The organism is Actinomycetospora chlora (genome assembly GCF_039542135.1).
Lineage (GTDB): Bacteria > Actinomycetota > Actinomycetes > Mycobacteriales > Pseudonocardiaceae > Actinomycetospora > Actinomycetospora chlora.
In genome coordinates, this window is record NZ_BAABHO010000008.1 from 1 (window position 1) to 55,166 (window position 55,166).

A 55,166-nucleotide genomic window follows, 5' to 3' on the forward strand; every position below is an offset into this window, starting at 1 on the left:
CGCGATGTGCTGAGACATCACCTGTCTCCGATGTCCTGAGAACAGACAGGCCCCTATAGGGGCCGCAACTGCTCACAGGGGGCGGCAGTCGCGGCAGGGCCGGTAGCCGGCCTCGCGGGCGCGCTCGAGGCTCGCGAAGCCGTGGCGGTGGGGTGCGGTGATCCGCCGCGCGTGGTGGCACGTCGGGAAGCAGACGACGCCGGTGGTGTCGCTGCCGAGCAGCCGGACGCCCCGGTCGGCGAGCTCGGCCAGACCGGCCAGGTCGACGCCCTCGCCCTCGAGCAGGGCCACCTTGTCCGCGACGCCTGACAGGTACTGCCCGACCTGCCCGTCGCCCCGGGTGACGCGGTGGCAGGGCACGAGCAGCGGCACCGGGTTGCGGGCGAGCACCGTGCCCACCGCCCGCACGGCCTTCGGGTGCCCGATCTCGCGGGCGACCCAGCCGTACGGACGGGTCTGCCCGGCCGGGATGCGGGCGGTGGCGGCCAGGACGTCGCGGGCGAACGGCGTGAGCCCGGCGAGGTCGAGCGCCGGGCCCGGACCGCGCCCCCGCAGGGCCGGCAGCAGCCCGCGCGGCGGGCGGGCCGCGGGCCGGACGGGGCGGCCGTGCCGCGTGCGGTAGTCCTCGAGGAAGGCCTCGAGGTCGCCGGCGTGGGCGGCCGGGCGCAGCAGGCGCACCCCGCGGTCGCCGACGACGGCGTACACCTCGCCCAGGGCACTGGGCGCGCGGACCCACCCGTCGAGGACACGGTCGGCGAGGGTGACGGGGGCGGGGCCGGCGAGGTCGCGCAGCGCGGTGAGCACGGCGTCGGGCGGCGGGCTGTCGGTCACGGTGTCTCCTCGAGACGGGCACGCAGCGCCGCGAGTCCGCGGGCGGCGTAGGAGCGGGCGGTGCCCTCGGTGCAGTGCAGGACGGCGGCCACCTCGGCGACCGGGAGGTCGACGACGTGGCGCAGCACCACGGCCGTGCGCTGGGCGACCGGCAGGTCGGCGAGCAGCGCGGCCAGGCGGTCGCCCAGCTCGGCCGTCTCGGCGCGCTCGGCGGGGCCGGCCGTGGCGCTCGGGCGGTCGGGCGGCTCGGCGACCCCGTCGGTGCGGGGCCGGCGGGCGGCGGTGCGGCGGTCGTTGCGGGCGGTGTTGAGGAGGATCGTCAGCAGCCAGGGCCGCAGGTCCAGGGCCTCGATCCGGGTGGCCGGGTAGTCGCGCAGCGCGCGGTAGGCACGCAGGAACGCCTCGGCGGCGAGGTCCTCGGCGTCCACGGCCCGGTCGGCCGTGCGGCGCGCGACGGCGTGCACGACGTCGCCGTGCGCGCGCACCACCGCCTCGAACCCCGCGTCGAGGTCCTCGACCAGCGCGGTCCGCAGCTGCTCGTCGTCGGCCACGTCGGGGAGAACACCACAGCGCCGCGATCCGTGGCGCGGCTCCGTTTCCTCCAAGACCCCGGACGCGGTGGGGGCCATGCTCACCGGCCATGACCGTGACCCGCATCGTCGCCAACCTCGCCGTCGCCGACCCGGGCGCCGACGCCCCGTTCTGGACTGGCCTGCTCGGCCTCGAGACCGCGATGGACCTCGGCTGGGTCGTCAACCACCGCGAGGGGCCCGCCCAGGTGCAGCTGATCTCGCGGGACGCGACGGCGCCGGAGGACAGCCGCGTCTCGGTCGAGGTGGACGACGTCGACGCGGTGTACGCCCGGGCGGTCGCGGACGGCTACGAGATCGTGCACCCGCTCACCACCGAGGAATGGGGCGTGCGCCGGTTCTTCGTCCGCACCCCGCAGGGCGTCGTGGTGAACGTGCTGGCCCACGCGTGAGCTGGTAGGCACGCACCCCGTGCGGACGTTGATCACCGGTGCGAGCGCGGGGCTGGGCGCGGGCATGGCCCGCGAGTTCGCCGCGCGGGGACACGACCTGGCGCTCGCCGCCCGACGCCTCGACCGCCTCGAGGCGCTGCGCGACGAGCTCGCCCCCACCGGCGTGCGCGTCGCCGTCGCGCACCTCGACGTCGACGACCACGACGCCGTCTTCACGACGTTCCGGGCCCTGCGCGACGAGCTCGGCGGGCTCGACCGGGTGGTCGTCAACGCCGGCCTCGGCCGGGGCGCCCCGATCGGCACCGGGCGCTTCGACGCCAACCTCGCCACCGCGCGCACCAACTTCGTCGCCGCGCTCGCCCAGTGCGAGGCCGCCATGGAGATCTTCCGGGCGCAGGACTCCGGGCACCTGGTGGTCGTCACCTCCGTCGCCGCCGACCGCGGGCTGCGCGGTGCGCAGACCACCTACGCGGCGACCAAGGCCGGCCTCGCGCACCTCGCCGACGGCATCCGGGTGGACGTCGCCGACACCCCGATCCGCGTCACCACCCTCGCCCCCGGCTACATCCGCACCGACCTCAACGCCGGCATGACGATGCCGTTCGCCGTCGACGCCGCGACCGGCACGCGGGCGATGGCCGACGCGATCGAGAGGGCGCCGGCGTTCGCCTACGTCCCGACGTGGCCCTGGGCAGTCCTCGGGCGGGCCCTGCGGGTCGTGCCGACGGCGGTTCTCCGTCGCGTCACGTGACTACGGTGGTCGCCGTGGCCGACCTCAAGGAACGACTCCGCAGCGACCTCACCACCGCCATGAAGGCCCGCGACCAGGTGCGCGTGGCCACGCTGCGCATGGCGCTGTCGGCGATCAACACCGAGGAGGTCGCCGGCGAGACGCACCGCGAGCTCTCCGACGACGAGGTGCTCAAGGTCCTCGGCCGCGAGTCGAAGAAGCGTCGCGAGTCGGCGGAGGCCTTCGACGGCGCCGGGCGCACCGAGCTCGCCGACCGTGAGCGCGCCGAGCAGGCCGTCCTCACCGACTACCTGCCCACCCAGCTCTCCGACGAGGAGCTGACCTCGATCGTCTCGGCCGTCATCTCCGAGACCGGTGCGGCGGGCCCCCAGCAGATGGGGGCGGTGATGAAGGCCGTGCAGCCGCAGGTGGCCGGGCGCGCCGACGGCCGTCGGGTGTCGACGGAGGTCAAGCGCCAGCTGAGCGGGTCGTGACCGCTCTCGTCACCGGCGGCGGCACCGGCATCGGGCGCGCCTGCAGCCTCGCCCTGGCGCGCACCGGGCGCCCGGTCGCGATCTCCTACCGGCGCTCGTCCGACGACGCGCAGTCCGCGGTCGCCGAGATCGCCTCCGCCGGCGGGCGCGCCGTCGCCGTCCACGCCGACGTCACCGACGACGCGTCGGTGCGCGCGATGGCCGCGTCGGTGCGCGAGCAGCTCGGACCGGTCGAGGTGCTGGTCAACAACGCCGGCGCCACCGTCCCGCTGCCGCTCGAGGACCTCGACGGCGCGACCGACGACGTCTGGCGGCAGATGCTCGCGGTCAACCTCATGGCGCCCTGGTACGTGACGCGGGCGGTCGCTGACGACCTGCGCGGCGCCGACGACGGCGCGGTCGTCAACATCGGGTCGATCGCCGGGCTCACCGGCACCGGGTCGTCGCTGCCGTACGCGGTGAGCAAGTCGGCCCTGCACGGGCTGACCCGCTCGCTGGCCCGCGCGCTCGCCCCGGTGCGGGTCAACGAGGTGGCGCCGGGCCTCGTGCTGACGCGCTGGTGGGCGGGCCAGGAGGACCGTGGCCGGGAGCTGTCGTCGGCGGCGCTCCTCGACCGCGAGACCACGCCCGACGACGTCGCCCGGGCCGTGCTCGGCCTCGTCGAGAACCCCGCGGTCACGGGCCAGACGGTCGTCGTCGACGGGGGACAGACGCTGTAGCGCGGGCGTTCAGGGCGACGTCAGGGCCCGGAACAGCAGGACCCCGGCGAGAACGAGGCCGGCCGCGGCGATCCCGATGCGCAGGACGGTCGGGGGGAGCCGGCGGGCGATGGCCGGGCCGGTGTAGTTGCCGACGAGCAGCCCGAGGGTCAGGGGCAGCGCCGAGGACCACGACACGTCGCCCAGCACGGCGAAGCCGACCGCCGCGACCGCGTTCGATGCCCCGAGCAGGACGTTCTTCACGGCGTTGACGCGCACGAGCGAGTCGGCGAGCGCCCGCACGAGCAGCGCCATCATCACGACACCCGCGGCGGCGCCGAAGTAGCCGCTGTAGACGCCGACCAGGACCACGCCGACGGTCGTCGCCGCGCGCCCCGCCCGCGACGACACCGGCGCGGCGTCGGCGCGCGGGCGCCAGAGGAGCACCAGCGAGGCCCCGCCGACGAGGAACGGGACGATGAGGGCGAACGCGTCGGACGGGGTCACGAGGACGAGCCCGGCACCGATCCCGCCCCCGAGGAGCGTCAGCGGCAGCAGGCGCAGCACCCGGGGGGCCTGGCCGCGCAGCTCGGGGCGGGAGCCCAGCATCGAGCCGACCGAGCTCACGGCCAGCGCGATGGTGTTGGTCTGGTTGGCCACGACGGGGGGAAGCCCGGCGGCGAGCAGGGCCGGGTAGGAGAACAGGGACGCCAGCCCCGCCATCGATCCCGTCAGTCCCGCCCCGATCCCGGCGAGCACCAGCAGCGCGACCATCCCCGCCATCCCACCACCGCGCGGCCCGGTCCGCCGGGGACACTCGTCCCGTGGACCACCGCCCGCCCATCCGCGACGTCGACATCCGCGACGAGACGATCCGGCTCGGCCAGTTGCTCAAGCTCGCGGGTCTCGTCGAGGACGGCGCAGGGGCGCGCGAGGTGCTCGAGGCGGGGGAGGTCACGGTCAACGGCCGGGACGAGACGCGGCGCGGCCGTCAGGTGGTGCCCGGCGACGTCGTGGCCCTCGGCGACGCGCGGATCCGCGTGCACCGTGCACGCAGTTGATGAGCCCACGCAACGAGACTCGGGGTCGACGCCCCGGCGGACCGGGTGGAACGACGACGACCCCGAGCCTCGGTGAGGAACAGCCCCACGGAGAGAGGTCAAGGTGGGGCTGACATGAGCTTAGCGGTCGCCGCGGGGGTCGTCGTCGCAGGACACGGCGTCCGATCCGGTCGACACCTCCTCGGAGCAACGCCGTGACGGGATCGTCACCGTGTGACCGCCCGATCACCCCGCGTCACGGACGCCGGCGCCCCTCGATCCGGACTGATCGCACCGTGTGATCTGACCGAGACCTGCTCTATCGTGGGCACGGACCGTCCGTCCGGCGAGCCGATCGCGCAGCATCGGCCCGGCGACATCCCCCGATCGGGGAGCGAGGGGGAGCGCAGGGTGACCGAGGGCGACGGCGACGACCGGCGGCGTCGACGCCCCCGCGTCGGTCGCACGGGCGCCCGCTTCCCCCGGCCCGCCGAGGACGACGTCGAGCGTCCCGAGGCCGAGCCCGAGGTCGTCCTGGAGGCCCCGCCCGCCGACGAGTACGTCGGGCGCACCGGTGCGCGGTTCGGCTCCCACACCCGCCGTCAGCGCCGGGAGGCCGCCCGCGCCGCGGCCGAGGACGCCGCCGTCCCGGCCCAGGCGCCGCCGCCGGCCCGGCGTCACGCCCCGCCGCCGGGCGACGAGCCGGACGACGCGCCGACGATGCCGCTCTTCATCACCGCGGCCCCGCCGCCGGAGAGCACGCGCACCCGGGTGCGTCCCTACGTCCGTACCCGCGGGCGCACCCGCGCCCGGCCGGACCTGGCCGTCGAGACGCTGGTGTCGATCCCGTCGCCGCGTCCCCCGCTGGAGGACCCGGAGCACGTGGCCCTGGGCGACGTCGTGGCCGACCCGCGCTCGGTCGCGGAGGTCGCCGCTCTGCTGTCGGTGCCGCTGGGCGTCGCCCGCGTGATCATCGACGACATGGCGGGCGCCGGCCTGCTGCTGGTGCACCCCCGCGCGGTCGCGCCGACCGGGCGCCCGTCGCAGGACGTCATGCAGCGCGTGCTCGAGGGCCTGCAGCGCCTGTAGAAACGGGGCCATGACGACCACGAGCCCACGTCTCACCGGCTACGCCCATGGCGGCGGCTGCGCGTGCAAGATCCCGCCCGGTGAGCTCGAGGACGTCGTCCGGGGGCTGGTGCCCTCGCCGTCGACGCCGCGGGAGGGCGACCTGCTCGTCGGGCTCGACGACGGCGACGACGCCGCGGCCGTCCGCATCCGCGACGGGCTCGCGCTCATCGCCACCACCGACTTCTTCACCCCCGTCGTCGACGACCCCTACGACTGGGGCCGCATCGCCGCCGCCAACGCGCTCTCCGACGTCTACGCCATGGGCGGGCGGCCGGTGATCGCGCTCAACCTGCTGTGCTGGCCGCGCGACGTGCTGCCCTACGACCTCGCCGCCGAGGTGCTGCGCGGCGGCCTCGACGTCGCCGACCTCGCCGGCTGCCACGTCGCCGGCGGCCACTCGGTGGACGACCCGGAGCCCAAGTACGGCATGGCCGTCACCGGCACCGCCGACCCCGACGCCCTCATCCGCAACGACGCGGCCCGCCCCGGCACCCCGCTGACGCTGACCAAGCCGCTCGGGCTCGGCGTGCTGAACAACCGGCACAAGGCCACCGGCGAGTCGTTCGCGGAGGCCGTCGAGGTCATGACCACCCTCAACGCCGACGCCTCGCGGGCCGCCGTCGCCGCGGGGGTCCGCGCGGGCACCGACATCACCGGCTTCGGCCTGCTCGGGCACGCGCACAAGCTCGCCCGCGCCTCCGGCGTCACCGCGGTGATCGACAGCTCCGCCGTGCCGTTCCTCGACGGCGCGCGGGAGGCTGCCGACCAGGGCTACGTGCCGGGCGGGTCGCGGCGCAACCTCGACTGGGTGCGTCCGCACGCCGACCTCGGCGTCGACGAGGTCACCGCCCTGCTGCTCGCCGACGCCCAGACCTCGGGTGGGCTGCTGCTGGCCGGCGAGATCCCCGGCCACCCCGTGATCGGCGAGGTCGTCGCCGCCGAGGATGGGACGACGCTGCGCGTCAGGTGATCATCGCCTGCTCCCACAGGTCGACCGCCGCCTCGCGCACCTCGGCGACGTCGACGTCGTGGGTGGCGCTGGCGCCGTGGCCGCACCAGCCCTCGAGCACCCGCCGCCCGCAGACCTGGCAGCCGCCGTGCCAGGAGACGAGCACCCGGTGCCAGACGCGGGTCAGCGGCGCGACGTCGGCGAGGTTGGCGTAGGTGAACACGGCGACGGTCGGGGTGCCGACGGCCGCGGCCAGGTGCCGCGGCCCGGAGTCGTTGCCCAGCACCACCGTCGCCCGCGAGAGCAGCCCGACCAGCGCCGGCAGGTCGAGGGTGCCGACGGCGGTCTCGGGCGGCGTCCGCATGCCCGCCACCACCCGCTCGACGCGCTCGGCCTCGCTCGGCCCACCGGCGACGACGACGCGGGCGCCGCGGTCGGCGAGGTCCTGCGCGACGGCGCCGAGGCGCTCCTCGGGGTAGCAGCGGCGGGCGTCGGTCGCCCCGGGGTGCACCACGAGCAGCGGCGCGTCGCCGGGCGGCACGACGGCGTGGGAGGCCTCCAGATCGGCGTCGGTGACCGCCACGCGGGGCTCGACGCGGGTGGGCGTGGCGCCGGCCGCGGCCGCGACCTCCAGCCAGCGGATCGTGTCGTGCTGGTAGGGCCAGTACGGCACCCAGCGGTCGGGCCGGGGCGCGTCGGGCGTGCCGGCGCCGACGGTGACGCGGGCGCCCAGGCGCAGCAGGAGCTTGTTGGAGTTCCGCCCGCCGCCGTGCATCTGGACGGCCAGGTCGTAGCCCTCCGCCCGCCGCTCCGCGCACCAGGCCTCGACCTCGTCCTCACTCGCGTCCGGGTCCGGCCCCACCCGCACGCCGGGCACGAGCGGCACCGGGACGATCCGGTCCACCGGCGACGGCCGTCCCTCGAGCAGCGCCACGTGGTGGCGGGCGCCGAGCAGCGTCACCTCGGCGTTGGGGTAGGCGGCGTGCAGCGCGGCCAGCGCCGGCTCGGCGACGACGTAGTCGCCGAGCCCGTTGGCGCGCAGCACGGCGATGCGGCGGACGTCGGGGACGAGGGGAGCGGGGGAGGCGGGGAGCCCGAGGGCCGGAGCGGGGTCGGGGGCAGGGCCGATCACGGCGCGAGAGCCTACGGTCGGGGCATGGCGGACGAGCAGCGAGCAGCCGTGGTGACCGGATCGGGCAGCGGGATCGGCCGGGCGATCGTCGACCGGCTGGCGGCCGACGGATGGCAGGTCCTCGGGGTGGACCTCAAGGCGCCCGAAGGAGATCTGGCTGAGACCCTCCCGGGGCCGTCGCTGGGTGCCGACCTCACGACGCGGGAGGGCAACAAGGCGGCGGTCGACACCGCGCTCGAGCACTTCGGGCGCCTCGACCTCGTCGTGGCCAACGCCGGGTTCCAGCACGTGTCGCCGGTCGTCGACTTCGACGAGGACCGCTGGGACGCCCTGCTCGCCATCCTACTGACCAGCCCGTTCCTGCTCGCGAAGTACGCGTGGGAGTCGCTGCGCGCGGCGCCGCGGGGCGGGCGGTTCGTGGCGATCGCCTCGGCCCACGCCCTCGCGGCCTCGCCGTTCAAGGCGGGCTACGTCTCGGCGAAGCACGGCGTGCTGGGTCTGGTGAAGACCCTCGCGCTCGAGGGCGCCGCCGACGGGATCACCTCGACCGCGGTGTGCCCGGGCTACGTGCGGACCCCGCTGGTGGAGAAGCAGATCGCCGACCAGGCCCGGGCCCACGGCATCGACGAGGACCGGGTGCTCGAGGAGGTCATCCTCACCCCGCACGCGGTCAAGCGGCTCATCGAGCCGTCCGAGGTCGCGGACGTCGTCGCGTTCCTCCAGACCCCGGCCGGGTCGGCCTTCAGTGGGTCGCCGGTCACGATGGACATGGGCTGGACGGCCCGGTAGCCCCCGGGCGGGGATACTCCGGCCCGTGACGTTGCGGGAGCTCGCCGGAGAACGCTGGCTCACCGTCCCCAACGCGCTGAGCGCGGTCCGGCTGGCCGGTGTGCCGCTGTTCCTGTGGCTCCTCCTGGGCCCGCGAGCGGACGGCTGGGCGCTGGTCGTGCTCGCCGCGAGCGGCATCACCGACTGGCTCGACGGGCGGATCGCCCGCGCCCTCGACCAGTACAGCCGCCTCGGCGAGCTGCTCGACCCGCTCGCCGACCGCCTCTACACCGTCGCGACGCTCGTGGCGTTCCTCCTCCGCGGCATCGTCCCGTGGTGGGTGCTCGCGCTGATCATCGGGCGCGACCTCGTCGTCTCGGCGGCGCTGCCGCTGCTGCGCCGCAAGGGCTACCTCGCGTTCCCGGTGCTCTACGTCGGCAAGGCGGCGACGATGTGCCTGCTCTACGCCTTCCCGCTGCTGCTGCTCGCCCAGATGGACTGGGCGGGCGCGGACCTCGCGCGACCCGTCGCCTACGCCTTCACCGCGTGGGGGATCGCCCTGCACCTGTGGTCGGGAACGCTCTACCTGATCCAGCTCGTACGGTCGCCCGCCTCCGTGCCGGCCCGCTAACCTGCGCCGCCTGTACCGAGCAGTCACCAACGACGTGAGGAGCCGCCGGTGGTCCCGGAGGGCCTGCACTACACCGCCGAGCACGAGTGGGTCACGGCGACGGAGGGCGACCCGTCGGTCGTGCGGGTCGGCATCACCGACTACGCCCAGGACCAGCTCGGCGACGTCGTCTTCGTCCAGCTGCCCGACGTCGGCGCGTCCGCGTCGTCGGGGGAGTCGATCGCCGAGGTGGAGTCGACCAAGTCGGTCTCGGAGATCTACGCGCCCCTGCCGGGCGAGGTGACCGCCGTCAACGAGTCCCTGGGCGACACCCCGGAACTGATCAACTCGGACCCGTACGGCTCCGGCTGGATGTTCGAGCTGCGCCTCGCCGACGCCGACGCGCTGGCCGGGCTCCTCGACGCGGCCGGCTACCAGGCGCTCGTCGACGGGTCCTGACGCCGCCGGCGGACTCGTCCGGACGGCCCCGCACGGGCCGTCCCGGCAACGCTCCGCCACGGCACGCGGGCCGTCGCTCACGGTGGGTGGGGAGGGCCTCGACCCCGTGACGGGGACCGGTACCGTGACGGCCACCTCGCGACGATCCGTCACCGAGCACCGCGTCCCCGGGCGCCCTGCCCGGTGTGACGGGCCGGACGACCAGACCGAGCACGACACGACGGAGGAGCACGGTGAGCACAGGCGGTCCCCCGGTCCCCCCCGAGCGTCAGGGCGAGACGACGTCGGTCTTCCGGGCCGACTTCCTGGCCGAGCCCGAGAGCGAGTCGCGCGGCACCCCGGTCTCCGGGGTCGACGCGCTGCCCGCCGGCTCGGCGCTGCTGGTGGTCAAGCGCGGCCCCAACGCGGGGTCGCGGTTCCTGCTCGACCGGGACACCACGAGCGCGGGGCGCCACCCCGACAGCGACATCTTCCTCGACGACGTCACCGTCTCCCGCCGGCACGCGGAGTTCCGCCGCGACGGCGCCGAGTTCGTGGTGGTCGACGTCGGCAGCCTCAACGGCACCTACGTCAACCGTGAGCCGGTGGACACCGCGGTGCTCGCGAACGGCGACGAGGTGCAGATCGGCAAGTTCCGCCTCGTCTTCCTCACCGGCCCCCGCGACGGCGGGTCGGCCGGGGCGGGGGCGGGGCTGGAGTGACCGCCGCCGGGCTGCCCGAGCCAGGGGGGTCGCCCCTGTCGATCGGCTCGGTGCTCGACGCGCTGCGGGCCGAGTTCCCGGAGATCACGATCTCCAAGATCCGGTTCCTCGAGTCCGAGGGCCTGATCCGGCCGGCCCGTACGCCCGCGGGCTACCGCCAGTTCTCCCACGCCGACGTCGTGCGCCTGCGGTTCGTGCTGTCCGCCCAGCGCGACCACTACCTGCCGCTCAAGGTCATCCGGGCGCGTCTCGACGAGTTCGACCGCGCGCCCACCGAGGGCGGCCCGACGCTGCCGGGCGAGACCCCGGCCGGTGACACGGCGCTGCTCACCGCCCCCGCCCCCGGGGGCGAGCCCCGCAGCGGGGGTCCGGGCGGGCCCGGCGGCCCGACCGGCCCGACCGGCCCGGGCGGCCTGACCAGCCCGGCCGCGAGCGCCCGCCTGCGCAGCCTCGCCTCGGTGGCCGACCGCGCCGAGCCCGACGAGGACCCCGACGGCGTGCGCGCCGCCCGCGGCGACACCGTCGGGCGCGACGCGCTGCTCGCCGAGGACGGCGTCGACGCGGTCCTGCTCGACGGCCTCGAGCAGTACGGGATCCTGCGCGCCGACGCCGACGGCCGCTACGAGCCCGAGGACGTCCTGGTCGCCCGCACCGCCGCGTCGCTCGCCCGCCTGGGCGTCGAGCCCCGGCTGCTGCGCTCCCTGCGCGCCGGCGCCGACCGCGAGGTCGGCCTGCTCACCCAGCTCGTCACCCCCGTCGCGCGTAGCCGCGGACCCGAGGCGACACGCCGCGCGGAGGAGCTCTCCGCAGAGCTCGCGGCCCTCTCCGGACGGCTCCACGCCCTGCTCGTCGGGTCCGGTCTGCGGCACGGACTGCAGCGCTGACTCGCCCGCCACGCGACCGTCACGGGGCGGTCGGCCGCCGGGCGATCGCCGTTCTCCGGACGCGCGCACGGGGGTCGCGGAGCGTGTAGCGTCTCGACCCGTCGGCTGAGGGCTACGGCGACGGAGCCCTCGGAGCGCGACCTCGAGGAGGGCGAGTCTCATGAGCGAGATGCGTGTCGTGGGCGTTCGGGTCGAGCTCCCCGCGAACCAGCCGATCCTCCTCCTGCGGGAGGCCGACGGTGACCGCTACCTGCCCATCTGGATCGGCTCGGTCGAGGCCACCGCGATCGCCCTCGAGCAGCAGGGCGTCAAGCCCGCGCGGCCCCTCACGCACGACCTGCTCAAGGACGTGCTCGGCGCGCTCGACCGCCGCCTCGAGCAGGTCCGGATCATCGACCTGCAGGAGGGCACGTTCTACGCCGAGCTCGTGTTCGACGGCGACGTGCGCGTGTCCGCCCGCCCCAGCGACTCGGTGGCCCTCGCCCTGCGCGTCGGCGTCCCGATCCACGCCGAGGAGGACGTCCTCTCCGAGGCCGGGCTCGTCATCCCCGACGAGCAGGAGGACGAGGTCGAGAAGTTCCGCGAGTTCCTCGACTCGGTCTCTCCCGAGGACTTCCGCGGCGCCGACACTTAGTGTCGCGCCAAGCGTGAGCGCTGGGCTCACGCTCCTCCGTCGCGTGATCCCAGCCGTCACGCGGCGCGGGCCAGGGGTCGAGAAACGCTGCTGGTCACCGGCCAGTACGCTGACCCTCAACTCGAGGTCGAGGGCTGCCGCGCGTCGCGTTGACCCCCACCTCCGCCGCTCGTACCGTCGGCGTCACAACGGCACGAGGGAGGCACTTCGGTGAGCGGTGGTCAGGACGGCGGACCCGCCGGCCCCGAGCTCGAACCCCTCGGCCCGGAGGGCGAGCAGGGCTCGCTGTTCGACGACCAGGTGTTCGGCGACGCCGTACCCGGGATGGACGAGGTCGTCGGCTACCGCGGTCCGGCCGCCTGCCAGATCGTCGGCATCACCTACCGCCAGCTCGACTACTGGGCGCGCACCAAGCTGGTCGTGCCGAGCATCCGCAGCGCGACCGGGTCGGGCTCGCAGCGGCTGTACTCCTTCAAGGACCTCGCGGTGCTCAAGGTGGTCAAGAACCTCCTCGACACCGGCGTCTCGCTGAACAACATCCGCATCGCCGTCGAGCAGCTGCGCCGCCACGGCGTGCGCGACCTCGCGCGCATCACGCTGTTCTCCGACGGCGTCACGGTCTACGAGTGCACGTCGCCCGAGGAGGTCGTCGACCTGCTGCAGGGCGGCCAGGGCGTCTTCGGCATCGCCGTCGGCGGGGCCATGCGCGAGATCTCCGGGACCATCTCGCGGTTCCCGGCCGAGCGCGCCGACGCCGCCGTCGTCGAGCAGGCGCCGGAGGACGAGCTGGCCTCCCGTCGCAACCGGGGAGCCCGCTCGGCCGGGTGACACGGGCCACGCGGGTGATGGGTCCGCTGCCGCGGTTGCGGTACGTTCACCAGGTCGTTCTTGGACACCGCGCGGGAGAGACCTGCACACAGAAGCCTCTGGCTGCAGGCGCCGAAGGAGCAACTCCTCCCCGGAACCTCTCAGGCACCCCGACCGCGCGGAGGAGACGACCTCTGGAAAGCGGTGACCGCTCCAGCAGGACCGGGTCGGTCACCCGCCGATGGTGCAAGCCGGCGGTGAGCCCACCGTCCCGGTGAAGCTCTCAGGCGCTCGCACGGTGGCGGGCAGTGGCAGAGGGGGAGGCCGCGCGACGGATGGCGACGTCCGCAGCGCGCGAGGCCCCAGCCCGCCCTGCCGCCGGAGGCATCGATGTCCTCGTGGAACACCGCCCCGCTCGCCGCTCTCGAGCACGGCATCCCGTTCGCCGACCGCCACATCGGCCCCGACGCCCGCGGGCTCGCGCGGATGCTGGAGACGATCGGCGCCGGGTCGCTCGAGGAGCTCGCCGACCGGGCGATGCCGACCTCGATCCGCAGCGACCCCGCCGACTGGTCCGACGACCCGACCGGCGCCGCGCCGCCGCCGCCGGCCACCGAGGCGCAGGTGCTCGACGAGCTGCGCGGCCTCGCCGGGCAGAACACCGTGCTGGAGCCGATGCTCGGCCTGGGCTACCACGGCACGATCACCCCGCCGGTGATCCGCCGCAACGTCCTCGAGGACCCGGCCTGGTACACCGCCTACACGCCCTACCAGCCCGAGATCTCCCAGGGCCGGCTCGAGGCGCTGCTCAACTTCCAGACGATGGTCTGCGACCTCACGGGGCTCGACGTCGCGGGCGCGTCGATGCTCGACGAGTCGACCGCGGCCGCCGAGGCGATGCTGCTGCTGCGCCGGGCGGACAAGACGAAGAACAACCGCTTCCTCGTCGACGCCGACACGCTCCCGCAGACGATCGCCGTGCTGCACACCCGCGCGGAGTCCCTCGGGATCGAGGTCCGGGTCGTCCCCATCGACGACGCGACGGCCGAGCTCCCCGACGACGACTTCTTCGGCCTCCTGCTCGCCTCGCCCGGTGCCTCCGGCGTGCTGCGCGACCACCGCGCGGTGATCGAGGCCGCCCACGCGCGCGGCGCGGCCGTCGTCGTGGCCTGTGACCTCCTCGCGTCCGCCGTCGTCACCCCGCCCGGCGAGCTCGGCGCCGACGTCGCCGTCGGGACGAGCCAGCGCTTCGGCGTGCCGCTGGGCTTCGGGGGCCCGCACGCCGGCTTCCTCGCCGTGCGCCAGGGCCTCGCGCGCCAGCTGCCCGGACGTCTCGTCGGCACGTCGATCGACGCCGACGGCGACCCGGCCCACCGGCTCGCGCTGCAGACCCGCGAGCAGCACATCCGCCGCGACAAGGCCACGAGCAACATCTGCACCGCGCAGGTGCTGCTCGCGGTGATCGCCGCGATGTACGCCGTCCACCACGGACCGACGGGCCTGCGGGTCATCGCCCGCCGCACCCACCGGATGGCCGCCGTCCTGGCGGCCGGGCTGGTCAAGGGCGGCGTCGAGGTGGTCCACCGCGCGTTCTTCGACACGGTGCTGGTGCGCGTCCCGGGCGGGGCCGCCGACGCGGTGGCCGCCTGCCGCGGCGAGGGGATCCTCGTGCGCGAGGTGGACGCGGACCACGTCGGCCTCTCGTGCTCCGAGCGCACCACCCGCGAGCACCTGCGGGCCCTGTGGCACGCCCTGGGCGCGGGGCAGCCCGACGTCGAGGACCTCGACGCCGCCACCGACGACGCCGTGCCCGCCGACCTGGTCCGCACGTCGTCGTACCTCACCCACCCGGTCTTCCACCGCCACCGCAGCGAGACCGGGCTGCTGCGCTACCTGCGCGAGCTCTCGGACAAGGACGTGGCGCTGGACCGCAGCATGATCCCGCTGGGCTCGTGCACGATGAAGCTCAACGCCACTGCCGAGATGGAGCCGATCACCTACCCCGGCTTCGCCGAGCTGCACCCGTTCGCCCCGGAGTCCGACGCGCCCGGGATGCTGCGCGTGATCCGGGACCTCGAGGACTGGCTGGTGCACCTCACCGGCTACCACGCGGTGTCGCTGCAGCCCAACGCCGGTTCGCAGGGCGAGCTCGCCGGGCTGCTGGCCATCCGCGCCTTCCACCACAGCCGCGGCGAGGTCCACCGCGACGTCTGCGTCATCCCGGCCTCGGCACACGGCACCAACGCGGCGTCGGCGATCTCGGCCGGGATGCGGGTGAAGGTCGTCAAGACGACCGACCGCGGGGACGTCGACCGCGACGACCTGCAGCGCGTGATCGACGAGTGCGGCGACACCCTCGCCGCGATCATGATCACCTACCCGTCCACCCACGGCGTCTACGAGCCGCACGTGCGCAAGGTCTGCGCGGCGGTGCACGACGCGGGCGGGCAGGTCTACGTCGACGGCGCCAACCTCAACGCGCTGGTCGGGCTCGCGCGGCCCGGGCGGTTCGGCGCCGACGTCAGCCACCTGAACCTGCACAAGACGTTCTGCATCCCGCACGGCGGCGGGGGCCCGGGCGTCGGGCCGATCGGCGTGGCCGAGCACCTCGCGCCGTTCCTGCCCAACCACCCGGCCCAGCCCTCGGCCGGGCCGGAGACCGGGGTCGGCCCGGTCGCCGGCGCGCCGTGGGGCTCGGCGTCGATCCTGCCGATCTCCTGGGCGTACGTGCGGCTCATGGGCGTCGACGGGCTGCGCCGCGCGACGCTGACCGCCGTGGCCGCGGCCAACTACGTCGCCACCCGGTTGAACCCGTACTTCCCGGTGCTCTACACCGGGCCGGACGACTTCGTCGCCCACGAGTGCATCCTCGACCTGCGCCCGATGACGAAGTCGTCGGGGATCACCGTCGACGACGTCGCCAAGCGCCTGGCCGACTACGGCTTCCACGCGCCGACGATGTCGTTCCCCGTCGCCGGCACGCTGATGGTGGAGCCGACGGAGTCCGAGGACCTCGCCGAGATCGACCGCTTCTGCGACGCCATGATCGCCATCCACGGTGAGGTGGCCCGCGTCGAGTCGGGGGAGTGGCCCGCGGACGACAACCCGCTGGTCCACGCGCCGTTCACCGCCCGCTCGGTGCTCGGGGCGTCGTGGGACCACGCCTACACGCGCGAGGAGGCGGCGTTCCCGGCCGCGGGGCGCCCGGCGAAGATCTGGCCGCCGGTGCGGCGCATCGACGCCGCCCACGGCGACCGCCACCTCGTCTGCTCCTGCCCGCCGCTGGAGGAGCTCGCCGAGTAGGGGCTGCGCCGGGTGGCTTCCAGCCACCCGGCGTGTCGGTCTCACCCGATCGTGGGGCCGGAGGTGACACTGTGGCCTGAGAGATCAGGGGGTCCACGTGGGCGTGCTCATGGCCGCAGGTGTCGTCGTCGGCGTCGCCGTCGGGTTCATCGTCGGGCGGCGCTGGGCCGAGTACTTCCGTGCGGCGGCCGATGCGCGCGGCATCATGCGGAACCGCAAGAACTACCGCGGGACCAGCGACCTCGCGTTCGTCCTCGGCGGCCTGCTGATCCTCGGCATCATGATCTTCTACGCCAACAGCGCGACCTACTGAGCCGCGGTCCCCGGCTCGTCGAGGGCCGCGCGCACCTCGTCGAGCGTGAGGCCGCGGGCACGGAGCAGCGCCGACGCGCGCCCGGTCTCGCGGTGCAACATCCCGAGCAGGACGTGCTCGGTGCCGATCGAGCGGTCGCCGCGGCGGATCGCCTCGCGGAGCGCCAGCTCGAGGACCTTCGTCGCGCCGTGGTCGAAGGGGATGTGGCCCCACAGCCGCCGGCGAACCCGACGCGCGGCACGGGTGCCGTCGAGCGCTCCGGGCCCGAACGCCTGCTCGACGCGGTCGCGGACCTCGTCGAGGTCGATCCCGACGCTGGCCAGGGCCTCGCGGTCGGGGAGGCACGGCCGGTCGGGGGGAGCGGCACGCCGCGGGTCCGCCTCGACCGTCGCGGCCGTGACACCCCGGGCGGCGAGCAACGCGGCGCCGCGCGTGTCGTCCCGGCACAGGGCGAGCAGCAGGTGCTCGCTGCCGATGCTCTGGTCGGCCCGCTCGCGCGCGTCCTCCTGGGCGAGCACCACCACCCGCCGCGCGGACTCGGTGAAGCGTTCGAACACGTCTGCCTCCTAGAGGATCCCGAGGCGGCGGTACTTCTTGTGCACCGCCTGCCGGCTGACCGACAGCCCGTCGGCGATCTGCTGCCACGACCAGCCCTGGTCGCGCGCGTTGCGCACCTGCAGCTCCTCGAGGGACTCCAGCAGCGTGCGCAGCGACGACACCGCTGCGAGCCCCGTCGCCGGGTCCCGCGAGGACGCCGCCGCCGCCACCGCCGTCGCATCAGCCATGCGTGTCAATCTAGGTTGACACGTAGGCGACGTCAACTCACGTTGACAGGCCTCGGTCGTGGTGGAGCGAGGGCGTCCTTGGAGTCCCTCGCGCCCCGAGTCCGGTGCCCGGCTCTACAGCGTCGTCGTGCCCGGAGTGAGGACGACGGGTACCGGCGCCGTGCGCAGGACCGCCGCGCCCGGGTCGCCGAGGAGCACGCGGGTGGCGGTGCCGGCCGCGTCGGCACCGACGACGAGGATCTCGCCGTCGTCCCAGCCGAGGTGCGCGACGGCGTCCTCGACGGTCGTCTCGGCCACGGCGACGGTCTCGGCGTCGCCGACGCCGAGCTCGGTGAGCCCGGCGCGCTGGGCCGCGACCATCTGCTCGCGCCACTGCTCGACGACGATCTCCTCGGCCCGCAGCCCGGCCTCGGGGGGCACGGTGGGCCCGCGCCGGGGCCCGAACGACGCCACGCGCAGCGGCGCGCCGGTGCGGCGGGCCAGGTCGACGGCCGCGGCGAGGACCCGGCCCGCGTGCCGGCCCCCACCAAAGGCGCAGGTCACGCGCGTGACGGGCCCGTCCCGGGTGGTGGCGCCGGCGAGCGCGACCGGCACGTCGGCCGCGCGGGCGAGGCGCGCTCCGACCGAGCCCGGCCCCGGCGGCGCGTCACCCAGCACGACGACCGACGCGCCGTGGGCGTGCGCGGCGCGGGCCAGGCCCCCGGGCACCGAGCGGTCCTCGATGGCCGTGGTCTCGACCTCGACGCCGTCGACGGCGGGCACCGACTCGTCGACGAGCCGTTCGCCGGGCATCGTCACCGTGCACACCACCAGCGGCCCCCCGAGCGCCCGGGCGAGCCGCGCGCCGAGGACGAGGGCGCCGGCGCCCGGGTCCGACCCCGGCATCCGGCCCACCAGCACGGTCACGACGCCTCCTCACCCGCGGGCACGGCCAGGCGGGAGTGCCGCCGGCCGTAGAAGGACCAGAACACGAGCGCGGCCCCGAGCCACAGCACGAACACGATCAGCGTGATCCACTGCAGCCCGACGATGAGGTAGATGCAGGCGGCGATCGAGAGGACCGGCGTCACGGGGTAGCCCGGGACTCGGAAGCCGCGCGGCAGGTCCGGTGCCGTGCGGCGCAGGATGATCACGCCGGCCGACACCACCGCGAACGCCACCAGCGTGCCGACGCTGACGAGGTCGGCGAGCACGTCGAGCGGTATCAGGCCGGCCAGCACGGCGACGGCCACACCGACGATCAGCGTCGTCGGCACCGGGGTGAGCGTGCGCGGGTTCACGCGCGAGAGCAGCGGCGGCAGCATGCCGTCGCGGCTCATCGAGAACAGGATCCGGGACTGCGCGTACATCGTCACCAGGGTGACGCTGAAGATCGAGATGACGGCACCCGCCGCGACGACGATCCCGGGCCAGGCGGCGCCGGTGACCTCACCCATGATCGCCGCGAGACCGGCCTCCTGGCCCTCGAACTCCTGCCACGGCTGGGCCCCGACCGCCGACACCGCGACCAGCAGGTAGATCACGGTGACGACGACCAGCGCCAGCATCAGGGCGCGGGGGAGCGTCCGGCGCGGATCGCGGACCTCCTCGCCGGCCGTCGACACCGCGTCGAGGCCGATGAACGAGAAGAACACGGTGCCCGCGGCGGCCCCGACGCCGCTGACGCCGAGCGGGGCGAACTGCGCGAAGTTGTCGGCGTTGAACGCGGTGAACGCGATGCCGACGAACAGCAGCAGCACCGCGAGCTTGATCACCACCATGACCGCGTTGACCGTGGCCGACTCGCTGACGCCCCGGACGAGCAGCGCCGTGCAGAGCACCACGAGGATCACGGCGGGCAGGTTGAACGCCCCGCCCGCCCCGGGGGCGCCGGAGAGGGCGTCCGGGAAGCGGACGCCGACGGTCGCGTCGAGCAGCGCGTTGAGGTACTCCGACCAGCCCACCGCCACGGCGGCCGACGAGACCAGGTACTCGAGGATCAGGCACGCTGCGACGCCCATCGCCGCCGCCTCGCCGAGGGTGGCGTAGGCATAGGAGTACGACGAGCCCGACACCGGCACCGCCGAGGCGAGCTCGGCGTAGCAGAGGGCCGTGAGCCCGGCGGTGACCGCGGCGATGACGAACGACAGGACCACCGCGGGGCCGGCCTCGGGCGTGGCCTCGGAGAGCACGAAGAAGATGCCGGTGCCGACCGTCGAGCCGATGCCGATCGCGGCGAGCTGACCGAGCCCGATCGAGCGCTTGAGGTCACCGCCCTCGTGGCCGGCGGTGGCGTCGGCACCGGTCTCGGCGGCCATGGCGGCCACGGGTTTGCGCCGCCGCCAGGCGGAGCGTTCCGGTGCGGACAAAGGTTCCCCCCTCGAGGTGGGCGCGGACGGGTCCCCTCGCCGGCGAGCGGGTGGGCGGGAGCCTAACCCGAAGGATCACGCACGGCGGAACGGCTCGTCCGGCGGCCGACGAGCAGGGCGGCCACGGCCCCCGCGACGGTCACGATCCCGACGACCCACAGCCCGGCGCGCTGGCTGCCGGTGAGGTCGGCGAGACCGCCGGTGACGTACGGCGCCACGAAGCCCGAGAGGTTGCCCAGCGAGTTGATCAGCGCGATGCCGCCCGCGGCGGCCGCCCCGGTGAGGAACTGCGAGGGCAGCGGCCAGAACGTCGGCAGCGCGGCGCAGGTGCCGACGGCGCAGATCGTCACGGCGACCATGGCCGAGAACGGGTCGCGCAGGTAGAGCGCGATCGGGATGGCGATGCCGCCGACGATCATCGGCAGGGCGAGCCACCAGCGCCGGCCGCCCTCGCCGGCGAGGAACCCGCTGCCGTCGGCCCGACTCGCCGACCGGTCGGCGAGTCGGCTCCACACCACCATGCCCACGGCGGCGACGACATAGGGCACCGAGGTGACCAGGCCCTTCTCGATGGTGTCGAGCTTCGTACCGAACTGCTGCTCGAAGCCGGAGACGATCGTGGGCAGGAAGAAGCCCAGCGCGTAGAGGCCGTAGGTGACGCCGAAGTACACGAAGGCGAGCACGAGGATCCGCGGCGCGGTGAGGGCCCGCCGCAGCGGCCAGTGCTCGGCGGCCTCCACCTCGGCCGTCTCGGCGTCGAGCCGCCGGCGCAGCCACGAGCGCTCGTCCTCGGCCAGCCAGCGGGCCTGCTCGGGGCGGTCGGTGAGGGCGAAGAACGTCACGATGCCCAGCACGATCGCCGGGATGCCCTCGGCCAGGAACATCACGCGCCAGCCCGAGAGGCCGAAGAGCCCCTCGCCGCCCTGGATGATCAGGGCGCTCACCGTGGAGCCGACCGCCGTGGAGACGGGCACCGCCACCATGAACCAGCCCACCGCCCGGGCGCGGTACTCGGCCGGGAACCAGAAGGTCAGATAGAGGATGATCCCGGGGAAGAAGCCCGCCTCGGCCACGCCGAGCAGGAAGCGCAGGACGATCAGGACGGTCGCGTTCGGGGTGAACGCCATGATCGACGCGATGATCCCCCAGGACACGAGGATCCGGGTGATCCAGCGGCGGGCCCCGAAGCGGTGCAGCGCGAGGTTGCTGGGCACCTCGAGCAGCAGGTAGCCGATGAAGAAGATCCCCGAAGCGAGCCCGAACACCGTGGCGGTCAGGCCCAGCTCGGCGTTCATCCCGTTGGGGCCGGCGAACCCGATGTTGACGCGGTCGAGGTAGTTGACGAAGTACAGCAGGCCCAGCAACGGCATGAGCCGCCACGCCACGCGACGCAGCGTCCGCCGCCCGATCTCACTGTCCGTGCTCGGTCCGCTCGTCTCCGTCGACACCCGTTCAGTGGACCAGCCGGTCAAGCGGATGTGAAGCGGTCAGCCGCAACTGCGCAGCGCGGACACGTCGGGCGTCCCGCCGCCGTGCTCGAACGAGATGTGCACGTGGTCCTTGTGGTTCGCCGTCGTGCCGCCACGGTCCTCCATCCGCTCCCAGCCGGACCCGGTGTTGATCCGCTGGTTCCAGATGACGTAGGAGACGCCGAGGTCGCCGCGGTTGCTGATGACGCAGTCGGCGATCGCGTCGCCGTCGGTGGTCATGAAGTCCAGGGCGTAGCCGTCGGGGTGGTCCGACGCGTTGCCGCGGCTGCCGACGCCGAGCACGTCGTGGCCGGGGAAGACGCACTCCATGGCGTTGCCGACGGCCTGGACGGAGTCCGCCACACCGCCGTAGGAGCCGTCGGCGCCGCAGCTCACGCTGGCGGTGCGCTGCTCCTCGGCCTGCCGGGCCTCGTCCGCGCGACGCGCCTCGGCGGCGTCCGCCTCGGCCTGGCGGGCCGTCGCGGCGTCCGCCGCGCGGTCGCGCTCGGTGGCCTTGATGAGGTCCGCGGCGACAGCGCCGCCGCCCGGGCCGGCCACCGGGGTCACGGCGGCGGCCGGGCCCGCGGAGCCCGACGCGCCGTCGTCCAGCGTGGCGCCCTGGGCGGAGAGCTCGAGGGTCGTCGCGGCCGCGGAGGTGTCAGGGGCGTCCGGCAGGGCCATGACGGCCGGGCCGACCAGCGCGAGCGCGCTGCCGGTCAGGCCCGCGGCCACCGCGCCGTGCCGCACCGCGGCGCGGCCGGGGGAGCGGTGCCGGGCGGCGCCGCGCGGGGTGCCCTCGGGCAGGACGAACGGGACGGTCCGGGGCTCACGGCCCCGGGGGGAGCGTTGCCGTGTCACGTGCTGCCTTCCAGTCACGGAACGGCCTGGCGACACCGTCGGGGTCGGCGTCACCGGTCGGGGTGAGCGAGGTCAACCGTTGGGGGAGCCGTGACCTTCTCGTGACCGTTCCGTGGCCGACACTAGACGCGGACACACCGGACACCACCGCCGGTTCCGTCGGTGACGACGAGCGGGCGCCCGGTTGCGGTCAGTGGGTCAGCAGGACATCCGCGCGGCGATCGCCCGGCCCAGCAAGGTGCCCGAGCGCCAGGCGGTCTCGACCTTCGGGCTGCCCCAACCGTCGCCGCAGAGACCGACGAGGTCGTCGGTGAGCACGAACTCCTCGTCGTGCGGCGTGGCCGGGCTCGCGAACGACCAGCGATGGGCGTACGTCCAGGCCGGCGCGTCGGTGAGCCCGAGGAGCTCGGTGACCGCCGCGACCACCGGCGGGATCGCGCCGTCGGGGTCGTCGAGGTGCCGGCGGGCTCGCTCTGCCCCGGTGTGCGCGACGAGCACCGGTGCGCCGTCGCCGCGGCGGTCGCCGTCGTCGGCGATGAGGTCGACGTCGGGGTGGCCGTTGACGAACGCGGCCGGGAAGCGGTCCCAGCTGCGGTGGCCGTAGCCGAGCGCCACCGAGATGACGGGGTTCCAGGCGCGCCCGGCGACGACCTCGCCGGCCCGCAGGGCGGGGTGCAGCAGCCGGGCGGCCTGCGGGTCGGGCATCGCGAGCACCACCGCGCAGGCGGCCTGGCCGTCGACCGCGGGCCCCGGCTCCACCGACGACACCTCGTGCCGCGTGCTCACCGTGACGCCCTCGGCGAGGTCGGCCACCAACGAGCGCAGCCCGCCGGGCGCGCACCAGCGCTGCGGGCCCTGCTTCGACGACCACGTCCCGTCGGTGTCGTGGCTGGCCAGCGTGTCGGTCCACGGGCGGGCCAGCCCGCGCTCGCGCCAGCCCTCGACGACGGCGGCGAACTCGTCGTCGCGCACGGTGAAGTAGGCGGCGCCGAGGTCGACGACGTGGCCGGTGCCGTCCCCGCCCGCCGGCAGCGGCCGCGACGCCAGCCGGCCGCCCACGCGCCCGGCGCGCTCGAGCACCCGCACCGGCGTGCCCGCCGCGACGAGCGCCCGGGCGCAGGCGATGCCGCTGATGCCGCCGCCGACGACCAGGACCTCGTTCCGCAGGGCCGGTCCGGTCACGCCCGGCTCCGCGACCGCGTGACGTGCGTGCTGTCGCGCACCGTGCCGACGTACTCCTCCACGAGGTCCTCCAGGGCCACGAGCCCGACGGTCGCCCCGTCGCCGTCCACCGCGCGCGCGAGGTGCGCCCCCTCCCGCCGCAGCGCCGCGAGGGCCTCGTCCACCGGGGCGGTCAGCGCCAGCTCCGGCAGCGGGCGGACGCGGTCCACCGGGACCGGCAGGTCGCCCGCCTCGTCGTCGGAGGCGCCGTCACCGTCGACGTCCCCGAGGTCGAGGACGTCCTTGACGTGCAGGTAGCCGTCGAGCGCGACCACCGGCGCGTGCTCGGTGGGGACGCCGTCGTCGGTGGGCCCGATCGGCGTGGTGCCCGGCTCGTGGGTCTGGGTGGACAGCCGCGGGTGGGCGTCCGGCGCGTCGGGCGCCTGGACCGGGAAGCGGGAGAAGCCGGTGCGCGCGACGGCCTCCTCGACGGCGCCGACCGTCGGGCGCGGGGGCAGCACGGTGACGCGGTCGAGCGGGATCATCACGTCGGCCACGGAGTGCTCGGCCGAGCTGAGCGCCTGGGTCAGCCGCCGGGTCTGCGAGGCGTCGAGGAGGCCCTCGCGCCGCGACTCGGAGAGCATCTCGGCGATCTCCTGCGGCGTGTACGCCGACTGCGCCTCGTCGACCGGCGTCACCCCGAACAGGCGCAGCACGTGGTTGGCCAGCCAGTTGAGCACGGTGATGATCGGCCGGGTCACCTTGAGGAACGCGACGAGCGCCGGCACGAGCCACAGCGAGGTCCGCTCCGGCCCGGCGATGGCGATGTTCTTCGGCACCATCTCGCCGATGACGATGTGCAGGATCGTCACGATGACCAGCGCGATCACGAAGGCGATCGGGTGGATGACGACCGAGGGGACGCCGAGCGGCTCGAGCACCGCCTCGAGCTGGTGGGCCACCGCGGGCTCACCGAGCGACCCGAGGGCCAGCGAGCAGATCGTGATCCCGAGCTGGGCGGCCGCGAGCATCATCGACAGGTGCTCGGAGGCCCGCAGCACCGTGCCCGCGCCGGAGGCGCCCTCGGCCTGCATCGCCTCCAGCCGGTCGCGCCGCGCCGAGATCAGCGAGAACTCGGCGCCCACGAAGAACGCGTTGCCGCCGAGCAGCAGCACCATGAGCAGGAGGGCCACGCCGTCGCTCACGCCGGGGCCCCCGTTCCCTCGGTGACCACCGCGGCCGGGACCTTCGGCGGGCGCACCACCCGCACCTCGGCCACGCGCCGCCCGTCGACCCGCGTGACGATCAGCTGCCAGTCGTCGAGCGTGACGGCGTCGCCGACGTGGGCGAGCCGCTGGAGCTCGGCGACGATGTAGCCCGCGAGCGTCTCGTAGACCTCGCTCTCCGGGAACGACCAGCCCACGACGTCGGCCAGCTCGTCGGGCCGCAGCATCCCCGAGACGATCCAGCTGTCCTCGCCCTCGCCGCGCGCCCGGTCGGCCTCGCCGCGGTCGTGCTCGTCGCGGACGTCGCCGACGATCTCCTCGACGAGGTCCTCGAGCGTGACGATGCCCGCGGTGCCGCCGTACTCGTCGACGACCAGCGCCATCTGCAGGCCGGCGCCGCGCAGGCGGTCGAGCAGCTCGTCGCCGTCGAGGGAGTCCGGCACGGTGGTGGCGGTGCGCATGAGGTTGCGCAGCTTGGTGGTGGAGCGCCGGGAGCGCGGCTCGGCGAACGCCTGCTTGACGTGCACGACGCCGCGGATGTCGTCGAGGTCGCGGTCGACGACGGGGAAGCGGGAGAAGCCGGTGCGCACGGTGGCCGCGATGAGGTCGTCGACCGTGTCGTCCTGCGAGAGCGACTCCACGCGCACCCGCGGCGTCATCAGCTCGTCGGCGGTGCGCTCGCCGACCCGCAGCGACCGGGCCATGACCTCGGCCGTGCCCTCGTCGAGCGTGCCGGCCTCCGCGCTGGTGGTGACCAGGGAGCCGAGCTCCTGCGGCGAGCGCGCCGAGCGCAGCTCCTCGGCCGGCTCGACCCCGAGGCGGCGCACGATCCAGTTGGCCGAACCGTTGAGCGCGCCGATGAAGTAGGAGAACGTCCGGGAGAAGCCGGCCTGGATGCCGGCGACCTTGCGGGCGGTGCCCATCGGCCGGGCGATCGCGAGGTTCTTCGGCACGAGCTCGCCGAACGTCATCGACAGCCCCGTCGCCACGATCAGCGCGATGATCGCCGCGGTGCCCGTGGCCGCCCCGGCGGGCAGGCCGACGTCCTCGAGGAGCGGGGAGATCAGCGTCGCGATCGCCGGCTCGGAGAGGTAACCGGTGATCAGCGTGGTGATGGTGATGCCGAGCTGGGCGCCGGAGAGCTCGAACGACAGGTTGCGGTGGGCCCGCTGCACGATCTGGGAGCGGCGGTCGCCCACCTCGGCGACGTGGTGGTCGATCTGGCTGCGCTCGAGGGTGGTCAGCGAGAACTCGGCGGCGACGAACACCGCCGTGCCGCAGGTGACGGCGACGAACCCGACGAGGCCGAGCACCGACAGCAGGACGTCCACGGTGGTCCGAGTCCCCGTCTCAGCCGGTGGCCAACCGGGCGGGGAACCCGCCCGTGGCGATCGGGCCCCAGTGCTCCACCGTCAGCCGGATCAGCGCCTTGCCCTGCTTCGCCATCGCCTCGCGGTACTCCTCCCAGTCCGGGTGCTCACCGGAGATCGAGCGGAAGTACTCGCACAGCGGCTCGAGCGCGTCCGGCAGGTCGAGCACCTCCGCGGTGCCCTCGACGTGCACCCACGGCCCGTCGAAGTCGTCGGAGAGCACGCACATCGCCACCCGGGGGTCGCGCCGGACGTTGGCGACCTTGGCCCGCTCGGGGTAGGTCGACACCAGCAGGCGGCCGTCGGCGTCGATGCCGAGGGTGACCGGCGAGGTCTGGCTGCCGCCGTCGCCGCGGCGGGTGACGACGATCGCCTTGTGCCGCGTGCGCAGGAAGGCGACCAGCTCCTCGCGCCCCACCCGGTCGTTCGTCGCCACGTTCGCCATGTCCATGAGCGTAGCGGCGCGGCCCGACACCGCCGTCTACGGTGATCTCCGTGGAGGCGCTGCAGGGCCGGCGGGTCGTCGTCACCGGGGCGAGCTCGGGCATCGGGGCCGCGGTGGTGCGGGCCGTGGCGGCCGCGGGCGGGCGGGTCGGGCTGCTGGCCCGCCGGGCCGACCGCCTCGCCGCCCTGGCCGACGAGGTCGGCGGGCACGCTGCCGCGGCCGACGTCACCGACCCGGACGCCGTGACCGCGGCGCTCGCCCGGCTCGCCGGGTCCCTCGGCGGCCTCGACGCCGTGGTGGCGGCCGCGGGGACGATGCACCTCGGCGCGGTCGCCGACACCGACCCGCGGCGGTGGCGCGAGGTGTTCGACGTCAACGTCGGCGGGCTGCTGGCCACGGCCCACGCCGCGCTGCCGCACCTCGGCGAGGGCGCGAGCTTCGTGACCATCTCGTCGATGTCGGGGCGCCGCGTGCCCTCGGCGGCCGGCGGGGTCTACGCGGCGAGCAAGCACGCGGCCCACGCCGTGGACGAGACCCTGCGCCGCGAGGCCGGTGCCCGCGGCGTCCGGGTGACGACGGTCGCGCCGGGGTTCGTGGCCACCGACCTCATGGTCGGTGACGCCGCGCGCGACGACGTGGCGGCGTTCCGGGAGCGGATGCACGACCTCGGGCTCACCCCGGAGCACGTCGCGGCGGCGGTCGTGCACGTGCTCGGCCTGCCGCCCGAGGTCTGCGTGGTGGAGTACGCGCTGACGTCGACGGCGCAGCAACAGCAGGGAGACGGAGCGCAGCGGAGCTCGACCCGGCAGCAGCAGTGACCCCGGTTCGGTGACCTGCGCCGCAGCGGGTGGCGGCCGACCCGGCCGCGGCGAGAACAATGGCCCGCTATGAGCGCCGCGGAGCCGCAGTCGTGAGCGGTAGCCCGTTCGTGGACTTCGACCGGTCGTCCTGGTCGCAGCTGCGCGACACGAGCGCCGTCCCGCTCACCGCGCACGAGCTCGAGGAGCTGCGGTCGCTGGGCGACCCCGTGGACCTCGACGAGGTCCGCGACGTCTACCTGCCGGTCTCGCGGCTGCTCGACCTGCACATCCGCGCGACGTCGGGCCTGCTCGAGGCCTACCGGACGTTCCTGCGCCAGGACGAGCAGGCCACGCCGTTCGTCGTGGGGATCGCGGGCTCGGTCTCGGTCGGCAAGTCGACGACGGCGCGGCTGCTGCGCCTGCTGCTCGCGCGCTGGGCCGACCACCCCGACGTCGCGCTGGTGACCACCGACGGCTTCCTCTACCCGAACGCCGAGCTCGAGCGCCGCGGCATCATGCGGCGCAAGGGGTTCCCCGAGTCGTACGACCGCCGGGCGCTGCTGCGCTTCGTCTCGGACATCAAGGCGGGCAAGCCCGAGGTGCCGGTGCCCACGTACTCGCACCTGACCTACGACGTGCTCGAGGAGCAGCGGGTGGTCTCCCGCCCGGACATCCTCGTGCTCGAGGGCCTCAACGTGCTGCAGCCGGCGCCGCAGACGGGCGAGCGCGCGAGCGCGCTCGCCGTCTCCGACCTCATCGACTTCTCCATCTACGTCGACGCGCACCCGGCGGACGTCCGGCGCTGGTACGTGGAGCGGTTCCTCGCGCTGCGGGAGACCGCGTTCCGCGATCCCGCGTCGTACTTCCGGCGCTACGCCGAGATGGACGAGGCGGCGGCCCGCGCCCAGGCGGGGGCGCTCTGGGACGAGATCAACGGGCCGAACCTGCGCGAGAACATCGCCCCGACCCGCTCGCGGGCCGGTCTGGTGCTCACCAAGGGTGGCGACCACTCCGTCCGGCGCATCCGGCTCCGCAAGCTGTAGGCACCGGAGCGGTGGCCGGGGGAGTGACACACAGCGACTCCTCATCCGCAGCCGACCGGCGGATGGGACAATGGGGTATGTCCACTTCCGCCACCGGGACGCAGGTGGGGCCGTCCGGTGGGTCCGGATCGTCCGATCCGGACCTCCCGTCGCGCCTGCGGCTGGCCGTCGGCCGACTCAACCGCCGCATCCGTGTCGACACCGCGGCGGCCCTGCCGCCCCTGCAGACCTCGGTCCTCGCGACGCTGGAGGACCAGGCGCCGCTGCGCCTGTCCGAGCTGGCGCGCCGCGAGGCCGTCACGCCGCCCACCATGAGCCGGGTGCTCGCCGCCCTCGACGACGCCGGGCTGCTGGTGCGCACGCCCGACCCGCAGGACGCGCGCTCCGCCCTCATCCACCTCTCCGACGCCGGTCACGAGGCCATCCGCCGGATCCGCACCGAGCGGACCGCGTCGCTCGCGCACCGGCTCGACCGCCTCGACGACACGCAGCGCGCGGCCCTCGAGGCCGCCCTGCCGGCGCTGGAACGACTCGTCGAGGAGTAACCGGGATCACCGCCCGGAGTAACACTCTGCGTCCGGGCAGCGACACACGGTGTGTCAGGAGTGGACGAACCAACCCCGGGAGAGCCGGTGGGCTTCCAGGCGCCCCTGCAACGACGTCCCGCGCCACCGGAGGTGGCCGACGAGCGCGAGGCCCTCGAGGGCTGGCTCGACTACTTCCGGTCGCTCGTCGTGCTGGCCCTCGACGGCCTCGACGAGGCCACGCTGCGCCACCGCGTGCCCGCGCACAGCGGGCCGAGCCTGCTCGGCATCGTCAAGCACCTCACCGACCTCGAGCGCACGTGGCTCGTGGAGCGCTGGGGCGGCCGCGGCGCCCGGCACGTCCCCAGCTACGTCGACGACCCGGTCACCGGGTTCCGGCTGGCCGACGTCGAGCCGACCGACGAGGTCGTCGGCACCTACCTCGCGGTGTGCGAGCGCGGCCGCGACGCCCTGGCCGGCGCCGAGTCGCTCGACGACACCGTCCGCGACGACCGCCGCGGCCACATCGAGCTGCGCTGGATCCTCCTGCACCTCATCACCGAGACGGCCCGCTACGCCGGGCAGGCCCAGGTGCTGCGCGAGGCCGTCGCCGAACTGCCGCAACCGGACTCCTGATCAGCGCGTGACCTCGGCGGTCACCACCAGGTCGTCGTGGGCGAAGCAGACCAGGCCCTCGATGGCGCGGGACTCGTCGGTGGGCGTCTCGTACGACCACGCCGCGTCCTCGATCACCCGACCGTCGGGCAGGCGCACCGAGAAGTACGTCGCGTGCCCCTTGTACGGGCAGGTCGTGCGCTTCCCGGACGGCTCGAGGGTGCCCGCGACGGCGTCGCGCGCGATGTAGAGGCGGTCGACCAGCCCGGTCTCGCCCAGCAGGATCCCGCCCGCGGCGTCGGCCACCGGCACGCCGTCGGTGGTGGTGACGGTGACGTGGCGGCTCGTGTGCCGCAAATCCACGCGGTGGTACGGGTCGGTGAGGTGCCCGATGACCTCGTCGTCCTCGTCGAGCCAGCGGTCGGCCGCGCCCGGCGAGAGCACCGCGAGCCCCGCGAGCCAGGACGCGTCCGGCTTGGGGTCCGGGTAGGCCCACACGGCGTCGGTGACCACGCGGTCGCCCACCCGCAGGCTGCGGTAGGTCGCGTCGCCCTTGAACGGGCAGTGGGTGGTGGTGTCGCTGGGCTCGAGCAGGTCGGCCCGGAAGTCCTCCTCCGGCACGTAGAGCTGCGCGGGCAGCCCGGTCTCGAACAGCAGGTTGCCGCGCGTCGTGTCGAGCACGGTGACGCCGTCGACCTCGGCGCGCACGCGGCGGGTGAAGGGCTGGAGCAGCAGCGAGTGCGCCGGCCCCTCGACGGTGAACGTCCGGGTCTCGGGCAGCTTCCGCGACAGCGGGCCACCGAACATGGTCAGGGCCACGACGACCTCCTGGGTGGTGCGGGACTCCTCCGGTGCAACCCCGGGGGCCGGGTGTTGTTCCCGGCAGGACCCCTCACGACGTGGCGGCCACCGCCCCCGCCGATGCGGCCGCCGCGACGGCGGCGTGGACGTCGGCGACGGCGCGGCGCACGGCCTCGCCGGCCCACTCGCCCTCGGCGACCTCCTTGCTCCGGGCGCGCAGCTCGCGCCGCGGCGCGTCGAGCAGCTTGTGCTCGGCCTTCACCGCCCGCACGAGCGCCACCAGCGCGGCGTCGTCGGGGCTCGGTGCGACCCCGTCGACGAGCACCGCCCACAGCCGCCCGAGCGCGGCGTCGCGGCGGGTGGTGTCCGCCGCGGGGTAGCGGGGGCTGCGGGGCATCCCGAGGAAGCTGCGCTCCTGGAGCGTCACCGCCCCGTCGTGCACGAGGCCGGCCATGAGCGGGTCGCGGACCCGGCCGTGCAGCTTCTCGATCGCGGACTTCGGCGAGGTGTCGGCGGGGAGGCGGTCGAGGGCGATGTCGAGGACGTGGTCGCCGCTGGGGGTGCGGTCGTCGACCACGAGCCCGGTGCGCCACCGGCCCTCGGCCAGGTGGGCGCGCCCGTCGATGACGAGCTGGAGCACGACGGCCCCGGCGAGGGCCCGCGGCAGCGAGGTCGAGTCGACCAACGGCGCGCCCGTGGCGGGGTCGTGCAGGAGCAGGGCCAGGTCCTCGGCGGTGCGCATGGGCTCATCGTGGCGGGCGCCGGCCCCGCGCCGCCTCCTCCTCGCGACGGAGATCGCGCGTGGACCTCCGCCCCAGCGGGGATGAGAGCGGGGTGACCGACCCCGTGACCGAGCCCGTGACCCGCGAGGCGCCCGGCTACCGCGGGCCCACGATGATGACCCAGCGCTGGGCCGACGTCGCCTTCCTGCACTGGGCCGTCGAGCCCGGGCTCGTCGCGCCGATGCTGCCGCCCGGGGTGCGGCCCGACGTCCGCGACGGCGTCACGTGGGTGGGGCTCGTGCCCTTCCGGATGGTGGGGGCTGGGGTGCTGCGGGGGCCGTCGATCCCGTGGCTCGGGACGTTCCCGGAGACCAACGTCCGGCTCTACACGGTCGATCGGCGCGGCGTGCGCGGCATCGTGTTCCGCAGCCTCGACGCCACCCGGCTCGCGGTGGTCGCGGGCGCGCAGGCGGCGTTCGGGCTGCCGTACCGGTGGGCGTCGATGTCGATCACTGACTCCGGTGCCGAGCGGACGTACGCGACGTGGCGCCCGCACCCCGGGTGGGTCCGGGTGCGGGTGGGGGAGCCGATGGCGAGCGGGCCGCTGGAGGAGTTCCTCACGGCACGCTGGGGCCTGCACGAGCGGCACCTGGGAGTCGACTGGTACGTGCCCAACGTCCACGAGCCCTGGCCCCTGCACCACGCCGAGCTGCTCGAGCTCGACGACACGCTGCTCGCCGCCGCGGGCTTCCCGGACCTCGCCACCCGACCCCCCGACCACGTCGCCGCGTCGCCGGGCGTGTCGGTGCGGTTCGGGTTCCCCCGTCCCTGGCGGCCCCCGCTGCGCCGGCGCCGGCCCTGACCGCGGGTTACTGGCTGGTATCGCTCGCTGAGCGAGCGATACCAGCCAGTAACCGGGGCTAGCGGCGACGCAGCCCCGTCGCCCACTGGAGGTCGGCGAACACCGCGACCGCGGCCGCCTGCGCCAGCACGACCACGGCGCCGAGGACGGTGAGCTGCTCCCACGCGCCCACCACCAGGCCGAGGCTCATGAGCACCCAGGCGCTGTTGCCGAGCACGACGACCCAGGTCGTGCCGCGGGGGACGGTGCGGCCGCCGGCCAGGACCAGCAGCCCGCCGGCGTAGAGGACCAGGAAGACGCCCACGCCGGTGAGCAGCGCGGGCGGCAGGCCCAGCAGCGTGTCGAGCACGCCCGCGGCGGCCGTGGCGGCGAGGCCGAGGGCGCCCGACGCGGCGGCGTCGAGGCGCAGGACGCCGCGCAGCGCGCGGTGGCGGTCGGCGGTCGGGGTGGTGGGGGTGGTCAGCGTCGTCATGGTTCCTCCTCGGTCGGTGCCGTCTGCCGAGAACCGTGCGGCGGGGGAGGTAGCCGCGTCGATGACCTCCGAGGTCATGGCCGCCGCGCGCCGCCGGCCCTAGCGTCGGCTGCCGTGACCAGCACGCTCGACGCCCGCCCCGCCCCCGGCGACCTGCTGCGCGGGTGGCGCACCCGCCGCCGGCGCAGCCAGATGGACCTCGCTCTCGAGGTCGGGGTGTCGACGCGCCACCTGAGCTTCGTCGAGACGGGGCGGGCCCGGGCCAGCCGCGAGCTGCTGGTCGACCTGTGCGAGCACCTGGAGGTCCCGTTGCGCGAGCGGAACACGCTGCTGCTGGCCGCCGGCTACGCGCCGAGCTACTCGGAGTCGCGGCTGGACGCCCGCGCCCTCGACGCCGTCCGCGGCGCGCTGGAGCACCTGCTCGCCGGGCACGAGCCGTTCCCCGCGCTGGTCGTCGACCGCTGCGGCGACGTCGTCATGGCCAACCGCGCGGTCGGGGCGCTGCTCGCCCTGCTCGACCCGGCACTGCTCACCCCGCCGGTGAACGTCTACCGCCTGAGCCTGCACCCCGACGGCCTCGCGCCCCACGTCCGCAACCTGCCGGAGTGGGCCGGGCACCTGCTGCACCGCCTCGAGCGCCTCGCCGACCTCACCGGCGATCCGCGCCTGGTCGCGCTGCGCGAGGAGCTCGCCGGCTACGCCCCGCCGCCGCCGACCGGACCGGCGGCCCGTGCGGCGCACGTCATGCTGCCGCTGCACCTCGCCCACCCCGACGGCGACCTGCGCCTCTACTCGACGATCACCCACTTCGGCGCGGCGTGGGACGTCACGCTCGACGAGCTCTCGCTCGAGTCGTTCGTCCCCGCCGACGACGCCACCCGCGCCCTGCTGGAGTGCCTGGTCGCCGAGGGCTGACCGCGATCCGAGCGAGGGGCACCCTCGCTCGATCTGGTCGAGCGAGGGTGCCCCTCGCTCAGCTCGGGGGGTCGGCGCGCCGGGTCGCGTGGACCGCGATGACCGGGTCGCCCGGGGCCTCGCGGTACTCGGCGACCGGCTCGTCGAACACCCCGGCGTCGTGGAGGTAGGTCGCGACGATGGCGGCCCGCCCGCGGTCGTCCGCCCCCAGCCACCCGCGGATCGCCTTCGTCGGGAAGCACCGGTTCGAGAACGTCAGCGCGAAGATCCCGCCGGGACGCAGCACCCGCCCGACCTCGGCGCACACCGCGACCGGCTGCGTCAGGTAGTCGATCGAGACGGTGCAGAGCGCGGTGTCGAAGGACCCGTCCGGGAAGGGGAGGACCGGGTCGGCGTTGAGGTCGTGGACCACGCGGACGTCGGCCATCGGGTTCGCGTCGAGCTCGGCGGCGTTCATCCCGAGCACGGTCAGCCGCCGCGGGCGGGTCCGCAGGTGCGAGACCCACGAGCTCATGAGGTCCAGGACGTCGCCGGTGACGCCGACCTCGTCGTAGAACGCGCCGACCGCCGCGATCGCGCCGTCGTCGATGTGCTGGACCAGCCGCGGGGGGCCGTAGAAGCCGGCGTCGTCACCGGGGTCGGCGCGGTCGAAGAAGCCGGGTGGGAACGCGGTCACGGGCCCCGGGTGCCCCGGGGTCGCCCGTCACATGTGATCCGGGCGGTGCGGCCGGGTGCCGGAGCCGGGGGATCGGGACGATGACCGTCATGTCCGACCCCGCCACGGTGCTGCCCGCCGGGCCGTCCCTCGCCGACGACGCCGGCGGCCTGCTCGACGCCGCCCCGTTCCCGGTGCTGCGCCCGGTGACCCCGCGCTACGCCGACCTCGGCGGCGACGGCCGGGTCACCACGGTCGCCCTGGCGCGCTGGTTCGAGGAGGCCCGGGTGCTCGCCGAGCTGCCCCGCTTCCGCCGCCTGGTCGAGGACGGCGGCTTCGCCCCGTTCCGCATCCTGCTCGCCGCCCAGCGGATCCACCGTCTCGAGGCTCCGGTCCACCGCGCCGAGTACCGGGTCGCGACGGGCGTGCGGCGCATCGGCGGGTCGTCGTACTCCTACGGCCACGCGGTGTTCGACGGCGACCGTCCGGTCGCGGTGTCGGACTCGGTGACGGTGCTGGCCACCGGGTCGGGGCCGAGCGGCCTGCCCGACGCGCTGCGCGAGGACCTGGGGTCGATGGTGCTCGAGGAGCCCGGCGGCGGCCCGCCCCGGCCCGAGGCCTCCCGGCGCGAGCGGTCCCGCTACCCGCTGGCGCACCCGCTGGTGACGCGCATCGGCGACGTCGACACGAACCGGCACGTCAACAACGTCGCGCTGCTGTCCTGGTACGCCGACGCGGTCGCGGCCTGGCAGTCGGCCCGTCTCGGCGACCCCGACGGCGGCCCGCCCGAGGAGCTCGCGCCGTCCGCGTGGGAGGTCCAGTACGTCGACGAGGTGGCGCACCCGCGCACCTACGACGTCGCGCTCGCCGTCGACCGGGAGACGGCGGGCGGTGGGCTGCACTACCGCGCGGGGCTGTTCAGCGGTGATCGCTGCGTGGGGCTCGCCGACGGCTTCGGCGCGGCCGGCCCGTTCACGGGGGCGGGCCTCGGCCCGCGCTCGGCCTACCGCCGGTGAGCGGAACGCGGCGGCGGGCCCGCACGTTGACCGGGCCGTGACGACCTCGCAGCTCGCCCCGGCCGTCCCGGTCCGGACGGTGGCGGCCGGCGCGCGGGCCGGCGTGGCCGCGGTGGCGCTGGCGCTCGCGCTGATCGGCGTGCTGCACCTCGTCGGGCCGTCGGCGCGGATCGACCCGGTGCGCCGCACGATCAGCGAGTACGCGCTGGTCCCGGGCGGCTGGGTGTTCGACGTGGCCGTGGTCGGCCTCGCGCTGGGCTCGGCCGGGGTGCTGGCGGCGCTGGTCGCGGCCCGGCTCACGCCCGCGTGGTCGTGGCCGTCGGTGCTGCTCGGCGCCTGGTGCGCGGGTCTGCTGCTCGTCGTCGCGTTCGAGAAGACGAACTGGTCGATCGGCCCCAGCGTCTCGGGCTACGTCCACCGCTACGCGAGCCTCGTCGCCTTCCTCGCGCTGCCCCTGGGGGCGCTGCTGCTCGCGCGCCGCCACCGCCGGGACGCCGACGCCCGCCCGCTCCTGCGCTGGGTGCGAGCAGGGTCGTGGCTGGCGCTGGCGTCGTTCCTGCCGATCGTCGGGGCGATCGCCCTGCGCGGGGTGATCGGCGTGCCGTGGTGGCGCGCCGTGCCGCTGGGCCTGCTCGAGCGCGGGCTGGCGCTGGCCGAGGTGCTCGTCGTCGCGGTGCTCGGCGTGTGGGCCCTGGCGCACGCGCGGCGGGGGAGCGGGGCACTAGCGTCCTGACCCGTGCCGGGTCCGGAGCGCGAGGCGGGCAGCCGCCTCGCCGTCGTGGTGCTCGCCGCCGCCGTCCTCGTCGTCGCCGCGATCGTCGCGCTCGACCGCGACGACCCGGCGCCGACGCCGACCGCCGCCGCGGTGCCGGCCCTGGCGACCCCGACCGTCCCGACCACCACCCCCGACCCCGTCCTCCCGCGCCGGGCCGACGGCTTCGGGGAGGTCCTACCCACCCCGCCCGAGCTCGTCGACCGGCGCCGCACCGCCCCGGACGTCCTGCCGCCGCCCGCGTCCGGCGGCTACGAGGCGACCGTCGCCGCGGTGCCCGCCGACGTCCTCGCCCGGTCGACCTGGCGGCCCGGCTGCCCCGTCGGGCCGGACCGGCTGCGCTACCTGCGGATGTCGTTCTGGGGCTTCGACGACCGCCCGCACACCGGCGAGATGATCGTCCGCGACGACGTCGCCGACGGCGTCGTGGGCGTGTTCCGGCAGCTCTTCGACGCGCGCTTCCCGATCGAGGCGATGCGCGTCGCCTCCGCCGACGACCTCACCGCCCCACCGACGGGCCGGGGCAACACCACGGGCGCCTTCGCGTGCCGTCCCGCGACCGGCCAGACCCGGTTCTCCGCCCACGCGTACGGCCTCGCGGTCGACGTGGACCCGTTCCAGAACCCGCTCGAGCGCCGCGACGGCCTGGTCGTGCCGGAGCTCGCGTCGGCCTACACCGACCGGTCGTGGCGCCGGCCCGGCATGATCACCGACGGCGACGTCGTGGTCCGGGCCTTCGGCGCGCTGGGCTGGACCTGGGGCGCAATGTTCCGCGCCCCGAAGGACACCATGCACTTCTCGGCGACGGGCGACTGACCGTGGACGACCTGGACGCCGTCCTCGACCGCGCCCGCCGCTTCGCCGACGACTGGCTGGGCGCGGTGGGGGAGCGGCCTGTCGCCGTGCCGGTCGCCGACGCGGACGCGCGGGCGCGGTTCGACGACCGCCTGCCCACGCACGGCCGGCCCGCCGCGGAGGTGCTCGACGAGCTGGCGAGCGCCCTCGAGCCCGGGCTCGTCGCGAGCGCCGGGCCGCGCTACTTCGGGTTCGTCACCGGGGGCGCGCTGCCGGTGGCCGTGGGCGCGGACTGGATGGTCTCCGCCGCCGACCAGAACGCCGCGGTGCGGGTGATGTCCCCGGCGGTCGCGGCGCTGGAGGACGTCACCGGCGCCTGGGTGTGCGAGCTGCTCGGGCTGCCGGCCGGCTCGGCCGTGGGGTTCGTCACCGGCGCCCAGATGGCCACCGTCGCCGGTCTCGCCGCGGCCCGCCACGCGCTGCTCGCCGCGCAGGGCTGGGACGTCGGCGCCGGCGGGCTCGCGGGCGCGCCCGTGCCCACCGTGGTGATCGGCGCGATGGCCCACTCCACCGTGCTGGCGGCCCTGCGCCTGCTCGGGTTCGGCGCCGACCGCGCCGTGCGCGTCCCCGCCGACGACCAGGGGCGGATGCGCCCGGAGCTGCTGCGCGACCTGCTGGCGTCGATCGACGGGCCGGTGCTGGTGTGCGCGCAGGCCGGGCAGGTCGACACCGGGGCGTGCGACCCGCTGGACGCCGTCGCCGACGCGGTGGGGGAGCGGGCGAGCGCGTGGCTGCACGTCGACGGCGCGTTCGGGCTGTGGGCGGCCGCGGCGCCGGCCCGTCGGCACCTCGTCGCGGGTCGGGAGCGGGCCGACTCGTGGGCGGTCGACGCGCACAAGTGGCTCAACGTGCCGTACGACGGCGCGATGGCGATCGTCCGCGATCCGGCCGCGCTCGCCGCGGCGTTCTCCAGCGCCGCCGCGTACATCACGATCGGTGCGGGCGACCCGTCCGGCCGGACGCCGGAGAGCTCCCGGCGGGCGCGGGCGGTGCCGATCCACGCCGCGCTGCGCCACCTGGGGCGCGACGGCGTCGCCGACCTCGTCGAGCGCTGCTGCACCCTGGCCCGCCAGGCCGCCGACGAGCTGGGCGCGCACCCGCGGATCGACGTCCTCAACGACGTCGTGCTCAACCAGGTCCTGTTCGCCCCGCGCGGCGCCGACGCGGCCGAGCTCTCCCGGGCCGTCGCCGCGGACGGGACGTGCTGGGTCGGCACCAGCGCCTGGCACGGGCGGCCCGCCCTGCGGCTGTCGGTGTCGAACTGGTCGACGACCCCGGCCGACATCTCCCGCTCCACCGCCGCGATCACGACGGCGCTCGACCGCCTCACGGGCCGGTAGGGGCCGTCAGGTTCGCCGCGCAGACCGCCAGCAGCTCGGTCAGCGTCGCGACCTCGCGGGCGGACAGACCCGCGAGCATGCGCTGCTCGACCTCGGTCATCGCCGCCTCGGCCGCGTCCAACCGTGCGCGACCCGCGTCGGTGAGCGCCATCGGCCGCGCCCGCCCGGCACCGGGCTCGGCCGGCGTGACCGAGCCGGCCGCGCGGAGGCCGGCGAGGACGTCGGCGAGCGACTGGCGGGTGACGAAGCACCGCCGGGCGACCTCGGCCGACGACGTCCCGGGGGCGTCCGCCAGCGCGCGGAGCACCGCGTACTGGCTCACCGAGACCCCGGCGTCGCGCAGCGCGTCGTCGCCGGCGTGGCGCAGCGCCTGCTGGACCTGCTTCACCCGCCATCCGGGGCGGTCGGCGACCGGGACTTGACTCATGTCAGGAACCTTACACAATGAGGAACGTCCGTCAGGAACCTGACACACCGAGGAGCTCACCGTGCCCACGTCGACCATCGCGGCCGGGACCACCGTCACCACGCTGATCAACCACTTCACCGTCGCGCCCGAGCGCCAGGCCGAGCTGGTCGCGCTCCTGGAGGAGGCCACGGAGGAGGTGATCCGGCACGTGCCGGGCTTCGTGTCGGCGAACCTGCACGCGAGCCTCGACGGCACCCACGTCGTCAACTACGCGCAGTGGGAGAGCCAGGAGGCCCTCGAGGGGATGTGGGCGGACCCGGCCGCCCGCGAGCACATGGCCGCCGCGACGGCCATCGCCACCGCCGAGCCGCGGATGTACCGCGTGGCGTCGGTGCACCACGTGTGAGGCCGTACCGTGATCGCCGTGGCGAGGCGGCACGACGTGGACGCCGGCGGCCCGGCCGAGGTCAACGAGGCCAAGGCGGCGGTCCGGCAGCGGGTGTGGGACGCGCTGAAGGAGCAGCGGCTCGCACGGTTCCCCGGGGCACACGGGCGGATCCCGAACGTCAGCGGCGCGGAGGCGGCGGCCGAGCTGCTGCGCGGCACCGAGGTCTGGCGGCGGGCGCGCACGCTCAAGTGCAACCCGGACGCCGCCCAGTGGCCGGTGCGCCAGCGCGCCCTCGAGGACGGCAAGACGGTCTACATGGCCGTCCCGCGCCTGGCCGAGGAGGCGCCGTTCTTCCTGCTCGACCCCGAGCACCTCGCCGACACGCCCCGCAAGGCCTCGTCGATCAAGGGCGCGGCGGCGTCCGCGCGCACGGTCGCGGTCGGCGACCTCGAGCCCGTCGACCTCGTCGTCACCGGCTGCGTCGCGGTCGCCGAGGACGGCGCCCGGCTGGGCAAGGGCGGCGGCTTCTCGGACCTCGAGTTCGCGGTGGCCAGCGAGGCCGGGCTGGTCGCGCCGGACACCCCCGTGGTGACCACGGTGCACGAGCAGCAGGTGGTGCCCGTCGGCGAGATCCCGGTGACCGACCACGACGTGCGCCTCGACCTCGTCGTCACCGCCGAGCGCGTGATCACCTGCACCCGGGACGTCCGCCACCCCGGCCGCATCGTCTGGGACGACCTGACCGAGGAGAAGATCGCCGCCATCCCGCTGCTCGGGCGTCTGCGGCCGTCCTGAGCGTTTGCTTCGGCAAACCGGCACCACGGCGTCGACGGGCGGCGTCACCGTGACCGCATGACACCCTCACCCGAGCTCGCCGCTCCGCTGCTCACCGACGACGACGTGGCGGCCCGCGTCGAGGCGCTCGTCGGTCCCGCCACCCAGGACGGGTGCGTGTGGCTGCTGCTCGTCGACGGCGACCGGCGGCAGGCGCCGACGGTCATCCCGATCGAGGACTCACCCCGCCGGCCCGAGCGGCACCTCACCGAGGGTCTGCGGGCCATGCTCGCCCACCTCACGGACATGGTGGCCACCGCCGCCGGCCCGGGGTCCTGCGTGTTCGTCCTGGAGCGTCTCGGCCCCGCGGAGATCGGTCGGGACGACGAGGAGTGGGCCGCGGCGCTCGACGGCGCCGCCACCGGCGCAGGGCTCGGGACGCTCGGGGTCTTCCTCAGCACCCCGTCGGGTGTGCGCCGCGTGCGGTAGCGGCCTGGTCGGGGGAGCGGGGGAGAGGGACGATGACGACCGTGAGCGGACTGGCGTCGACCTCGGGCTACACGGTGGCCGAGCTGCACGCGATGCCCGACGACGGCCGGCGCCGTGAGCTCATCGACGGGATGCTCTTCGTGAGCCCGGCGCCCGGGTGGCCGCACCAGGAGATGGCGCTGACCCTGTACACGCTGCTGCGGGCGGCGTGCCCGCCCGAGCTCCACGTGCTGGCGGCTCCCTTCGCGGTCACGACGAGCGTCGTCGACGAGGTCCAGCCCGACGTCCTGGTGGCCCGGTTCGCCGACCTCACGTGGGCGAACCTCCCGGTGGCGCCGGTACTGGCCACGGAGGTGGCGTCGCGCAGCACACGGCTGCACGACCGCAACACGAAGAAGGCGCACTACGAGCGCCTCGGGGTGCCGTCGTACTGGGTGCTCGACCCGGACGGCGCGGGGGCGATCGAGGTCCTGGAGCTGGACGCGGGCGGCCGGTACGCGTCCGTGGCCGAGGTGGTGGGCGACGACGTCGTCCCGGTGACCCGGCCGTTCCCGGTGGCGCTGTCGCCGGCCCGGCTCCTCGACGGGCTGCGCCGCTCCTGACCCGCGTCATCGGTCCGGGGCCACCGCGCTCCGGCGTCCGACGAGGCGGGCGAGCAGGGGAGCGACCAGCAGCATGAGCAGCACCCGCAGCACCTGGACCGCGACCACCGACGTCACGTCGACGCCCGACGAGATCGCCGTGGCGAGCACCGCGTAGACCCCGCCCGGCGTCGTGGCGAGGTAGCCCTCGAGCGGGGTCATGCCCGTCGCCCAGGACAGCAGCAGCCCGAGCCCGGCGCAGATCGCGATCACCGCGAGGATCAGGGCGGTGGCCAGCGGCAGGACCCGCAGCACCGTGGCGAGCGCCCGGCGGGTGAACCGCAGCCCGGCCTGCCAACCGATCACCGCGTAGGCGACGTCGACGAGCAGCGTCGGCACGGCGACCCCGACGAGCAGCCCGGACAGGCTCAGGCCCGCCGCCAGCACCATCGGTCCGAGCAGGGCACCGGCCGGGACGTGCAGCAGCCTCGCCAGCGGCACCCCGACCACGGCGCAGCCCAGGACCGCGAGGACGCCGACCCACCACGGGGCGGACGCCGGACCGGCCGCATCGCCGCCCGCCGCGACGTGCGACGCGCCGTACCCGACGACGGCCACGACCGGCATCGACGCCGTCACCAGCCCGACCCGCAGGTACTGCACGACCGAGACGATCCGCTCGTCGCCGCCGAGCTCGCGGCTGATCGCGACGAGGCCGGAGGCGCCGCCCGCGGTCTGGGCGAGCATGCCGGTGAGGGCCGAGACACCGCGCTGGACGCCCATGACGAGCCCGGCGGCCATGCTCACCACCAGGGTCCCGACGCTGACCAGCAGCACGGGCAGCCAGTCGGCCGCGACGGCGCCGAGCGTCTCGGGGCGGGCGAGCAGCCCGATGACGACGCCGATGACCGCCTGCGCCGCGGACGTCGCGTGGCGGGGGACGGCGCGCGGGCCGAGACCGGCGAGCGCCACGACCGTCGCCACCAGCAGGCCGGCGAACAGGGCGGCCGAGGGGACGGCGAGGGCCGCGAGCCCGACGGTGGCCGCCACCGTCAGCGCCGCGAGCAGGACCCACCGCCACCCCGTCACCAGGTGCGGACTCTAGGCCTCCGCGGGCGGTCCGCCCGGCTGCGCGCCCGGCGTCACACCCGGATCGGCCGACGACCGCGGCAGCAGGGCAGCCAACACCAGCCCCGGGACGGCGAGCGCGGCGATGGCGAGGAGCCCCGCGACGGGCGCGGCGATGAGGGGCTCGACAGCGAGCACGAGCACGACCCCGCCGAGGTTGCCGGCGAGCAGCAGCAGGGCGGTGGCGCTGGCGGCCGCACCCGCACCGACGCGGGCCTCGGACCAGTCGAGGGCGATCGGCAGCCCCGCCAGCAGGAAGAACCCGGCGACGGCGAGCGCGACGGCGGTGACCGCGGCGCCCGGCGCGGACGCGGTGACGGCGAACGCGACCACCACCGCGGCGGGCACGACGACGAGCGCCGCCCGGCGCCGGTCGCGGCGGGCCGCCCAGCCGGGGACGACGGCCGCGCCGACGATCCCGGCGAGCGTCATGAGCGCGACGAGCGGGCCGCCCGCGCCGGGCAGCCCGAGGCCGCCGACGAGGACGTCGAGCCAGGTGGCCGCCGCGTTGAAGATGCCGACGCCGACGAACAGCAGGCCGGCGAGCAGCCAGAGGACGCGGTCGCGGGGGAGCGCGTGATCGGTGGTCCGGGCTGCGTCGGCGAGGGGCGGCACCCGCAGGGCGAGCAGGGTGGCCAGCGCCCCCGCGACGGCCACCACCGCGCCGAGGAGGAGCAGCCCGGTGACCCCGCCGACGGCCAGGACCGGGCCGCCGGACAGCGCGGCGACGAGGATGCCGGCGAACTGCCCGGCGCTGCCGACCGAGATCGCCGTGGTGCGCTCGCGGGGCGGGAACCAGCGGGCGGCGACGGCGGTGGTCGCGTTGAGCACCAGCGGCTGGCCGGCGGACACCACGAGCTGGCCGGTGAGGATCCAGCCGTAGGAGCCGGCGTCGACGAGGCGCACCAGGGCGCCGCCGGCGGTGAGCACCGCGCCGAGCGCCAGCGCCGGGCCGAACCGCCGGTCGGCGAAGCGACCGGCCGGTAGAGCGAGCAGGACGTAGAGCAACGGCTCGACGGCGGCGAGGTTGCCGACGGCGCCGTCGGAGACACCGAGCGCCCGGCCGACGTCGGACGTCACGGGCGCGAACCCGAGCCACAGCAGCTGCGTGGACGCCACCAGGAGCGTGAACGCGGCCAGCACCGCCCAGCGGGCCCGGACCACCGGCGCGACCTGCACGATGGCGGAACCTAGCGGGGGTGGGGCTCCTCCTGTCGAAGTGACATAATGTCGATTATCGGATCGACCGACAGGGCGCGAACGCGGCCGACGTGGCGGCTTTCCTGACGTTGGACGTCAGCGTGGACGCCAGGCAAGCACACCCCGTGCGCCGTCGTCCCGCCGCGATGACCGTGATCGAGATCCGTTCGTCGGGCCTGGCCGACCGGTGACGGCGCGCACCCGGTGGACCGTGTCCGGCCGATCGGCCGCTGGGCGGTGAGTCCGGCCGCCGACCGCGCGCCTCCTTCCCACGTCCCACCCGATCGAGCACGGTGGGGTCACGACCGGGTCGCGTGTCGGGACGTGCATGTCCGGACGGTGACGTCCCGGTCACCGATGGTGATCGTGCCCGGACCACGACCGGGCACCTGGGGGGACGGCGAACGGTGGAGCGACGGGGGCGGCGGGGGTGTCGCCGGTGACCGAGGAGTCCGACGAGATCGACCGGCTGGTCGCCGCGGTGGTGGCCGGTGACCGCGCAGCGCTGAACCAGCTGCTGGTGATCCTGCGCCCCCTGGTCGTGCGCTACTGCCGGTCGCGGCTCGGTACCGAGCGCGGCGGCGTCGCGGCCGACGACGTCGCGCAGGAGGTCTGCCTCGCGGTCCTCAAGTCCCTCCCGACCTACACGGACCAGGGCAAGCCGTTCCTCGCGTTCGTCTACGGGATCGCGGCCCACAAGGTCGTCGACGCCCACCGCAGCGCCGGGCGCGACCGCTCCGAGCCCACCGACGACGTCCCCGAGGGCTTCACCGACGTCGCGGGCCCCGAGCAGCACGCGCTGGAGATGTCGGCGAGCACGGAGATGCGCGCCCTGCTCGCGCAGCTGCCGGCCAAGCAGCGCGAGATCCTCGTGCTGCGCGTCGTCGTCGGGCTCTCCGCCGAGGAGACCGCGCTCGCGGTCGGCTCCACGCCCGGTGCCGTGCGCGTGGCCCAGCACCGGGCGGTCGCCAAGCTGCGCGGCGTGCTCGGCGAGCCCGGCGACCGCGGGCCCGACGACACGCCGCCGAGGGGGTTCCTCAGAACGAAGGACGCAGCGGGAACCCCGAGCGGGCGTCGGGGCCGAGCTTGACCCCGAGCACCTGGTGGAGCTGGATGTTGTTGAGGTCGAACCCCACCTGGCACGCGGGCATGTAGAGCCGCCACACGCGGGCGCGGCCCTCCCCTGCCTCCTGGACGCACTCGTCCCAGTGGGCGTCGAGGTTGGCCGACCACCCGGCGAGCGTCTTCGCGTAGTGCTCGCGCAGGTTCTCCTCGTGACGGATCTCGAAGCCCGCCGCGTTCATCCGCGACACGAGCCAGCCGACGGGCAGCAGCTCGCCGTCGGGGAAGACGTACCGGTCGATGAACGCGTCGGCGTGGGCCCGGTGGTGGGCGTCGGGGCGGGTGATGCAGTGGTTGAGCAGCCGGCCGCCCGGGCGCAGCTTGCCGTAGAGGAACCGGAAGTAGCCCGGGATGTTGCGCCGGCCGATGTGCTCGGTGAGACCGATCGAGCTGACCGCGTCGAAGCCGGACTCGGTGACGTCGCGGTAGTCGCTGTGCCGGATCTCGACGAGGTCGCCGAGACCCCGGCGGGCGACCTCCTTCTGCGCCCAGGTGGCCTGGTCGCGCGAGAGCGTCACGCCCAGCGCCTGGACCCCGTGGTGTTCCGCGGCGTGCATCGCCATCTGGCCCCAGCCGCACCCGACGTCGAGCAGCCGCATCCCCGGCTCCAGGGCGAGCTTCTGCGCGACCAGCTCGTGCTTGTTCTCCTGCGCCTCCTCGAGGGTTGCGCCCGCGGAGGGGTAGACCGCGCAGGTGTAGGCCATCGAGGGGCCCAGCACCAGCTCGTAGAAGCGGTTCGAGACGTCGTAGTGGTGCTCGATGGCGCTCGAGTCGCGACCCTTGGAGTGCCGCCGGCCGTGCTGGCGGTGCTCCTCCGGCGGCGGCGCGATGCGGTGGCGCCACCGCAGCGGGGCCAGCCGCGCGACCATCTTCAGCAGCGTCGACGGCGGCACGTCCGAGACGGTCAGCTCGCTCATGGCGGTGAGGGCCTCGTAGAGGTCACCCTCGACGTCGAGGTGACCGGAGACGAACGCCCGGGCGAGCCCCAGCGTGTTCGGCGAGCTGGCCAGGTAGGCCAGCGCGGTCTCGCTGCGCACGTCCACGGTGGCCACGGGGTCGGCGGCGGCCGGCGGCGACGCACTCCCGTCGTAGGCGCGGATGGTGATGGGGGCCTGCTCCCCCAGCACCGGTCGGAACATCTCGGCGACCTGCACGACGATCCTCCCTCGGGTGTGACTCAGCCCGTCACGGTCTTGGTGTAGAGATCCGGGAGGCGGCCGTCCGGGTCGTAGCGGGCCTTGAGCTCGCGGTATGTCGCCCCTCCGTAGAGCGCGTCGAACTCCTCGCGGGGATAGCTCGCCGTCGAGTACAGCGACTTGTGGCCGTCCATGCCGAGGAGCACCTGCTCGATGCGCCGGTTGTGGTGGTCCGGCGCCTGGCCCGGGGAGAGCTCGGCGTCCGACCAGAACCCGACGTTGACGTAGGTCGTGTCGGGGTCCAACGGGTACAGCGGCCAGCTCCGTCGATCCCGCTGACGGAGGGGGCACAGCCAGACCGGGCTGATCCCGATCTCGTCGTGGAAGAACGCGAGGAACTCCGGCAGCCGGTCCACCGGTACCTCGACGTCCTGGATGATCGGCTCGACGCCGGCGGCCCCGCCGCGGCGGGCGACGGCCTGCGAGAGCCCGAGGCGGCGGTCGAGCGCGACGAGCCGGCGGTAGACGTCCGACCGCCGGTACCGCGACGGCCACAGGCGGCGCACCACGGGGTGCTGCACGCCCAGCGCGCGCGAGCACCAGAACCAGTCGGTGTCCCACCGCCAGAGGTAGTCGTGGATGGTCAGGAAGTCGCTGTCACGCTCCTGGATCGACCGGTAGTAGATCCCCTGGCCGGTGTAGTCGGACAGGTAGGGCGCGGTGTCCACCATCTCGCCGACGGTCACGTAGTGCTCGTGGTCGGAGAACACGGTGCCGTCGACGACGTCGACCCGCTCCCCCGCCCACGACCGTGACTCCGTGATCTCCGCCAGGGCCGTCGCGACCTCGGCCGCGCTGTCGAAGCGGACGTGGCGCAGCCGGACGAACGGCCGCACCGGGGCCAGCTCGATGCGCAGGCGCAGCGCGTAGCCGAGCGTCCCGTAGGAGTTGGGCAGGCCGCCCAGCAGGTCGGGGTGTTCGGTGGTGGACAGCACCTCGCCGGTGCCGGTGAGCACGTCGGCCTCGAGCACCGACTCGTGCGGCAGCCCGTCGCGGAACGAGCTCGACTCGATGCCGAGCCCCACCACCGCGCCGCCGAGCGTGATCGTCTTGAGCTGCGGCACCACGAGCGGCATCAGCCCGTGCGGCAGGGTCGCCGCGACGAGGTCCTCGTACGTCGTCATCCCGCCGACGTCGGCGGTGCGGGCGACGGGGTCGACCGACAGGACGCGGTCGAGACCCTCCACGCGCAGCCCGCCCTCGCCGCCACGGAAGCGGAAGAGGTTCGAGGTCTTCTTGCGCAACCGCACCGGCGCGTCCGGCGGCAGCTCGGCGAGCCCCCGTCGCACGGCCTCCACGGCCCGGCGGTGATCGGTCTCCGCGTCGACCACGACGCTCATCCGCGTGCCTCCTCCCGGTTACGGCCCGCAGCGTATGCCCGCTGTGAGCCGTCGGCACCGGTGTTCGGCGTGGGGTGGACCACCCGGCGGAGCGTCCGGGCGGTCAGCCCACCAGGTCGGCGACGAGCTCGATCCCCGCGCGGGCGTTCTCGCCCCGGTCCGAGACCGCGTCCGGGGCGCGGGTGTCGGTCCAGACCGTCACCAGGAACAGCCAGCGGACCACGAGGTAGACGATCACGAGGAACCCGACGAGGGCCCCGAGCGCGGTCACCGCCGGCGACGTCCCGACCAGGCGGAAGTACAGGCCGCCGAGCTGCTGCAGGACGACGAGGCCCACGGCGGCCACCGCGGCCGCGGGCAGCAGCGGGCGGACGGGTCGCGCCGGGCGCGGCAGGTGGGCCAGGCACCACGCCACGACCAGCCAGTTCGCGACGAGCCCGACCGCCAGGCCGCCGACCGCGAGCACCGTCCGGGCGCCGGTGGTGCTGATGAGGCCGAGCAGGCCGAGCAGCGACCGCCCCAGGACGCCGGTGAGCGCGGCGAGCGTGAACGACACCGCGAGCGCGAGCCCGACGCCCAGCAGCGCCCCGACGTCGTGGACGGCGTGGTGCAGCCGCCGCTCCGGGAACGGGCGGCCCAGCAGGGCGGTCACGGCGTCGCGCAGGTGGCTGATCCAGCTCCACCCGGAGACCGCCGCGGCGGCGAGCCCGAGCAGGCCGAGGGCACCGCGCTCGGCCACCACGACGTGGACGACGTCGACGACCTCCGCGCTCACCGGCGGGGGCAGGGCCGCCGCGACGAGGGCCTCCACCTCGGCGAACACGCCGTCGCTGGCCGAGAGCACGAAGCCGACGGCGGAGACCGCGAGCATCAGCAGGGGCACCAGCGCGAGCACGGTGAAGAACGTGACCGCGGCGGCCAGGTGGTCACCGTGGCGGGAACGGTAGACGCGCCGCGTCTCGCGCAGGCGCCGCCACCACGGCCCCATCAGGCGGCTCATCGCCATCGGCCCAGGCAACCACGATCGTGTGCGGCGCCGGCACGGGGGGTCGGGTCAGCCGCCGGCGGTCACCGCCGCGAGCACCCGCGGCAGGGCCTCGTCGGCCAGCGCGGCCATCTCCTCGTCGGTCCGGTCCTGGATCGGGTGGGCGACGTAGACCGCGGGCACCGCGGCGAACCCGAGGGCCCGGGCCTGGGCGTCGGTGGCCGTGACGAACTCCGTCGACGCGACGAAGGTGGCGGTGACGCCGTCGGCCTCGAGGGCGGCGAGGTCGTGCACACTGCACGACGTGCACGAGCCTCAATCGGCGAGTGCCTCGATCACCACGTCGCACTCGGCGGCGATCTCCGCGCGCAGGTCCGCCGGCATCGGGCGGGTGAACGTCGGCTTCGCGTAGCGCCGCACGGTGACCCCCCGCTCGGCGAGCAGGGTCTCCAGCCGGCCGAGGAAGACGTCCCCGCGGGGCTTGCTGATGTCGAGCAGGCCGACGGTGCGCCCGGCCAGGTCGTCAGGCCGCGGACCGACCGTGCGGGACGCGGGGCGGGACTCGTCGGTGGGGTCGAGCACGAAGGTCATGACGGCGTCACTCCTCGATCAGACGGGTCACCGGGCTGCTGCCGCCGGGGCCACCGACCCAGCCGCCGATCACGGTGGAGAACTTGCCCGCTCCCCCGCCCGCGACGGCCACCAGGAGCCCGCCGGGCCGGAACTTCGGGTGCGGACGCCGCGGCGCGGGGACGCCCTCCTCGATGCCGCCGGCGCCGCGGACGAGCTCCTCGGGCGGGATCAGCAGCAGCTCGTCGAGCGCGGCGGTGAACCGCGCGCGGTCCCAGCCCGCCTCGGCGAAGACCGCGACGTGCTCGGGCGGGAGCACCAGCACCGCGTCGAAGCCGGGCGCGAGCTTCGGGTGGCCCACCCCGCGCAGCGCCGCGGCGAGCGAGCGGGCCAGCGACCCCGGCGTGCGCGAGATCTGGTCGACGACCCCGCGGGCGCCCTCGGCGGCGAACACGGTCACCGCCGAGGCCCCCGCGGGCACCCCGCGCGAGACCGACAGCGGCTCCCAGGGCGAGGCGTCCTCGTCCTCGGCGAAGCACAGCCCGACCTTGCCGGGCTGGCCCAGCGTGGCCCGGTCGACCTCACCGGGCCGGCCGCCGCCGACGTTGCGGATCACCAGCTGCAGCGCCCGCCCGATCGTCGCGTTGGCCCGCGTGCCCTGGCCGAGGGCGTTGCCGCCGGCGTTGACGCCGATCCGCCGGGCGATCGGGCCGTGCACCAGCACGGCCGGGCCCGCGCCCCACGTCGTGGCGAGCAGGCCGTGGGCGTTGAACTCCTCCGCGCACGCCGCCTCGACCGCGGCGAGCACCACCGGCAGGTACTCGGGCCGGCAGCCCGCGAGCACGGCGTTGATGGCGACCTTCTCGACCGTCGCGGGCACGAGGTTCGGCGGCACCACGGCGACGACCTCGTCGGACGCCCGCGTCGTGCCGGCCAGCATCCGCAGCACGCGCGGCGGCGTCGGCGCGACCACGGGCAGGCCGTCGGTCCACCCGCGGTCGTACAGGGCCTCGGCCTCGTCCTCGAGCCCGGCGAGCTCGACCCGGCGGGCGGCCAGCTCGTGGCCGCGGGTACGCACCAGCATCGCGTCGGCGACCTCGGGGTCGTGGGTGCGCGAGCCGCAGCCGGGCTTCCAGTCCGGCAGGTCGGTGCCGAGGTCCGCGACGCCGCTGAGCTCCCGCCACCGGTCGCGGTCCCAGCCCTCGGCGCGCTGCGTCTCCACCCCGTGCTCGCGGCGCAGCAGCGTCGGCACGACATCGATGCCCAGCGCCACGCTGGCGTCGAGGTCGGTGTCGTCGAGGACGCCCACGCCCGCCGGGAAGGCCGGGTCGTCCTGGCTGTAGACGGTGGCGGCCAGGTCGCCCAGCACGGGCGCGACGAGCCGGCACGTCGGGCAGTCCTGCTTGACGACCACCACGAGACCGTCGTCGGGCAGGCTCACGCCCCGGACCGTACCGAGGTTCCGGCGCCCCCGTGTCGAGAAGCCCGTGTCGAGAAGCCGGTGTCGAGAAGCGGTGACCGGCTCCGTCCCCGGGGCGGACCCCACGAGACAGGAGCTCCCCGATGCGCCGCCTCACCGCCACCGTCATCACCTCGCTCGACGGCTTCGTCGCCGGACCGGGCGGGGACCTCTCGGTCATGCCCTTCGACGAGGGCTTCAACGTCTACGCCCAGGAGCGCCTGGAGGCGGCCGGCACCCTCCTCGCCGGGCGCACCACGTACGCCGACTTCGTCGCCTACTGGCCCGGCATCGCCGACGACCCCAGCCAGGACGACCGCCAGCGCGCGATCTCGCGGCGCCACGACGCCGTCGACAAGGTCGTCGTCTCGGACTCCTACGTCGTCGACCCCGCGTCCCCGTGGGCCGGCATCACCCGGGTGGTGCCGCGTGCGGCGGCCGCCGACGCCGTCGCGGAGCTGACGGCCGGCGAGGGCGGGGACGTCGTCGCCTTCGGCAGCACCACGACCCTGGGCCCGCTGCTGGTGGCCGGCCTGGTCGACGAGCTCCACGTCCTCGTGGGCCCGGCGCTCCTCGGCGCCGGTGTCCCCCTGCTCGCCGAGCCGACCCGCGTCCCGCTGCGCCTGCTCGAGGCCCGCCGCCTGCCCGACTCCTCGCTGGTGCTGCACCGCTACGACGCCCGCCGGGTATGACGGCGGGTGGTTGCGCTGCAGGCGCCTGCCGTGCACCATCCATGTGGATGGCATCGGGAGGGTCGGTGGAACCGGAGCGGACCGAGAAGATCACCGTGAACATCGGTCCGGTCGACCTCGGCCGGATCGACCTCCTCGTGCAGGAGGGCTTCTTCACCACCCGCACCGACTTCATCCGCACCGCCGTGCGCAACCAGCTCGCGGCGAGCGCCTCGGCGATCGACAGCACGGTCGCCCGGCGCACCCTCGTGCTCGGCAGCCAGCACTTCTCGCGCCGCGACCTCGAAGCGATGCGGGACGCCGGCGAGCGGGTGCACATCCGGGTCCTGGGGCTGGCCACCGTCGCCGACGACGTCCCGCCCGACCTCGCCGCGGCCACCATCGCCTCGGTCGAGGTGCTCGGGGCCTTCCGCGCGAGCCGGGCCGTCAAGGCGGCCCTCGGCCCGCGCATCGTCTGACCCCTGGAGGTCACGTGTTCCGTCCCGGTAGCAGCACGAACAGCATGAGCAGCATGGCCGAGGCCACCCGTCTGGTGCGGCAGGGGCGGCTCCTCGAGGCCACCGCCCGCCTCCAGGAGGGCCTCGGCGGCCGCACGCCGACGATGCCCACCGCACCGCGGACGCCCGGACCACGCGCCCGGACGTCCGGCCGCGCCCCCGGCACCGTCACCCGTGGCGCGGCGCGCGCCGCCGGGGGCACGCTGGCCTACCGCCTCTACGTGCCCACCACGCTGCGGCCCGCCGCTCCCCTGCTGGTGCTGCTGCACGGCGGCACCCAGGACGCCGACGCGTTCGCCGCCGCCACCGGGTCTGACGAGGCCGCCGAGCGCGCGGGCGTCGTGGTCGTCGCGCCCGAGCAGTCGCGGTCGGCCAACGCGATGGGCTACTGGAACTGGTTCCGCCCCGGCGACCAGGGCCGGGACGCCGGCGAGCCGGCGCTCATCGCGGCCGCGACCCGCGACGTCGCCGAGCGGTACGGCACCGACCGGGCCCGCACCGCCGTGGCGGGCTTCTCCGCCGGCGGCGCCATGGCGGCGGTGATGGCGGCGACCCACCCCGACCTGTTCTGCGGCGCCGGGGTGCACTCCGGCCTGCCGTTCCGCGCCGCCCACGACGTCGGCTCCGCCTTCGCGGTGATGAGCACGCCGCCGGCCCGGGTGGCCGACGGCGGACCCGTCCCGCTGATCGCCGTGCACGGGGACGACGACCGCACCGTGGCCGTCGGCAACGGCGAGGCGGTGGTGCGCTCGGCCCTGGCCGGTTCCGGGCGGGTCGAGCACGCCCGCACCACGGGCCGGGCGCCGGGCGGGCGGGCGTGGACGCGCGAGCGCTGGGCGGAGCCGGGGGGCCGGGCCCTGGCCGAGTCGTGGACCGTGCACGGCATGGGGCACGCCTGGTCCGGGGGCCGCGCCGGCGGTTCCTACACCGATCCGGGCGGGCCCGACGCCCTCGCGGTGATGCTCGCGTTCGTCGGGTTCACCGACGACGGGCCGGTCGGGTAGACCTCCACCGTGCCCGATCTCTCCGAGTACAACGCCAAGCGGGATCCGGGGAAGACGCCCGAGCCGTTCGGGGAGGTGGACGGAGGGGCCCCCACCGGTGACCGCTTCGTCGTGCAGGAGCACCACGCCCGCCGGCTGCACTACGACGTCCGCTTCGAGCGCGACGGCGTGCTCGTCTGCTGGGCGGTGCCGCGGGGCCTGCCCGAGCAGCCGGGCGCGCCCCGGCTCGCGGTGCACACCGAGGACCACCCGCTGGAGTACCTCGACTTCCACGGCGAGATCCCCGCCGGCGAGTACGGCGGCGGGCAGATGACGATCTGGGACTCCGGGCGCTACGAGGCCGAGAAGTGGTCCGACCGCGAGGTGGCCGTGACGCTGCACGGCGAGCGGGTGTCGGGCCGGTTCGTCTTCTTCAAGCCCGACCGTGACGACCAGGACGAGAAGGACTGGCTCGTCCAGCGCCGCAAGGGCGACACGGCGGCCCCGCGCCGTGACGCCGCCGCGCAGTCGCCGCGGGTGGCGGTGGGCGGGCGCGGCCTGCGGCTGTCGAACCTCGACAAGGAGCTCTACCCCGACGTCCCGAAGGCGTCGGTGATCGACTACTACGCCCGCGCCGCCGACACCCTGCTCCCCCACCTCGCCGGCCGGCCGCTGACGCTGCGCCGCTTCCCCGACGGCATCGCGGCCCCGTCGTTCTACGAGAAGAACGCGGGGGCCAAGGCGCCGGAGTGGCTGCGCAGCGTCACGCTGCCGACGCCGGGCAGCAGCAAGGGCTCCGCGACCGCGAACTTCGTGGTGGTGGAGGAGCTCGCCACCCTGGTCTACCTGGCGAACCTCGCGGTGCTCGAGCTGCACGTACCGCAGTGGCGCGTCGACGACGAGGACCGGGCCCAGCCGCCCGACGAGCTCGTGTTCGACCTCGACCCGGGCGAGGGGCAGACCGTCGTGGACTGCGCGCGGATCGCGGTGCGCGTGCGCGACCTGCTCGCCGCGGACGGCCTCGTGCTCAGCCCGAAGACCAGCGGCAGCAAGGGGATGCAGGTGACCGCCGCCGTGCGGGTCGACGACCCGGGTCGGACGTCGGCCTACGCGAAGGCGGTCGCCGAGCACCTGGCGCGGGAGACGCCGCGGTCGGTCACCGCGATCATGGCCAAGGACCGGCGCCGCGGGAAGGTCTTCGTGGACTGGAGCCAGAACAACACGGCCAAGACGACCGTCGCGCCCTACTCCCTGCGCGCGCGGGCCGCGCACGGCGCGCCGACCGTGTCGACCCCGCTGACGTGGGACGAGGTCGAGGCCGCGGGCGACGTCCGGGAGCTCACCTTCTCCCCTGCCGACGTGCTGGCGCGGATCGAGCGCCACGGCGACCTCTACGCGGCCGCGCTGGGCGAGGGCGTCACCCGCCCCGAGCTGCCGGAACGGCCCGCCGGCGCCTGATCGGGCCTAGCCCAGGGCGCCGGCCACGCCGTTCACGGTGTTGCCGACGGCACCGACCACGTTGCCCACGAGGCCGCCACCGTTGCCGCCACGCGAACCGCCGGAACCGCCCGAGCCGCCGTCGCCTCCGGAGCCGCCGTCGCCACCACCGCCGCCGGAGCCACCACCGCCGCCGGAGCCACCACCGCCGCCGGAGCCACCACCGCCGGAGCCGCCACCGCCGCCGCCGTCGCCCTCGCCGTCGCCGCGGGTCGTCGGCCGGGAGCTCGAGGGGGTGTCGTCGTCGGCGGTGGACCTCGTGGTGCGCGTCGGGGTGCGCCGCGTCGTGGTCTCGTCCGCGTCGCGGGCGACGGCGCGCGGGGCGACGGTCACCGTGCGCGGGGGCTGGGCGGGCACGATCGGCGCCGCGGCGACCGGCCCGTCGAGTGGCGGGAGCACCGAGGCGTCGGCGGGATCGCCCGCACCGCGGGACCCGGTGGAGGGGGCCGCCGTGCCGGGCAGCGTGCCGGGCGCCACGACGGGGAAGGTGCCCACACGCGGGAGGGCGGTGTTCTCGCCGGAGTTGACCAGCGTGGACACCGCGAGCGGCACGGCGGCGGCCGCGGCGGCGACGGAGGCCGCGGCGAGGCCCCAGCCCCGCAGCCTGCTCGAGCCGGCGGCCCCGGCGGCGCCGCGGCGGCGTGACGGGCGGTGGCGGCCGGTGTCCGCGGGCGGCGGGGAGGGCGCGAGGTCGTCCGACGCCTCGTCGAGGCCACGGCGGGCCCAGCCCGGCAGGGCGTCGGGAACCGAGCCCGACGACCACCAGGAGGGATCACCCCCCGACCTCTTGGGCATCTGGCCTCCCCTCAGCCCAGTGTGACCGCTGAGGCTACTGCACGTACACGTGCGCCCCCAAGGTGGCCCGCCGATTCCCACAAACGTGCCATCGGTCACGGCTGGGTGGATCAGCAGCGCGGCCGGGCGGGGCGCACCGCGCGCCCCGGCCACACACCGGGCACACTCCCTCGACGTGACCCGGGCGCAGCACCCGTTCCTGGCCGGTCGCACCCCGCGGGCGTTCGCGCACCGCGGTTGGCACATCGACGACCTCGCCGGGCTCGAGAACTCCCTCGCCGCGTTCCGCCGCGCCGTCGACGAGGGCTACTCCCACCTCGAGACCGACGTCCACGCCACCGCCGACGGCGTGCTCGTCGTGCACCACGACGCGACCCTGCGCCGCGTGGCGGGGCACCCCGGGGTGCTGCGCAGCATGCCGTGGGCCGACCTCGCCGGCGTGCGCCTGCGCGGGCGCGAGCCCCTCCCCCGCCTCGAGGAGGTGCTCGAGGCGCTGCCGGGCACGCGGTTCAACGTCGACCTCAAGGCGCCGGGCACGCTCGCGCCGATGCTGCGCCTGCTCGAGCGCGACGACGTCGCCGAGCGGGTGGCCGTGGCGAGCATGGACGAGGGGCGGCTGCAGGCGGTGCGGGCCCGCTACGGCGACCGCGTGGTCACCGGGGTCGCCTCGCGCTCCGCGGTGCGCCTGCGGGCCCGGGCGGCCGCGCCCGCGGTCGTCCGGCGGCCCCTGGGGCGCGCCCTGCCGGTCCGCGGCGACCTCGCCCAGCTGCCCGTCCGGTTCGGGGTGCTGCCCGTGATCGACGCGGGCCTGCTCGCCGCCGCCCACGACCTGGGCCTGGAGGTGCACGCGTGGACGGTGGACCGGACCTCCGAGATGCACCGGCTGCTCGACCTCGGCGTCGACGGCATCATGACCGACCGCCCCGACCTCCTGCGCGACGTGCTCGTCACCCGCGGGGCGTGGACGGCGCCGGCGGACGAGGGCTGACCCGGCGAGACGAGCGGCCGGACGGGGGAATTCCGGCCGGGCACGGCCGGTTGCGCACGTCGGAACCCGTGTGGACCGCGGCCCCGCGGGGTAGCCGTCTCCGTGCCCAGGTCGTGAGTCGGGTCACGGACGGCGTGAACACCGGGCGTCGCGGGAACGAACAGCGACGGCCCGGCGTTGACCCTCTCGTGCCCGGCGGCGAGTGCGTCCGCGGGCGCACCGCAGTCGAGGAAAGGACACCATCATGGCCGACCGCGTCCTCCGTGGCAGCCGTCTCGGCGCAGTCAGCTACGAGACCGACCGCGACCACGACCTCGCCCCCCGCCGCTCCTTCGCCTACCGCTGCCCGAAGGGTCACGACTTCGAGGTCCCGTTCTCCGACGAGGCCGAGGCTCCCGTGACCTGGGAGTGCCGCCTCCACGGCGACGAGGGCAAGCGCATCGACGGCACCGAGCCCGAGCAGAAGAAGGCCAAGCCGCCGCGCACCCACTGGGACATGCTGCTCGAGCGCCGCTCGGTGCCCGAGCTCGAGGAGCTGCTCGACGAGCGTCTG

64 protein-coding genes and 1 riboswitch (1 of these 65 running past the window's edge) are annotated in these 55,166 nt (G+C 75.3%); of the genes, 37 read left to right on the forward strand and 27 right to left on the reverse strand.

What is annotated here, in order from left to right:
* Window positions 1-72: 72 nt before the first annotated feature.
* Together ABD994_RS06740 and ABD994_RS06745 are read right to left on the reverse strand one after the other, a co-directional pair.
* Window positions 73-831, reverse strand: coding sequence for a methylated-DNA--[protein]-cysteine S-methyltransferase (locus ABD994_RS06740; RefSeq protein ID WP_345412127.1), 759 nt, complete (start codon window positions 829-831; stop codon window positions 73-75).
* A complete protein-coding gene (locus ABD994_RS06745) occupies window positions 828-1,382 on the reverse strand; it encodes an RNA polymerase sigma factor (protein WP_345412130.1) in 555 nt (184 codons plus the stop codon). Before ABD994_RS06745 ends, ABD994_RS06740 begins: the two co-directional genes overlap by 4 nt.
* 89 nt (window positions 1,383-1,471) lie before the next feature.
* Here ABD994_RS06745 and ABD994_RS06750 point away from each other — a divergent pair, with 89 nt between their 5' ends.
* The 4 genes from ABD994_RS06750 to ABD994_RS06765 are packed head-to-tail and all read left to right on the forward strand — an operon-like array spanning window position 1,472 to window position 3,756.
* Window positions 1,472-1,813 (forward strand): VOC family protein, encoded by a 342-nt coding sequence (locus ABD994_RS06750; protein WP_345412132.1) that lies wholly within the window; start codon window positions 1,472-1,474, stop codon window positions 1,811-1,813.
* 19 nt (window positions 1,814-1,832) lie between these two features.
* Window positions 1,833-2,564 carry an SDR family oxidoreductase gene (locus ABD994_RS06755; protein ID WP_345412134.1) on the forward strand — a complete coding sequence of 244 codons (732 nt, stop codon included), beginning with the start codon at window positions 1,833-1,835 and terminating at the stop codon, window positions 2,562-2,564.
* 14 nt (window positions 2,565-2,578) lie between these two features.
* Window positions 2,579-3,037, forward strand: a complete 459-nt coding sequence (locus ABD994_RS06760; protein ID WP_345412136.1) for a GatB/YqeY domain-containing protein — start codon at window positions 2,579-2,581, stop codon at window positions 3,035-3,037.
* The gene (locus tag ABD994_RS06765) at window positions 3,034-3,756 is read left to right on the forward strand and encodes an SDR family NAD(P)-dependent oxidoreductase (RefSeq protein ID WP_345412139.1); all 723 of its coding nucleotides are present in this window, start codon (window positions 3,034-3,036) and stop codon (window positions 3,754-3,756) included. The genes ABD994_RS06760 and ABD994_RS06765 overlap by 4 nt, the downstream gene beginning before the upstream one ends.
* A 9-nt stretch (window positions 3,757-3,765) precedes the next feature.
* Here ABD994_RS06765 and ABD994_RS06770 read toward each other — a convergent pair whose 3' ends face one another.
* Window positions 3,766-4,518, reverse strand: a complete 753-nt coding sequence (locus ABD994_RS06770) for a sulfite exporter TauE/SafE family protein (protein ID WP_345412141.1) — start codon at window positions 4,516-4,518, stop codon at window positions 3,766-3,768.
* 41 nt (window positions 4,519-4,559) lie between these two features.
* Here ABD994_RS06770 and ABD994_RS06775 point away from each other — a divergent pair, with 41 nt between their 5' ends.
* From ABD994_RS06775 to selD, 3 genes are all read left to right on the forward strand, one after another.
* Window positions 4,560-4,796: an RNA-binding S4 domain-containing protein gene (locus ABD994_RS06775; RefSeq protein WP_345412143.1), complete on the forward strand. Its 237-nt coding sequence runs from the start codon at window positions 4,560-4,562 to the stop codon at window positions 4,794-4,796.
* 390 nt (window positions 4,797-5,186) lie between these two features.
* Window positions 5,187-5,864: a DUF742 domain-containing protein gene (locus tag ABD994_RS06780; RefSeq protein ID WP_345412145.1), complete on the forward strand. Its 678-nt coding sequence runs from the start codon at window positions 5,187-5,189 to the stop codon at window positions 5,862-5,864.
* Between the two features lie 10 nt (window positions 5,865-5,874).
* Complete coding sequence (gene selD, locus ABD994_RS06785; protein ID WP_345412147.1) at window positions 5,875-6,876, forward strand: selenide, water dikinase SelD; 1,002 nt, start codon at window positions 5,875-5,877, stop codon at window positions 6,874-6,876.
* Here selD and ABD994_RS06790 read toward each other — a convergent pair.
* Window positions 6,869-7,987, reverse strand: a complete 1,119-nt coding sequence (locus tag ABD994_RS06790) for a glycosyltransferase family 9 protein (protein ID WP_345412149.1) — start codon at window positions 7,985-7,987, stop codon at window positions 6,869-6,871. The genes selD and ABD994_RS06790 overlap by 8 nt on opposite strands.
* 24 nt (window positions 7,988-8,011) lie before the next feature.
* On the opposite strand from ABD994_RS06790, the gene ABD994_RS06795 reads away from it, so the two are divergent.
* From ABD994_RS06795 to ABD994_RS06835, 9 genes are all read left to right on the forward strand, one after another.
* Window positions 8,012-8,776, forward strand: coding sequence for an SDR family oxidoreductase (locus ABD994_RS06795; RefSeq protein ID WP_345412151.1), 765 nt, complete (start codon window positions 8,012-8,014; stop codon window positions 8,774-8,776).
* Window positions 8,777-8,801: 25 nt separating this feature from the next.
* A complete protein-coding gene (gene clsA / locus ABD994_RS06800) occupies window positions 8,802-9,386 on the forward strand; it encodes a cardiolipin synthase ClsA (RefSeq protein ID WP_345412154.1) in 585 nt (194 codons plus the stop codon).
* A gap of 48 nt (window positions 9,387-9,434) precedes the next feature.
* Complete coding sequence (gcvH, locus tag ABD994_RS06805; RefSeq protein ID WP_345412156.1) at window positions 9,435-9,824, forward strand: glycine cleavage system protein GcvH; 390 nt, start codon at window positions 9,435-9,437, stop codon at window positions 9,822-9,824.
* 233 nt (window positions 9,825-10,057) lie between these two features.
* The gene (garA, locus tag ABD994_RS06810) at window positions 10,058-10,525 is read left to right on the forward strand and encodes a glycogen accumulation regulator GarA (protein ID WP_345412158.1); all 468 of its coding nucleotides are present in this window, start codon (window positions 10,058-10,060) and stop codon (window positions 10,523-10,525) included.
* On the forward strand, window positions 10,522-11,409 hold the full coding sequence (locus tag ABD994_RS06815) for a MerR family transcriptional regulator (RefSeq protein ID WP_345412161.1): 888 nt from the start codon (window positions 10,522-10,524) through the stop codon (window positions 11,407-11,409). The genes garA and ABD994_RS06815 overlap by 4 nt, the downstream gene beginning before the upstream one ends.
* A 160-nt stretch (window positions 11,410-11,569) precedes the next feature.
* Window positions 11,570-12,043: a bifunctional nuclease family protein gene (locus ABD994_RS06820; RefSeq protein ID WP_285647930.1), complete on the forward strand. Its 474-nt coding sequence runs from the start codon at window positions 11,570-11,572 to the stop codon at window positions 12,041-12,043.
* Window positions 12,044-12,253: 210 nt separating this feature from the next.
* A complete protein-coding gene (locus ABD994_RS06825) occupies window positions 12,254-12,871 on the forward strand; it encodes a MerR family transcriptional regulator (protein ID WP_345412166.1) in 618 nt (205 codons plus the stop codon).
* A 62-nt stretch (window positions 12,872-12,933) separates the two neighbouring features.
* Window positions 12,934-13,037: riboswitch (glycine riboswitch) on the forward strand.
* 203 nt (window positions 13,038-13,240) lie between these two features.
* Window positions 13,241-16,153 carry an aminomethyl-transferring glycine dehydrogenase gene (gene gcvP, locus ABD994_RS06830; protein ID WP_345412168.1) on the forward strand — a complete coding sequence of 971 codons (2,913 nt, stop codon included), beginning with the start codon at window positions 13,241-13,243 and terminating at the stop codon, window positions 16,151-16,153.
* A 97-nt stretch (window positions 16,154-16,250) separates the two neighbouring features.
* Window positions 16,251-16,466, forward strand: a complete 216-nt coding sequence (locus ABD994_RS06835) for a hypothetical protein (RefSeq protein ID WP_345412171.1) — start codon at window positions 16,251-16,253, stop codon at window positions 16,464-16,466.
* Here the strand turns inward: ABD994_RS06835 and ABD994_RS06840 are convergent.
* The 10 genes from ABD994_RS06840 to ABD994_RS06885 all read right to left on the reverse strand — a co-directional run bounded on the left by ABD994_RS06840 (window position 16,460) and on the right by ABD994_RS06885 (window position 26,128).
* The gene (locus tag ABD994_RS06840; protein WP_345412174.1) at window positions 16,460-17,023 is read right to left on the reverse strand and encodes a Clp protease N-terminal domain-containing protein; all 564 of its coding nucleotides are present in this window, start codon (window positions 17,021-17,023) and stop codon (window positions 16,460-16,462) included. The two genes, ABD994_RS06835 and ABD994_RS06840, sit on opposite strands and share 7 nt — an antisense overlap.
* A 9-nt stretch (window positions 17,024-17,032) precedes the next feature.
* On the reverse strand, window positions 17,033-17,251 hold the full coding sequence (locus tag ABD994_RS06845; RefSeq protein ID WP_345412176.1) for a helix-turn-helix domain-containing protein: 219 nt from the start codon (window positions 17,249-17,251) through the stop codon (window positions 17,033-17,035).
* Between the two features lie 114 nt (window positions 17,252-17,365).
* A complete protein-coding gene (locus ABD994_RS06850) occupies window positions 17,366-18,157 on the reverse strand; it encodes a universal stress protein (RefSeq protein ID WP_345412178.1) in 792 nt (263 codons plus the stop codon).
* Window positions 18,154-19,548, reverse strand: a complete 1,395-nt coding sequence (locus ABD994_RS06855; RefSeq protein WP_345412461.1) for an APC family permease — start codon at window positions 19,546-19,548, stop codon at window positions 18,154-18,156. The genes ABD994_RS06850 and ABD994_RS06855 overlap by 4 nt, the downstream gene beginning before the upstream one ends.
* Before the next feature lie 113 nt (window positions 19,549-19,661).
* A complete protein-coding gene (locus tag ABD994_RS06860; RefSeq protein ID WP_345412464.1) occupies window positions 19,662-20,969 on the reverse strand; it encodes an MFS transporter in 1,308 nt (435 codons plus the stop codon).
* A 117-nt stretch (window positions 20,970-21,086) separates the two neighbouring features.
* Window positions 21,087-21,926 carry a VldE C-terminal domain-containing protein gene (locus tag ABD994_RS06865; protein WP_345412181.1) on the reverse strand — a complete coding sequence of 280 codons (840 nt, stop codon included), beginning with the start codon at window positions 21,924-21,926 and terminating at the stop codon, window positions 21,087-21,089.
* Window positions 21,927-22,124: 198 nt separating this feature from the next.
* Window positions 22,125-23,108 carry an NAD(P)/FAD-dependent oxidoreductase gene (locus tag ABD994_RS06870; protein ID WP_345412183.1) on the reverse strand — a complete coding sequence of 328 codons (984 nt, stop codon included), beginning with the start codon at window positions 23,106-23,108 and terminating at the stop codon, window positions 22,125-22,127.
* On the reverse strand, window positions 23,105-24,292 hold the full coding sequence (locus ABD994_RS06875; RefSeq protein ID WP_345412185.1) for a hemolysin family protein: 1,188 nt from the start codon (window positions 24,290-24,292) through the stop codon (window positions 23,105-23,107). The genes ABD994_RS06870 and ABD994_RS06875 overlap by 4 nt, the downstream gene beginning before the upstream one ends.
* Entirely contained in the window at window positions 24,289-25,644 is a 1,356-nt protein-coding gene (locus ABD994_RS06880) for a hemolysin family protein (protein WP_345412187.1), read from the reverse strand. The genes ABD994_RS06875 and ABD994_RS06880 overlap by 4 nt, the downstream gene beginning before the upstream one ends.
* 19 nt (window positions 25,645-25,663) lie before the next feature.
* Entirely contained in the window at window positions 25,664-26,128 is a 465-nt protein-coding gene (locus ABD994_RS06885; protein ID WP_345412189.1) for a PPOX class F420-dependent oxidoreductase, read from the reverse strand.
* A gap of 50 nt (window positions 26,129-26,178) precedes the next feature.
* Here ABD994_RS06885 and ABD994_RS06890 point away from each other — a divergent pair, with 50 nt between their 5' ends.
* The 4 genes from ABD994_RS06890 to ABD994_RS06905 all read left to right on the forward strand — a co-directional run bounded on the left by ABD994_RS06890 (window position 26,179) and on the right by ABD994_RS06905 (window position 29,131).
* The gene (locus tag ABD994_RS06890; protein ID WP_345412191.1) at window positions 26,179-26,946 is read left to right on the forward strand and encodes an SDR family oxidoreductase; all 768 of its coding nucleotides are present in this window, start codon (window positions 26,179-26,181) and stop codon (window positions 26,944-26,946) included.
* Window positions 26,947-27,005: 59 nt separating this feature from the next.
* Window positions 27,006-27,971 carry a type I pantothenate kinase gene (coaA, locus tag ABD994_RS06895; protein ID WP_345412193.1) on the forward strand — a complete coding sequence of 322 codons (966 nt, stop codon included), beginning with the start codon at window positions 27,006-27,008 and terminating at the stop codon, window positions 27,969-27,971.
* 77 nt (window positions 27,972-28,048) lie between these two features.
* Window positions 28,049-28,516, forward strand: coding sequence for a MarR family winged helix-turn-helix transcriptional regulator (locus ABD994_RS06900; RefSeq protein WP_345412195.1), 468 nt, complete (start codon window positions 28,049-28,051; stop codon window positions 28,514-28,516).
* Window positions 28,517-28,576: 60 nt separating this feature from the next.
* Entirely contained in the window at window positions 28,577-29,131 is a 555-nt protein-coding gene (locus ABD994_RS06905; protein WP_345412197.1) for a DinB family protein, read from the forward strand.
* Here ABD994_RS06905 and ABD994_RS06910 read toward each other — a convergent pair whose 3' ends face one another.
* Both ABD994_RS06910 and ABD994_RS06915 read right to left on the reverse strand, forming a co-directional pair.
* A complete protein-coding gene (locus ABD994_RS06910; RefSeq protein ID WP_345412200.1) occupies window positions 29,132-29,929 on the reverse strand; it encodes a DUF427 domain-containing protein in 798 nt (265 codons plus the stop codon).
* A gap of 73 nt (window positions 29,930-30,002) precedes the next feature.
* Window positions 30,003-30,653, reverse strand: a complete 651-nt coding sequence (locus ABD994_RS06915) for a GOLPH3/VPS74 family protein (RefSeq protein ID WP_345412202.1) — start codon at window positions 30,651-30,653, stop codon at window positions 30,003-30,005.
* Between the two features lie 92 nt (window positions 30,654-30,745).
* On the opposite strand from ABD994_RS06915, the gene ABD994_RS06920 reads away from it, so the two are divergent.
* Entirely contained in the window at window positions 30,746-31,495 is a 750-nt protein-coding gene (locus tag ABD994_RS06920; RefSeq protein WP_345412205.1) for a YqjF family protein, read from the forward strand.
* Window positions 31,496-31,553: 58 nt separating this feature from the next.
* On the opposite strand, the gene ABD994_RS06925 is transcribed toward ABD994_RS06920, so the two are convergent.
* Window positions 31,554-31,967, reverse strand: coding sequence for a hypothetical protein (locus ABD994_RS06925; RefSeq protein ID WP_345412210.1), 414 nt, complete (start codon window positions 31,965-31,967; stop codon window positions 31,554-31,556).
* 114 nt (window positions 31,968-32,081) lie between these two features.
* Here ABD994_RS06925 and ABD994_RS06930 point away from each other — a divergent pair, with 114 nt between their 5' ends.
* Window positions 32,082-32,882, forward strand: a complete 801-nt coding sequence (locus tag ABD994_RS06930) for an MmyB family transcriptional regulator (protein ID WP_345412213.1) — start codon at window positions 32,082-32,084, stop codon at window positions 32,880-32,882.
* Window positions 32,883-32,940: 58 nt separating this feature from the next.
* Here the strand turns inward: ABD994_RS06930 and ABD994_RS06935 are convergent, their stop codons facing one another.
* Window positions 32,941-33,558, reverse strand: coding sequence for a class I SAM-dependent methyltransferase (locus ABD994_RS06935; RefSeq protein WP_345412217.1), 618 nt, complete (start codon window positions 33,556-33,558; stop codon window positions 32,941-32,943).
* 89 nt (window positions 33,559-33,647) lie between these two features.
* Between ABD994_RS06935 and ABD994_RS06940 the strand changes: the two genes are divergently transcribed.
* Genes ABD994_RS06940 through ABD994_RS06955 form a run of 4 tightly spaced genes read left to right on the forward strand, consistent with a single transcriptional unit; the run spans window position 33,648 to window position 37,520 of the window.
* Complete coding sequence (locus tag ABD994_RS06940; protein WP_345412219.1) at window positions 33,648-34,553, forward strand: acyl-CoA thioesterase; 906 nt, start codon at window positions 33,648-33,650, stop codon at window positions 34,551-34,553.
* A 37-nt stretch (window positions 34,554-34,590) separates the two neighbouring features.
* Complete coding sequence (locus tag ABD994_RS06945) at window positions 34,591-35,286, forward strand: DUF998 domain-containing protein (protein WP_345412221.1); 696 nt, start codon at window positions 34,591-34,593, stop codon at window positions 35,284-35,286.
* A gap of 3 nt (window positions 35,287-35,289) precedes the next feature.
* Complete coding sequence (locus ABD994_RS06950) at window positions 35,290-36,141, forward strand: M15 family metallopeptidase (RefSeq protein WP_345412223.1); 852 nt, start codon at window positions 35,290-35,292, stop codon at window positions 36,139-36,141.
* 2 nt (window positions 36,142-36,143) lie between these two features.
* Window positions 36,144-37,520 carry a pyridoxal phosphate-dependent decarboxylase family protein gene (locus tag ABD994_RS06955; RefSeq protein ID WP_345412225.1) on the forward strand — a complete coding sequence of 459 codons (1,377 nt, stop codon included), beginning with the start codon at window positions 36,144-36,146 and terminating at the stop codon, window positions 37,518-37,520.
* On the opposite strand, the gene ABD994_RS06960 is transcribed toward ABD994_RS06955, so the two are convergent.
* Window positions 37,507-37,947 (reverse strand): MarR family winged helix-turn-helix transcriptional regulator, encoded by a 441-nt coding sequence (locus ABD994_RS06960; RefSeq protein WP_345412227.1) that lies wholly within the window; start codon window positions 37,945-37,947, stop codon window positions 37,507-37,509. The genes ABD994_RS06955 and ABD994_RS06960 overlap by 14 nt on opposite strands.
* 61 nt (window positions 37,948-38,008) lie before the next feature.
* Here ABD994_RS06960 and ABD994_RS06965 point away from each other — a divergent pair, with 61 nt between their 5' ends.
* The 4 genes from ABD994_RS06965 to ABD994_RS06980 are packed head-to-tail and all read left to right on the forward strand — an operon-like array spanning window position 38,009 to window position 40,182.
* Window positions 38,009-38,335 (forward strand): antibiotic biosynthesis monooxygenase family protein, encoded by a 327-nt coding sequence (locus ABD994_RS06965; protein WP_345412229.1) that lies wholly within the window; start codon window positions 38,009-38,011, stop codon window positions 38,333-38,335.
* An 18-nt stretch (window positions 38,336-38,353) separates the two neighbouring features.
* Window positions 38,354-39,112, forward strand: coding sequence for a 5-formyltetrahydrofolate cyclo-ligase (locus ABD994_RS06970; RefSeq protein WP_425550037.1), 759 nt, complete (start codon window positions 38,354-38,356; stop codon window positions 39,110-39,112).
* A 57-nt stretch (window positions 39,113-39,169) separates the two neighbouring features.
* Window positions 39,170-39,580, forward strand: coding sequence for a hypothetical protein (locus ABD994_RS06975; protein WP_345412234.1), 411 nt, complete (start codon window positions 39,170-39,172; stop codon window positions 39,578-39,580).
* A 32-nt stretch (window positions 39,581-39,612) separates the two neighbouring features.
* Complete coding sequence (locus ABD994_RS06980) at window positions 39,613-40,182, forward strand: Uma2 family endonuclease (RefSeq protein WP_345412236.1); 570 nt, start codon at window positions 39,613-39,615, stop codon at window positions 40,180-40,182.
* A gap of 6 nt (window positions 40,183-40,188) precedes the next feature.
* On the opposite strand, the gene ABD994_RS06985 is transcribed toward ABD994_RS06980, so the two are convergent.
* Together ABD994_RS06985 and ABD994_RS06990 are read right to left on the reverse strand one after the other, a co-directional pair.
* Window positions 40,189-41,250 (reverse strand): AbrB family transcriptional regulator, encoded by a 1,062-nt coding sequence (locus tag ABD994_RS06985; RefSeq protein ID WP_345412238.1) that lies wholly within the window; start codon window positions 41,248-41,250, stop codon window positions 40,189-40,191.
* A 12-nt stretch (window positions 41,251-41,262) separates the two neighbouring features.
* The gene (locus ABD994_RS06990) at window positions 41,263-42,468 is read right to left on the reverse strand and encodes an MFS transporter (RefSeq protein WP_345412240.1); all 1,206 of its coding nucleotides are present in this window, start codon (window positions 42,466-42,468) and stop codon (window positions 41,263-41,265) included.
* Between the two features lie 460 nt (window positions 42,469-42,928).
* Here ABD994_RS06990 and ABD994_RS06995 point away from each other — a divergent pair, with 460 nt between their 5' ends.
* The gene (locus tag ABD994_RS06995) at window positions 42,929-43,579 is read left to right on the forward strand and encodes a sigma-70 family RNA polymerase sigma factor (protein WP_345412242.1); all 651 of its coding nucleotides are present in this window, start codon (window positions 42,929-42,931) and stop codon (window positions 43,577-43,579) included.
* Here the strand turns inward: ABD994_RS06995 and ABD994_RS07000 are convergent.
* From ABD994_RS07000 to ABD994_RS07020, 5 genes are all read right to left on the reverse strand, one after another.
* Entirely contained in the window at window positions 43,527-44,750 is a 1,224-nt protein-coding gene (locus ABD994_RS07000; RefSeq protein ID WP_345412466.1) for a class I SAM-dependent methyltransferase, read from the reverse strand. The two genes, ABD994_RS06995 and ABD994_RS07000, sit on opposite strands and share 53 nt — an antisense overlap.
* 38 nt (window positions 44,751-44,788) lie before the next feature.
* On the reverse strand, window positions 44,789-46,147 hold the full coding sequence (locus tag ABD994_RS07005; protein ID WP_345412244.1) for an FAD-binding oxidoreductase: 1,359 nt from the start codon (window positions 46,145-46,147) through the stop codon (window positions 44,789-44,791).
* Window positions 46,148-46,250: 103 nt separating this feature from the next.
* Window positions 46,251-47,153 carry a YhjD/YihY/BrkB family envelope integrity protein gene (locus ABD994_RS07010; protein ID WP_345412246.1) on the reverse strand — a complete coding sequence of 301 codons (903 nt, stop codon included), beginning with the start codon at window positions 47,151-47,153 and terminating at the stop codon, window positions 46,251-46,253.
* Window positions 47,154-47,201: 48 nt separating this feature from the next.
* The gene (locus ABD994_RS07015) at window positions 47,202-47,723 is read right to left on the reverse strand and encodes a UGSC family (seleno)protein (protein WP_345412248.1); all 522 of its coding nucleotides are present in this window, start codon (window positions 47,721-47,723) and stop codon (window positions 47,202-47,204) included.
* 7 nt (window positions 47,724-47,730) lie between these two features.
* The gene (locus tag ABD994_RS07020) at window positions 47,731-49,143 is read right to left on the reverse strand and encodes a hypothetical protein (protein WP_345412250.1); all 1,413 of its coding nucleotides are present in this window, start codon (window positions 49,141-49,143) and stop codon (window positions 47,731-47,733) included.
* A gap of 122 nt (window positions 49,144-49,265) precedes the next feature.
* Between ABD994_RS07020 and ABD994_RS07025 the strand changes: the two genes are divergently transcribed.
* From ABD994_RS07025 to ligD, 4 genes are read left to right on the forward strand one after another with little or no spacing between them, the layout of a single operon-like run.
* Window positions 49,266-49,853, forward strand: coding sequence for a dihydrofolate reductase family protein (locus ABD994_RS07025; RefSeq protein WP_345412252.1), 588 nt, complete (start codon window positions 49,266-49,268; stop codon window positions 49,851-49,853).
* A gap of 47 nt (window positions 49,854-49,900) precedes the next feature.
* Entirely contained in the window at window positions 49,901-50,311 is a 411-nt protein-coding gene (locus tag ABD994_RS07030) for a CopG family transcriptional regulator (protein WP_345412254.1), read from the forward strand.
* Window positions 50,312-50,355: 44 nt separating this feature from the next.
* The gene (locus ABD994_RS07035) at window positions 50,356-51,354 is read left to right on the forward strand and encodes an extracellular catalytic domain type 1 short-chain-length polyhydroxyalkanoate depolymerase (protein WP_345412256.1); all 999 of its coding nucleotides are present in this window, start codon (window positions 50,356-50,358) and stop codon (window positions 51,352-51,354) included.
* Between the two features lie 9 nt (window positions 51,355-51,363).
* Entirely contained in the window at window positions 51,364-52,791 is a 1,428-nt protein-coding gene (ligD, locus tag ABD994_RS07040) for a non-homologous end-joining DNA ligase (protein ID WP_345412259.1), read from the forward strand.
* A gap of 6 nt (window positions 52,792-52,797) precedes the next feature.
* Here ligD and ABD994_RS07045 read toward each other — a convergent pair whose 3' ends face one another.
* Window positions 52,798-53,625: a hypothetical protein gene (locus tag ABD994_RS07045; RefSeq protein ID WP_345412261.1), complete on the reverse strand. Its 828-nt coding sequence runs from the start codon at window positions 53,623-53,625 to the stop codon at window positions 52,798-52,800.
* Between the two features lie 175 nt (window positions 53,626-53,800).
* On the opposite strand from ABD994_RS07045, the gene ABD994_RS07050 reads away from it, so the two are divergent.
* Entirely contained in the window at window positions 53,801-54,613 is an 813-nt protein-coding gene (locus tag ABD994_RS07050; protein WP_345412263.1) for a glycerophosphodiester phosphodiesterase family protein, read from the forward strand.
* 244 nt (window positions 54,614-54,857) lie between these two features.
* Window positions 54,858-55,166, forward strand: the 5' portion of a protein-coding gene (locus tag ABD994_RS07055) for an RNA polymerase-binding protein RbpA (RefSeq protein ID WP_285647969.1). Its footprint extends 36 nt past the window's final position; the window shows 309 of its 345 coding nt (coding positions 1-309); the start codon lies at window positions 54,858-54,860; its stop codon lies beyond the right edge, outside the window.

Bases quoted from the DNA above. Each gene is read 5' to 3' on its own strand.
- ABD994_RS06940 (WP_345412219.1), top strand. From the start codon at position 33,648: ATGTCCGACCCCGCCACGGTGCTGCCCGCCGGGCCGTCCCTCGCCGAC.
- ABD994_RS06900 (WP_345412195.1), top strand. From the start codon at position 28,049: ATGTCCACTTCCGCCACCGGGACGCAGGTGGGGCCGTCCGGTGGGTCC.
- ABD994_RS06960 (WP_345412227.1), bottom strand. From the start codon at position 37,947: ATGAGTCAAGTCCCGGTCGCCGACCGCCCCGGATGGCGGGTGAAGCAG.
- selD (WP_345412147.1), top strand. From the start codon at position 5,875: ATGACGACCACGAGCCCACGTCTCACCGGCTACGCCCATGGCGGCGGC.
- ABD994_RS07030 (WP_345412254.1), top strand. From the start codon at position 49,901: ATGGCATCGGGAGGGTCGGTGGAACCGGAGCGGACCGAGAAGATCACC.
- ABD994_RS06885 (WP_345412189.1), bottom strand. From the start codon at position 26,128: ATGGCGAACGTGGCGACGAACGACCGGGTGGGGCGCGAGGAGCTGGTC.
- ABD994_RS07025 (WP_345412252.1), top strand. From the start codon at position 49,266: ATGCGCCGCCTCACCGCCACCGTCATCACCTCGCTCGACGGCTTCGTC.
- coaA (WP_345412193.1), top strand. From the start codon at position 27,006: ATGGCCCGCTATGAGCGCCGCGGAGCCGCAGTCGTGAGCGGTAGCCCG.
- ABD994_RS07000 (WP_345412466.1), bottom strand. From the start codon at position 44,750: ATGTTCCGACCGGTGCTGGGGGAGCAGGCCCCCATCACCATCCGCGCC.
- ABD994_RS06845 (WP_345412176.1), bottom strand. From the start codon at position 17,251: ATGGCTGATGCGACGGCGGTGGCGGCGGCGGCGTCCTCGCGGGACCCG.
- gcvP (WP_345412168.1), top strand. From the start codon at position 13,241: ATGTCCTCGTGGAACACCGCCCCGCTCGCCGCTCTCGAGCACGGCATC.
- ABD994_RS07005 (WP_345412244.1), bottom strand. From the start codon at position 46,147: ATGAGCGTCGTGGTCGACGCGGAGACCGATCACCGCCGGGCCGTGGAG.
- ABD994_RS06820 (WP_285647930.1), top strand. From the start codon at position 11,570: ATGAGCGAGATGCGTGTCGTGGGCGTTCGGGTCGAGCTCCCCGCGAAC.
- ABD994_RS07045 (WP_345412261.1), bottom strand. From the start codon at position 53,625: ATGCCCAAGAGGTCGGGGGGTGATCCCTCCTGGTGGTCGTCGGGCTCG.
- ABD994_RS06860 (WP_345412464.1), bottom strand. From the start codon at position 20,969: ATGCCGTTGCTGGGCCTGCTGTACTTCGTCAACTACCTCGACCGCGTC.
- ABD994_RS06795 (WP_345412151.1), top strand. From the start codon at position 8,012: ATGGCGGACGAGCAGCGAGCAGCCGTGGTGACCGGATCGGGCAGCGGG.
- ABD994_RS07010 (WP_345412246.1), bottom strand. From the start codon at position 47,153: ATGGCGATGAGCCGCCTGATGGGGCCGTGGTGGCGGCGCCTGCGCGAG.
- ABD994_RS06915 (WP_345412202.1), bottom strand. From the start codon at position 30,653: ATGCGCACCGCCGAGGACCTGGCCCTGCTCCTGCACGACCCCGCCACG.
- ABD994_RS07035 (WP_345412256.1), top strand. From the start codon at position 50,356: ATGAGCAGCATGGCCGAGGCCACCCGTCTGGTGCGGCAGGGGCGGCTC.
- ABD994_RS06925 (WP_345412210.1), bottom strand. From the start codon at position 31,967: ATGACGACGCTGACCACCCCCACCACCCCGACCGCCGACCGCCACCGC.
- ABD994_RS06980 (WP_345412236.1), top strand. From the start codon at position 39,613: ATGACGACCGTGAGCGGACTGGCGTCGACCTCGGGCTACACGGTGGCC.
- ABD994_RS06770 (WP_345412141.1), bottom strand. From the start codon at position 4,518: ATGGCGGGGATGGTCGCGCTGCTGGTGCTCGCCGGGATCGGGGCGGGA.
- ABD994_RS06750 (WP_345412132.1), top strand. From the start codon at position 1,472: ATGACCGTGACCCGCATCGTCGCCAACCTCGCCGTCGCCGACCCGGGC.
- ABD994_RS06855 (WP_345412461.1), bottom strand. From the start codon at position 19,548: ATGGCCGCCGAGACCGGTGCCGACGCCACCGCCGGCCACGAGGGCGGT.
- ABD994_RS06975 (WP_345412234.1), top strand. From the start codon at position 39,170: ATGACACCCTCACCCGAGCTCGCCGCTCCGCTGCTCACCGACGACGAC.